At 42.4% G+C, this 57,671-nt stretch carries 50 protein-coding genes and 3 tRNA genes (1 of these 53 only partly in view); 35 read left to right on the forward strand and 18 right to left on the reverse strand.

Annotated features, from left to right (window positions below; genetic code table 11):
• Nucleotides 1-84 precede the first annotated feature (84 nt).
• From B2W36_RS12470 to B2W36_RS12490, 5 genes are all read left to right on the forward strand, one after another.
• Nucleotides 85-1,194 carry an efflux RND transporter periplasmic adaptor subunit gene (locus B2W36_RS12470; protein ID WP_293887974.1) on the forward strand — a complete coding sequence of 370 codons (1,110 nt, stop codon included), beginning with the start codon at nucleotides 85-87 and terminating at the stop codon, nucleotides 1,192-1,194.
• A gap of 167 nt (nucleotides 1,195-1,361) precedes the next feature.
• A complete protein-coding gene (locus B2W36_RS12475; protein WP_293887976.1) occupies nucleotides 1,362-2,930 on the forward strand; it encodes a PAS domain-containing sensor histidine kinase in 1,569 nt (522 codons plus the stop codon).
• A gap of 268 nt (nucleotides 2,931-3,198) precedes the next feature.
• Nucleotides 3,199-3,459: a hypothetical protein gene (locus B2W36_RS12480; RefSeq protein ID WP_293887977.1), complete on the forward strand. Its 261-nt coding sequence runs from the start codon at nucleotides 3,199-3,201 to the stop codon at nucleotides 3,457-3,459.
• Between the two features lie 169 nt (nucleotides 3,460-3,628).
• The gene (locus tag B2W36_RS12485) at nucleotides 3,629-4,477 is read left to right on the forward strand and encodes an SDR family NAD(P)-dependent oxidoreductase (RefSeq protein WP_293887979.1); all 849 of its coding nucleotides are present in this window, start codon (nucleotides 3,629-3,631) and stop codon (nucleotides 4,475-4,477) included.
• A 65-nt stretch (nucleotides 4,478-4,542) separates the two neighbouring features.
• Nucleotides 4,543-5,445: a helix-turn-helix domain-containing protein gene (locus B2W36_RS12490; RefSeq protein ID WP_293887981.1), complete on the forward strand. Its 903-nt coding sequence runs from the start codon at nucleotides 4,543-4,545 to the stop codon at nucleotides 5,443-5,445.
• On the opposite strand, the gene B2W36_RS12495 is transcribed toward B2W36_RS12490, so the two are convergent.
• Nucleotides 5,446-6,456 (reverse strand): S41 family peptidase, encoded by a 1,011-nt coding sequence (locus B2W36_RS12495; RefSeq protein ID WP_293887982.1) that lies wholly within the window; start codon nucleotides 6,454-6,456, stop codon nucleotides 5,446-5,448.
• Nucleotides 6,457-6,694: 238 nt separating this feature from the next.
• Between B2W36_RS12495 and B2W36_RS12500 the strand changes: the two genes are divergently transcribed.
• Nucleotides 6,695-7,138 carry a hypothetical protein gene (locus B2W36_RS12500; RefSeq protein WP_209581170.1) on the forward strand — a complete coding sequence of 148 codons (444 nt, stop codon included), beginning with the start codon at nucleotides 6,695-6,697 and terminating at the stop codon, nucleotides 7,136-7,138.
• 101 nt (nucleotides 7,139-7,239) lie between these two features.
• Here the strand turns inward: B2W36_RS12500 and B2W36_RS12505 are convergent, their stop codons facing one another.
• The gene (locus tag B2W36_RS12505; protein WP_293887985.1) at nucleotides 7,240-8,412 is read right to left on the reverse strand and encodes an FAD-dependent oxidoreductase; all 1,173 of its coding nucleotides are present in this window, start codon (nucleotides 8,410-8,412) and stop codon (nucleotides 7,240-7,242) included.
• 86 nt (nucleotides 8,413-8,498) lie between these two features.
• Between B2W36_RS12505 and B2W36_RS12510 the strand changes: the two genes are divergently transcribed.
• Nucleotides 8,499-9,467, forward strand: coding sequence for a helix-turn-helix transcriptional regulator (locus tag B2W36_RS12510; protein WP_293887987.1), 969 nt, complete (start codon nucleotides 8,499-8,501; stop codon nucleotides 9,465-9,467).
• A gap of 5 nt (nucleotides 9,468-9,472) precedes the next feature.
• Here B2W36_RS12510 and B2W36_RS12515 read toward each other — a convergent pair whose 3' ends face one another.
• The 3 genes from B2W36_RS12515 to B2W36_RS12525 form a co-directional block, all read right to left on the reverse strand.
• Complete coding sequence (locus B2W36_RS12515; protein WP_293887989.1) at nucleotides 9,473-10,534, reverse strand: fatty acid desaturase family protein; 1,062 nt, start codon at nucleotides 10,532-10,534, stop codon at nucleotides 9,473-9,475.
• A gap of 107 nt (nucleotides 10,535-10,641) precedes the next feature.
• Nucleotides 10,642-11,571 carry a helix-turn-helix domain-containing protein gene (locus B2W36_RS12520; RefSeq protein WP_293884477.1) on the reverse strand — a complete coding sequence of 310 codons (930 nt, stop codon included), beginning with the start codon at nucleotides 11,569-11,571 and terminating at the stop codon, nucleotides 10,642-10,644.
• A gap of 109 nt (nucleotides 11,572-11,680) precedes the next feature.
• A complete protein-coding gene (locus B2W36_RS12525) occupies nucleotides 11,681-12,676 on the reverse strand; it encodes an aldo/keto reductase (RefSeq protein ID WP_293887990.1) in 996 nt (331 codons plus the stop codon).
• A 330-nt stretch (nucleotides 12,677-13,006) separates the two neighbouring features.
• Between B2W36_RS12525 and B2W36_RS12530 the strand changes: the two genes are divergently transcribed.
• The 3 genes from B2W36_RS12530 to B2W36_RS12540 all read left to right on the forward strand — a co-directional run bounded on the left by B2W36_RS12530 (nucleotide 13,007) and on the right by B2W36_RS12540 (nucleotide 15,577).
• On the forward strand, nucleotides 13,007-13,657 hold the full coding sequence (locus B2W36_RS12530; RefSeq protein WP_293887992.1) for a transcriptional regulator: 651 nt from the start codon (nucleotides 13,007-13,009) through the stop codon (nucleotides 13,655-13,657).
• Between the two features lie 253 nt (nucleotides 13,658-13,910).
• Nucleotides 13,911-14,993 (forward strand): PAS domain-containing sensor histidine kinase, encoded by a 1,083-nt coding sequence (locus B2W36_RS12535; protein WP_293887994.1) that lies wholly within the window; start codon nucleotides 13,911-13,913, stop codon nucleotides 14,991-14,993.
• Between the two features lie 206 nt (nucleotides 14,994-15,199).
• Entirely contained in the window at nucleotides 15,200-15,577 is a 378-nt protein-coding gene (locus B2W36_RS12540) for a response regulator (RefSeq protein WP_293887995.1), read from the forward strand.
• A gap of 67 nt (nucleotides 15,578-15,644) precedes the next feature.
• On the opposite strand, the gene B2W36_RS12545 is transcribed toward B2W36_RS12540, so the two are convergent.
• Both B2W36_RS12545 and B2W36_RS12550 read right to left on the reverse strand, forming a co-directional pair.
• A complete protein-coding gene (locus B2W36_RS12545) occupies nucleotides 15,645-17,723 on the reverse strand; it encodes an ATP-binding protein (protein WP_293887996.1) in 2,079 nt (692 codons plus the stop codon).
• A gap of 121 nt (nucleotides 17,724-17,844) precedes the next feature.
• Nucleotides 17,845-20,193 carry a GAF domain-containing protein gene (locus tag B2W36_RS12550; RefSeq protein WP_293887998.1) on the reverse strand — a complete coding sequence of 783 codons (2,349 nt, stop codon included), beginning with the start codon at nucleotides 20,191-20,193 and terminating at the stop codon, nucleotides 17,845-17,847.
• 364 nt (nucleotides 20,194-20,557) lie between these two features.
• On the opposite strand from B2W36_RS12550, the gene B2W36_RS12555 reads away from it, so the two are divergent.
• A complete protein-coding gene (locus B2W36_RS12555; RefSeq protein WP_293884484.1) occupies nucleotides 20,558-20,818 on the forward strand; it encodes a hypothetical protein in 261 nt (86 codons plus the stop codon).
• A 149-nt stretch (nucleotides 20,819-20,967) separates the two neighbouring features.
• Here the strand turns inward: B2W36_RS12555 and B2W36_RS12560 are convergent.
• The 6 genes from B2W36_RS12560 to pfkA form a co-directional block, all read right to left on the reverse strand.
• A tRNA-Leu gene (locus B2W36_RS12560) sits at nucleotides 20,968-21,052 on the reverse strand.
• Between the two features lie 5 nt (nucleotides 21,053-21,057).
• Nucleotides 21,058-21,130 (reverse strand) — tRNA-Gly (locus B2W36_RS12565).
• A gap of 53 nt (nucleotides 21,131-21,183) precedes the next feature.
• Nucleotides 21,184-21,256, reverse strand: a tRNA-Phe gene (locus tag B2W36_RS12570).
• A 178-nt stretch (nucleotides 21,257-21,434) separates the two neighbouring features.
• Complete coding sequence (gene gap / locus B2W36_RS12575) at nucleotides 21,435-22,433, reverse strand: type I glyceraldehyde-3-phosphate dehydrogenase (protein ID WP_209581127.1); 999 nt, start codon at nucleotides 22,431-22,433, stop codon at nucleotides 21,435-21,437.
• A 4-nt stretch (nucleotides 22,434-22,437) separates the two neighbouring features.
• The gene (locus tag B2W36_RS12580; RefSeq protein WP_209581123.1) at nucleotides 22,438-23,289 is read right to left on the reverse strand and encodes a hypothetical protein; all 852 of its coding nucleotides are present in this window, start codon (nucleotides 23,287-23,289) and stop codon (nucleotides 22,438-22,440) included.
• Nucleotides 23,290-23,306: 17 nt separating this feature from the next.
• Nucleotides 23,307-24,284, reverse strand: coding sequence for a 6-phosphofructokinase (gene pfkA / locus B2W36_RS12585; protein WP_409050308.1), 978 nt, complete (start codon nucleotides 24,282-24,284; stop codon nucleotides 23,307-23,309).
• 185 nt (nucleotides 24,285-24,469) lie between these two features.
• Between pfkA and B2W36_RS12590 the strand changes: the two genes are divergently transcribed.
• The 7 genes from B2W36_RS12590 (at nucleotide 24,470) to B2W36_RS12620 (ending at nucleotide 35,783) form a co-directional block, all read left to right on the forward strand.
• On the forward strand, nucleotides 24,470-25,141 hold the full coding sequence (locus B2W36_RS12590) for an NUDIX hydrolase (RefSeq protein ID WP_209581110.1): 672 nt from the start codon (nucleotides 24,470-24,472) through the stop codon (nucleotides 25,139-25,141).
• 170 nt (nucleotides 25,142-25,311) lie between these two features.
• Nucleotides 25,312-25,911 (forward strand): TetR/AcrR family transcriptional regulator, encoded by a 600-nt coding sequence (locus B2W36_RS12595; RefSeq protein WP_293887999.1) that lies wholly within the window; start codon nucleotides 25,312-25,314, stop codon nucleotides 25,909-25,911.
• 28 nt (nucleotides 25,912-25,939) lie between these two features.
• Complete coding sequence (locus B2W36_RS12600; RefSeq protein WP_293884486.1) at nucleotides 25,940-27,283, forward strand: TolC family protein; 1,344 nt, start codon at nucleotides 25,940-25,942, stop codon at nucleotides 27,281-27,283.
• 14 nt (nucleotides 27,284-27,297) lie between these two features.
• Entirely contained in the window at nucleotides 27,298-28,353 is a 1,056-nt protein-coding gene (locus B2W36_RS12605; protein ID WP_209581101.1) for an efflux RND transporter periplasmic adaptor subunit, read from the forward strand.
• 66 nt (nucleotides 28,354-28,419) lie between these two features.
• The gene (locus tag B2W36_RS12610; RefSeq protein ID WP_293888000.1) at nucleotides 28,420-31,602 is read left to right on the forward strand and encodes an efflux RND transporter permease subunit; all 3,183 of its coding nucleotides are present in this window, start codon (nucleotides 28,420-28,422) and stop codon (nucleotides 31,600-31,602) included.
• Between the two features lie 150 nt (nucleotides 31,603-31,752).
• Nucleotides 31,753-33,594, forward strand: a complete 1,842-nt coding sequence (gene glmS, locus B2W36_RS12615) for a glutamine--fructose-6-phosphate transaminase (isomerizing) (protein WP_293884488.1) — start codon at nucleotides 31,753-31,755, stop codon at nucleotides 33,592-33,594.
• 8 nt (nucleotides 33,595-33,602) lie between these two features.
• Nucleotides 33,603-35,783: a DUF4954 family protein gene (locus B2W36_RS12620; RefSeq protein WP_293884489.1), complete on the forward strand. Its 2,181-nt coding sequence runs from the start codon at nucleotides 33,603-33,605 to the stop codon at nucleotides 35,781-35,783.
• 109 nt (nucleotides 35,784-35,892) lie between these two features.
• Here B2W36_RS12620 and B2W36_RS12625 read toward each other — a convergent pair whose 3' ends face one another.
• The 3 genes from B2W36_RS12625 to lgt form a co-directional block, all read right to left on the reverse strand.
• A complete protein-coding gene (locus tag B2W36_RS12625) occupies nucleotides 35,893-36,459 on the reverse strand; it encodes a helix-turn-helix domain-containing protein (RefSeq protein ID WP_293888002.1) in 567 nt (188 codons plus the stop codon).
• 108 nt (nucleotides 36,460-36,567) lie between these two features.
• On the reverse strand, nucleotides 36,568-37,110 hold the full coding sequence (locus tag B2W36_RS12630) for a L,D-transpeptidase family protein (protein WP_293888004.1): 543 nt from the start codon (nucleotides 37,108-37,110) through the stop codon (nucleotides 36,568-36,570).
• Between the two features lie 72 nt (nucleotides 37,111-37,182).
• Nucleotides 37,183-37,998 (reverse strand): prolipoprotein diacylglyceryl transferase, encoded by an 816-nt coding sequence (gene lgt, locus B2W36_RS12635; RefSeq protein ID WP_293884492.1) that lies wholly within the window; start codon nucleotides 37,996-37,998, stop codon nucleotides 37,183-37,185.
• 215 nt (nucleotides 37,999-38,213) lie between these two features.
• On the opposite strand from lgt, the gene B2W36_RS12640 reads away from it, so the two are divergent.
• The 16 genes from B2W36_RS12640 to B2W36_RS12715 all read left to right on the forward strand — a co-directional run bounded on the left by B2W36_RS12640 (nucleotide 38,214) and on the right by B2W36_RS12715 (nucleotide 56,013).
• Nucleotides 38,214-39,332 carry a M42 family metallopeptidase gene (locus B2W36_RS12640; RefSeq protein WP_293888006.1) on the forward strand — a complete coding sequence of 373 codons (1,119 nt, stop codon included), beginning with the start codon at nucleotides 38,214-38,216 and terminating at the stop codon, nucleotides 39,330-39,332.
• Nucleotides 39,333-39,367: 35 nt separating this feature from the next.
• Complete coding sequence (locus B2W36_RS12645; RefSeq protein ID WP_293888008.1) at nucleotides 39,368-39,709, forward strand: DUF3467 domain-containing protein; 342 nt, start codon at nucleotides 39,368-39,370, stop codon at nucleotides 39,707-39,709.
• 334 nt (nucleotides 39,710-40,043) lie between these two features.
• Nucleotides 40,044-41,552, forward strand: coding sequence for a carbon-nitrogen hydrolase family protein (locus B2W36_RS12650; protein ID WP_293884495.1), 1,509 nt, complete (start codon nucleotides 40,044-40,046; stop codon nucleotides 41,550-41,552).
• Nucleotides 41,553-41,581: 29 nt separating this feature from the next.
• Nucleotides 41,582-43,624, forward strand: a complete 2,043-nt coding sequence (locus B2W36_RS12655) for a M13 family metallopeptidase (protein WP_293888010.1) — start codon at nucleotides 41,582-41,584, stop codon at nucleotides 43,622-43,624.
• A gap of 160 nt (nucleotides 43,625-43,784) precedes the next feature.
• Nucleotides 43,785-44,096, forward strand: coding sequence for a 50S ribosomal protein L21 (rplU, locus tag B2W36_RS12660; RefSeq protein WP_028068281.1), 312 nt, complete (start codon nucleotides 43,785-43,787; stop codon nucleotides 44,094-44,096).
• Between the two features lie 44 nt (nucleotides 44,097-44,140).
• Nucleotides 44,141-44,404, forward strand: a complete 264-nt coding sequence (gene rpmA / locus B2W36_RS12665; RefSeq protein ID WP_046672918.1) for a 50S ribosomal protein L27 — start codon at nucleotides 44,141-44,143, stop codon at nucleotides 44,402-44,404.
• Nucleotides 44,405-44,906: 502 nt separating this feature from the next.
• Nucleotides 44,907-45,650, forward strand: coding sequence for a hypothetical protein (locus B2W36_RS12670; RefSeq protein WP_293884497.1), 744 nt, complete (start codon nucleotides 44,907-44,909; stop codon nucleotides 45,648-45,650).
• 5 nt (nucleotides 45,651-45,655) lie between these two features.
• A complete protein-coding gene (locus tag B2W36_RS12675; RefSeq protein WP_293884498.1) occupies nucleotides 45,656-46,246 on the forward strand; it encodes a hypothetical protein in 591 nt (196 codons plus the stop codon).
• A 318-nt stretch (nucleotides 46,247-46,564) separates the two neighbouring features.
• Complete coding sequence (locus B2W36_RS12680; protein WP_293884499.1) at nucleotides 46,565-47,533, forward strand: formylglycine-generating enzyme family protein; 969 nt, start codon at nucleotides 46,565-46,567, stop codon at nucleotides 47,531-47,533.
• Nucleotides 47,534-47,560: 27 nt separating this feature from the next.
• Nucleotides 47,561-48,874 carry a Gfo/Idh/MocA family oxidoreductase gene (locus B2W36_RS12685; RefSeq protein WP_293888012.1) on the forward strand — a complete coding sequence of 438 codons (1,314 nt, stop codon included), beginning with the start codon at nucleotides 47,561-47,563 and terminating at the stop codon, nucleotides 48,872-48,874.
• A 12-nt stretch (nucleotides 48,875-48,886) separates the two neighbouring features.
• Entirely contained in the window at nucleotides 48,887-49,909 is a 1,023-nt protein-coding gene (locus B2W36_RS12690; protein WP_293888014.1) for an FAD:protein FMN transferase, read from the forward strand.
• A gap of 16 nt (nucleotides 49,910-49,925) precedes the next feature.
• A complete protein-coding gene (locus tag B2W36_RS12695; protein WP_209581031.1) occupies nucleotides 49,926-50,849 on the forward strand; it encodes a hydroxypyruvate isomerase family protein in 924 nt (307 codons plus the stop codon).
• A 95-nt stretch (nucleotides 50,850-50,944) separates the two neighbouring features.
• The gene (locus B2W36_RS12700) at nucleotides 50,945-52,183 is read left to right on the forward strand and encodes a nucleoside permease (protein ID WP_209581274.1); all 1,239 of its coding nucleotides are present in this window, start codon (nucleotides 50,945-50,947) and stop codon (nucleotides 52,181-52,183) included.
• Nucleotides 52,184-52,225: 42 nt separating this feature from the next.
• A complete protein-coding gene (locus tag B2W36_RS12705) occupies nucleotides 52,226-53,911 on the forward strand; it encodes a GMC oxidoreductase (RefSeq protein ID WP_293884502.1) in 1,686 nt (561 codons plus the stop codon).
• A 19-nt stretch (nucleotides 53,912-53,930) separates the two neighbouring features.
• Nucleotides 53,931-55,364 carry a Gfo/Idh/MocA family protein gene (locus B2W36_RS12710; RefSeq protein WP_293888017.1) on the forward strand — a complete coding sequence of 478 codons (1,434 nt, stop codon included), beginning with the start codon at nucleotides 53,931-53,933 and terminating at the stop codon, nucleotides 55,362-55,364.
• A 19-nt stretch (nucleotides 55,365-55,383) separates the two neighbouring features.
• Nucleotides 55,384-56,013 carry a gluconate 2-dehydrogenase subunit 3 family protein gene (locus B2W36_RS12715; RefSeq protein ID WP_293888019.1) on the forward strand — a complete coding sequence of 210 codons (630 nt, stop codon included), beginning with the start codon at nucleotides 55,384-55,386 and terminating at the stop codon, nucleotides 56,011-56,013.
• A gap of 46 nt (nucleotides 56,014-56,059) precedes the next feature.
• Here the strand turns inward: B2W36_RS12715 and B2W36_RS12720 are convergent, their stop codons facing one another.
• Entirely contained in the window at nucleotides 56,060-56,785 is a 726-nt protein-coding gene (locus B2W36_RS12720) for an acyl-[acyl-carrier-protein] thioesterase (RefSeq protein ID WP_293884504.1), read from the reverse strand.
• 278 nt (nucleotides 56,786-57,063) lie between these two features.
• On the opposite strand from B2W36_RS12720, the gene B2W36_RS12725 reads away from it, so the two are divergent.
• Nucleotides 57,064-57,330 (forward strand): hypothetical protein, encoded by a 267-nt coding sequence (locus B2W36_RS12725; protein WP_293884505.1) that lies wholly within the window; start codon nucleotides 57,064-57,066, stop codon nucleotides 57,328-57,330.
• Nucleotides 57,331-57,453: 123 nt separating this feature from the next.
• On the opposite strand, the gene B2W36_RS12730 is transcribed toward B2W36_RS12725, so the two are convergent.
• Nucleotides 57,454-57,671 carry the 3' end of a TolC family protein gene (locus B2W36_RS12730; protein ID WP_293884506.1) on the reverse strand. The gene runs 1,084 nt beyond the window's last position, so the window shows 218 of its 1,302 coding nt (coding positions 1,085-1,302); its start codon lies beyond the right edge, outside the window; it ends in the stop codon at nucleotides 57,454-57,456.

The following is a 57,671-nucleotide window of genomic DNA, read 5'->3' on the forward strand; positions in this document are numbered from 1 at the left end:
AGAGAATAGTATTAAAGATAAAAACGCCAAAGGTATGCGGGCTGATTGAATGCGGCGCGCATGCCTTAAAGAAAATACCAAATCATGAACAATAAAATAGAACGGATAAAAAAAACAGGCTTTATACTCGTGCTGGCAAGCTTACTTTCGGCTTGTGGTAACACCGAAAAGCCGATTGATCTGACGCCGAAAAATCCGGCTAAAGCCAGTACCTACCAGACCACCGTAATACAAGAAAAAGTAATGTCGAGCAGTGTACGCCTGCCCGGCAAACTCAAACCCTTTAACGAGGTAAATATCTATGCCAAGATGAACAGTTTTGTGAAGCATATCTATGTGGATAGAGGAACCCTTGTAAAAAAGGGACAGCTGCTGATGCAGTTGGAGGCACCCGAAATGTTGGCCGCGGTGCAAGCGGCGCATTCCCGCTTTGTACAGGCTCAGGAAACGGCTTCGGCGAGTAAGGATAAATATAAAAGGCTTAAAAATGCAGCGCAGGAGGAGGGAGCAGTGTCGCCCCTTGATCTCGACAATGCGTTATCGAAGATGAAAGCGGACGAAGCGGTTGCCATGTCGGAAAAAGCAAATGTGGAGGAGGTTGAGATGCTGCAGTCTTACTTGAATATCAAAGCGCCTTTCAATGGGGTGATTGTGCAGCGTAACGTCTCCGAAGGTGCGCTCGTAGGACCGGGAAAAGGGAATGATCAACCGCTATTGATCTTGCAGGATCTCAATAAACTCCGGTTGGAAGTACAGATCCCCGAGACTTATGTCGATAAAGTGGATCTCTCGAAGAAAGTGACCTATCGTTTTAATAATACACCGAATAAGGTATTTGAAGGGATGATTGCGCGTTCGGCAAATTCTTTGGGTGCGATGCAGTCCGAAGCCATAGAGGTGGATGTGCCCAACTCGGATAACAGACTCAAGCCGGGGTTATACTGTGAGGTGGATATTCCCTTATCTGCCGGAGCGAATTCGTTATTGGTACCCTCCAATAGTATTGTACGTTCGACAGAAAGGCAGTACGTAATTCAGCTGATAGACGGCAAAACTCATTTTGTGGATATTAAAGAGGGGGTGTCCACACATGATTCGACCGAAGTTTTTGGAAAGCTGAATAGGAGTGATCAAATCTTGCTGCATGCCAATGACGAAATAAAAGAGGGGGTCAAACTGCCTTTGGAAGAGTAAGTATACGGTGTGATTTAGTAATTTGAAAGGCCTCCGAAAGGCCTTTCAAACTTTTGATCATATAAATCCGGGTTAGCGCGTTGGAACAGGAATTTCGGATATTTTTCACCCACAGCATACGCGCCCCGATTTTTAATTTCATACCTTTAACACCGTTAAGATTTCTAATGATGATTCAATTTCTCTCGGCATTGGGCAACGATGCTCTTCTCACAATACTACAGCAATCCGGTGATCCAATGGCAATTTATACAGGTGAGGACCTCTGCCTCCAGTTTGCGAACAACGCAATGCTCAAAATATGGAACAAAGATGAATCGGTATTTGGAAAGAAATTGGAGGTGGTATTCCCTGGGCTGAAGGGTAATTCGATCCTGGCGCTTCTGCGGGAAAGCTGGCATTCGGGAAAAGAAGTTGTGGCTTGTGGTGTGCACTCGGCCCCAGCGGTGCATGGCGAAACGACCCCATTATATGATGAGTATACCTATCAGCCTATCGTAGATAAAGCCGGTAAAGTCTCTTGTATTTTGCAGCGGGTAAATAAGCTGAATTGGCGCAGCCACGATGCGCATTCGACGGCAGAAAAGATACTGCTGAAAGATGGCGAAAGCCTACACGCTGATGCGATTAAACATTTGGAGCAAACGATTAAAGCGAATGAATCCTTAGAAAGGAATCTAAGGGAGAGCGAGCGACGGCTTAGGTCTATATTGGAAACGATGGCAGAAGGTGTCGGTGTTACTGATGCCGCAGGTCAAATGGTGTATGCCAATCCGATGGCTCAGCGCATTTTGGGTTTGAAAGAGAAAGACATTAAAAAGCGTACCTACGATGATCCACAATGGCAGAATCTGCGTATCGACGGAACGCCGCTCCCCTCCGAGGAGCATCCAATGTCAATCATGATGCAGACCCAAAAGCCGGTCACCGATCATGAGATTGCCGTAAAACCGCCAGATGGAGATATCATATATCTTTCGATCAATGCTGCACCCATGTTCGATGAGAAAGGGGTGCTCACTGGGGGGATAGGAACCTTTATGGACGTGACCGAAAGACGGCTCGTCACGCAAAGTAAAGACGATTTTATCAGTATAGCCAGTCACGAACTCAAAACCCCGGTCACTGCACTCAAGGGGTCATTATATATGCTTCAAAAGAAAAGCATGGAGTTGTCTGAAGAAATTAAAGTTAAACTTGTTGATCAATCGGTGCAAAGCCTCAATAGGCTGACGGTTCTAATCGACGAGCTGCTCGATACAAGAAGACTGGAAAAGGGGCATCTGAAATTAGATAAAAAGCCTTTTGTACTTTCCGATTTGTTCGAACAGTGTCGCGCTAATTTTAATCATCAACTAACAAGAAAAATCACCTTCGGAGGCGATCTACATGAACGTGTTACTGCTGATATGCAGCAGATCGGACAGGTTATGGTTAATTTGATCAATAATGCTATTAAGTATGCACCAGAATCAGATATCGCTATCAAAGCAAATAAGCTCGATGAGAAGGAGATGATGATAAGTGTTAAGGATGATGGACCCGGTATACCCGAGCAAAAACGCGCTCAACTCTTCGAGAGATACTATCGGGCAGACTATCAGGGACAAAAATTTTCGGGTCTCGGTTTGGGGCTTTATATCTGTGCAGATATTATCAAGAATCACGGTGGTACCATCGGTGTGGATAGTGAGCTGGGCCAGGGAGCTACATTTTGGTTCACCTTGCCGTTCTAGCATTTTTGGCGCTCTATTGCTTTAAGCTTCTATTGCCTTAATCTGCCAGGACTTTAAGCTTCTACTGCTTTAAGCCTCTGTTGCTTTAAACTTCTATTACTTTAAGCTTCTGGGAATTTTGGCTACACTCCTTAGGCGGACGCCTAATCAATCATTTTTATAATAATTCTGAGCACTTTTGGCACGATTATTTATCGATATTCAAACGTTAATCGCATTCGTTTGGTCGTAATGGCTATGGTTTAAAATTTTTAGAAGATTTATATTTATGCAAGGCACAATAGACAGGATAGACAGCGAGCATCACCGTTCGCAGGTGTTCCGTTTAACCTACAAAGGACAGGATTACCAGTTGGTATTGTTAAAAAAGTCTTTATCAAAGCTCGATACGGAGCTGCCAATTTTGCTGGATGGAATTGACCAAAAATTAGTTAAAAAAGGCGACAGCTGGTTTTTTGAAAATATGCATTCCGATCAGCACTTTGCTACCGAGATCTGGCGTAACCTATCGCTTCGGTACCGCCTTTAAACCCATATTTAATCGTGCCTCATTTTCCTGTAGACAATCAAGGAATTGTGCCATTTGGCCAACCTTGAGGCAATTTGTTGTAATTGTTTGATTTTCGTCAGCTATTGTTTCTATTTAGTTACTACCGCCGTTGATCGATGTGCTAACTTTGTCCTATAATTAAATTGATATGGAGACAAATAAAGTATGGTTTATAACGGGAGGGTCCAAAGGTATCGGACTGTCGTTGGTAAAAAAACTGGTTGAAAAGGGCTATCGCGTAGCAGCAACAAGTCGAAAATTGCAGGCATTAATCGACGCAGTAGGACGTGTTGACGTGGCGCATTTTTTACCTCTGGAAGTGGATTTGACACGTGAGAAAGCGATCCCTGAAGCTGTTGCACGTACCGTTGCTCAGTTTGGTAAAATTGACGTTTTGGTGAATAATGCAGGCTACGGCATCGGGGGAGCGGTTGAAGAAATAGATCAGGATGAAATCAAAGATAGTTTTGACATTAACGTCATGGCTGTCATCAAAACGATGCAGTCCGTTATGCCTTACTTTAGGCAGCAGCGGTCGGGCAACATCATTAATGTTTCTTCTATTGCGGGTTTTGCCCCGGGAACTGGCTGGGCAATGTATGCTGCCACAAAATATGCGGTAACAGGACTATCAGAAGTCATGGCAGAAGATGTAAAGGAGTTTGGCGTGAAGGTGACGCTGGTGGCGCCGGGAGCTTTCCGCACCGAGTTTCTGCAAGATAGTTCACTTGTTTTGGCCCAAAAGAAAATTGATGGCTACAGCGCGGTGAGGACCTCGCATCAGAGATATGCAGCGATGAACGGGACACAGATCGGCAATCCCGAACTGCTGGCTCAGGTTTTTATTGATCTGGCAGCGCATCCCAATCCGCCTGTGCGCCTCTACCTTGGAAGCGATGCCTACAAAAGGGCAACGGAAAAAATCAAGTTACTTTCGGAAGAGCTGGAAAATAATAAGCTTATTTCTTATGCGACTGATTTTAACGAAATCTCTTAAGCGACAATTAGAGACGTTGTCATTATCAGTGACCACATCTTATTTGATTTTCGTATCTTCAACACATGGAAAAATTGCAGTCGCTCGAGGAATTTTACCAATCTAAATTTGAACGTATTCCGGAGGATATCCAGCATGGGGTAGGGCATTTCAATGTCTTTACAATTGATGAATATATAGGGAAGCATACGAAGCCAGTGGTGTATAGTCGAAAAGATTATTATAAGATCACCCTAATTGTTGGTAAAAACAGAATACATTATGCCGACAAGGTGATTGAAATAAAAAAGCAGGCCTTGTTTTTTACCAATCCGCAGATCCCTTACAAATTTGAATGGATTGACGATTATAAATCGGGATTCTTTTGTGTGTTTACGGCATCGTTCTTTCATCATTTTGGTTACCTCAACGACTACGAAGTGTTTAAACCCAACGCCTTACCCGTATTTGAGCTGACGGATGGACAACTGGAAGATATTAAGCAGGTGTATAGGAAGATGCAGGATGCCTTAGATTCGGAGTATGTACATAAATACGATCTGCTGAGAAATCTTGTGTTTGATCTGCTTCATTATACGCACGGCATGCAGACGGCTTCTAAAGTGGCAAAGAAGCAAGCAAATGCATCTCAACGGATAACCCATATGTTTCTGGAACTCTTAGCGCGTCAGTTTCCGATTGAGGATGCGCGCCAACGGATCGTCTTTCGCTCGCCCTCGGAATTTGCAGCACAGCTCGCCGTCCATGTTAATCACCTAAACCGCGCCGTCAAGGAAACCACCGAAAAAACAACCTCCACGATTATTGCCGACCGTCTGCTGCAGGAGGCCAAAATATTGCTGCGGCATACGGAATGGAATGTTTCCGAAATCGCTTATTCGTTAGGTTTTAAAGAGGCTACTCATTTCAGTAATTTCTTCAAAAAAAAGATGCAGATGACACCGCTCCGCTTTCGGGAAATGGATTGATTATTTGTTGAGTAGTTCCAGTGCTTTTAGGATTTTCTTGTCTCTCTTGAGATTTTCAAAATTATCGCCTTGCAAAACTTCAACATCAGGCAGGATATTTCCGGTGTAAATCTTTGAATTTCTGTCAACGACATAGTCGGTGGAAAGATTTATTCCAGCTTCCTTGCTGATCGTGAAGCCCTGCACAGCGGTCGTATAGTCAGCCGTTGGTTCACCAACGATATACGTGTTTTTTCTTCCGATTAACGATATAGCCGTCATTTCACCAGCGCTGGCGGTGTAGCAACTCGTAAGTATAATCAGGGGAATATCTTTTTTTAATGGTTTTTTTAATTGTACCTGCCTAAGCAGTTCAATGCCGTCAATACGCATGTGGCCATCCCTGATTTCCCATTGTCCGGACGATAGGCCTTGTGCATTTCTAAAACCTCCGAAAATAATGTTTTGATCACAGATAAACTCCTGCAAACCCAAGAAAATAGGATACATATTGCCGCCGGTATTTATTCTTAAGTCGATGATCCATGCTTTTATTTTTGCAGTGGATAGTTTATTGATATGGGCTGTGAGATCATTGGCAATGCTGTCGACTTTCTTAAATGCAAAGTCATTGTTGCCAGGTATCCTGAGGTAGGCTATTGTATGATCAATGATCTGGCTGACCACCGCTTTTTCTGTTTTTAACTTTGCTTTCAGATAAGCACTCTCAGGCCGCTCAGGCCTGTCCCAGCTGTAGGTTCTAGCCTTGTATTTGAGAGACCCGTGATGATCCTTGAGCAGTTCAAAGACCCCTGTGTACAAAGGAGCAAGGTCAGAAACTGCATCGAGATCTTTTGCTTTGTTATACAAGAGGCTTTCGATCAGGTTGATGTTGGAGGTATCGATAGCATTCGATCGGATCAGGCTAATGGAAGTGTCCACAAATGATTTGATGCTGTCAATTTTAAACGTTTGGGCAAAGGAGGAAATATAGAAAAATACTAAAATATGGACTAGAGAAAACCGGATCATATGCAACAATGAAATTATATCATAAAGCGCTAAATATAAGAAATTACGCGCAATCATTTTACAGCCTTAGTGCGCATTTCGCGTGCTACTGGTTTTCCCCGACGGGAGAAAGCAAGGGGGTTAACTTGTAGAATGGAATGCTGAAGTGATTCGATTGAACTATTTATGGCCGTCTGGTGTTCTCAAAAGAACTGTAGATAAATCGTAACGATAAGATTGAAAACATAAATAGCAAAATATGAATGGATTGAATAAAAATATGTTAGGCGGATTGCTCGGTGCGCTCGTACTCAATGTAGTCCATAGTGCTGCCAAAAGGTTTGACTCCAAAGCTCCTGAAGTGGATAAAGTGGGTGAGGAGGCGATGAAAAAAACGGTGCGATTTGCGGGTTTTAAACCGCCAAAAGGTAATGCATTGGTCGCAGCCACCTTTGGGGCCGATGTCGCATCGAATGCGATGCTGTATACGCTTATCGGATATGGCAGTCAGAACAACCTGCTGCTCAAAGGGGCACTGCTGGGTACTTTGGTGGGCGTAGCGACATTGACTATCCCAGAACAGGCCGGACTGAACGCCGAGCCAATAAAAAAGACCGATCGTACCAAGTTAATGACCGTTGCATGGTATGTAATCGGCGGAATAGCGGCTGGAATGGCGATGAAGGCCATGGGAAAGAAATAATAATAAACAATTTCATCGCGTTATGCACAGGGGGTAGTACGCTGCGCATAACGTGATGAATTGATGAACAGTTTTATGGCCGAAGAGGCAAAGCATAATCGTTAGTCTAACACAAAATTTTCCTGATCCTTCGTCAGTACAATCGGATCTGTCATTATTTTCTGGACATCGCTGAAACTGGCATTTCGAAAGTTCGCAACAAATTTCTCGAGATGAAAGGCATTTTCGGGTAAGAAAGCTAAGGCATTATTCTTCGCATTGCCCTGAAACTTTGTGATAACAGGCTGCATCAGGTGGTTGTATTTTTGACAGGCGGACGGCAGGTCATCGGGCTCCAGAGCGATATAATGAGCCAAAGCTTTAGCCCCGTAAATAGACAGTGAAGCGCCCATGCCCGATAGCGCTGTAGGACAATAGCCTGCATCTCCCAGCAACACCATCCTGCCATTGACCAGGTTTGACGTATGTACCATGCCCATTTTGTCGATGAAAAATAAACCTTCATCCAATAAGCTGTCCAGCAAATGGTTTACTTCAGCATTGTAACTTCCAAATGCATTTTTAAGAATGGACGGTGCGCTGTTTCTCAACGTTTTGAGGTCTTCAAAACTGCGTAAATAGCACTGGATGGCTATCTCATCTTCTGCGATGGGATAGATCGACAGCATCTTGTCTACATCAATATAGATTTTAAAAGCACCAACTTTCTTGTGGTGATGTTGCCTTAATTTGCCGCCTACGTACAGCATATTGAAATCCTCAAATTGTACATTGTCAAAATACTGCTGCCGAGTAGCGGAACGCAGTCCTTCCGACACGATAATTAAATCGACACACAGCGTACTCCCGTTTGAGAGCTCGACTTCTGCATAGTCTTCCTTTTCATTGACTTGTACCACCGTGGTGTCAAATAGGATATGGACATCGTTTTTGATGGCCTCGTACAATACCTGGTGCAATCCGCCCCGCGATATCAATACGGAGCGTTCGATGTTTTCATTCATTTTGTCATAAGCGATGTGCTGGATAACGCTGTCATTGGTTTCAACAAAATCGACTGTCTCGGAAGGGGATGATGCTGCCTGTAGCGCCCCGCTAAGCCCGAGCTCGTCCATGATTTTAACACCGAAGCTCTTTAGGGAAATAAGAAATCCGGCCTTGCTTAATGAAGGTGAGCGATCAACTAGCGTGACACAATGACCTTGTTGCGCCAAGAAATTTGCTGCGGTCAAGCCGGCAATTCCGGCACCGGTAACTAAGATATGTTTTTTCATTGCTTTTATTTGTAAGGATTAATGCAAATTTATGCATACTTTTAAGGCTAAAATAGTTCAATAAAAAGCAAAATTAGTCCAATAAAATGAGTAGTGTCGCTAAAAATGAAGAAATGAGCTACTGGGTGGATCGCTTGGGCGTTTCGCTATCGCCCGACAGATCCGAATTGGAAATGCTCGAACTAAATGAGCTTAAGATGGTCGATCTGTTGCCCGAAATGCTGCTTATGATTCGTTCGGTAGTGGCCAAGCAAACCTTTTGCTTTCGAAGGGAGCCGATCAAAATCATCGAAAATGGGGTATCCATTTCGTTTCAGAATATCATTCATTCGCCCTCAACTCCGCAGGTACAACCACATGTCCGCATCGTACCCTTACATGTGGCAACCGAGTTGACATTTCCAAAAGCCGTCAATATCCAGCAGGTAACCATTCTGGTGAGTCTCGATTATTTAAAAAGTTTCATTGGAAAAGCACACCGCACATTCGATTATCTGTTTGATAACGATAAAACGCTCTGGATTGAAGAATTTATGTCGCCAGAAATAGCGGCAATTGCCAATGAGATAGCGAAGTCTAGCTGTGGTGAACCGCTTTCTGATGCCTTTTATAGGTTAAAATCACTCGAGTTACTCTTTCATCTGTTTAAAAACCTGTCTGCCAGAACGCAGGTCACTCATCAGCAATTGACAAAATATGAACTCGAATCGATCTATCGGGTGAGGGATCAGCTAGCGAACTACATGGACCGGCCTTTTCTTCAGGAAGAATTAGTGAAAATAAGTGGTATGAATGTCATTAAACTTCGTAAGCTTTTTACACAGGTTTTCGGTATGGGAATGTATCCTTATTATCAGCGTCTGCGTATGCAGGAGGCTGGACGGCTTTTAAGGGACGAGTTATTATCTGTTTCTGAAACTGGGTACCGCTTAGGATTTAGCAACTTAAGTTATTTTGGCAGATTATTCGAAAGCCATTTCGGATCTAAACCGAAAAAATGGATGCAGCTGCACAAGCGTACTTCCTCCGGATCTAAAAAACAGTACAATACGTAATGAGCCTATTTTGACATGGCTTCCAGGACTTTTAAATGCGACCTAAAGGCAGTGCCAAAGCTACGGAATTCGTTGTATTTTATTTTATACTCGCTACAGGTCTGCTTGACGATGCGGTTGAGTGCGGGATAATGCACGTGGCTGATTTTTGGAAAAAGATGATGCTCAACCTGAAAATTGAGTCCGCCAAGCAACCAGGTAAGTACCTTGTTGCGGGTAGCAAAATTTGCGGTGGACTGGATCTGGTGGATCATCCATTCTTCTTCGACCTTAGACTGGTCAATGGTTTTGAATTCGGTCTCCTCAACTACATGGGCCAGTTGAAATACGGTGGCCAGACTCATGCCACAAACCGTACCTGAGATCAGCAGTCCGATAAGCGTGGGCAGCCATCCTACGAAGATCACCGGAATAATGACAAATAAGCTGAAGTGAACAAGCTTACTAACCCAGAAAATAATACGTTCGCTGAGTGGAAAATGAAATCGCTCAATTTTATCGCCCATACGGCCACGAAAATACTTCTCATAATCCTGGTAAAAGATCCATGCCAAATAGGAAATTCCATAGAGCAACGGAAAGTAAAACCGTTGATAGCGATGGTGCTTACACAGTTTCTGGTCGTGATGTATACGCATAAATTTAACCTCAATATCGTGGTCTTCGCCATCGATATTGGTGTAGGTATGGTGGGCGATATTATGTTTGAGTTTCCAAAAGTAGATATTACCGCCCAATAGATTGAGCGAGTAGGATAGTAATGTATTGAGGCGTTTGTTGTCTGAAAAAGAATTGTGCCCCGCATCATGCATGATATTAAAGCCAATAGCAGCGAGGTTGATACCAAAAATAAGGCATAATACGATTGCAACGCTCCAGTGCAGGGGCGCGAATACGAGCAGCCCATATAACACTATAAAGCTGACGAGCAGGATAGCGGCCTTCAGGTAAATTTTACGATTCCCCGTTTTGGGTTGCAGCGAAGTTTGAAAATAAGTATTGATTTTTTGTTTTAGGGTTTTAGAGAACAATGTATTTACATTGCTGAATTTTACTGACTGGGACATTTGACTTTTTACGGGAGAGATATTCTTTCTTTTTTTATAATCCGATCTTGAGTGATTGAATTGGCATAAAGGTACGCTAATTTATTCGATTGATTATAATAATAAAGTTAAAGATTGTTAAAGCTTATCGTTCTCCTAAATTCAAGTGGGGAGACCGATGTTTTCTTTTTAAATAATCGATTGAGGGACTGTGGCTGTTCAAATCCGAGCTGATAGGCGATTTCGGCGACAGAAAGCTGAGAGCGTGAAAGCAGATTTTTTGCTTTTTCGATGATCTTATGCTGGATGTGGTTCTGTGCGCTCTCACCGGTTTGCGCCCGCAGGAGATCGCTTAAATAGTTTTTTGACATATTCAAACGTTCCGCAAAATACCCTACCTGCGGAAGGCCGGTGTGTTGTGTGCCGGCGTCAAAGTATTCATCGAGCAACTGCTCAAACCGGCTAACCAATGGTATATTGTGTGCTTTACGGGTGATAAACTGACGGTCATAAAAGCGCTGTGAATACACCAGTAACAACGCTATATGACTGACAATAGCATCTTGGCTGTAGCTGTCAATGGTGCCTTCATATTCGCTCAAAATACCCTTTCCGATCGTTCTGATCTGCTGCTTTTCCTTTTCGGATAGGAAAAGTGCTTCATTGACCTCATAGTCGAAAAAACTATAGCTACCGATGTTGTTTACCAGCTCATAGGTACGGATAAAATCTGGGTGGAAAACAACCGAATAGCCGACTTTGACATCGGAGCTCGTCGGATCTACAGTAATGGCCTGACCGGGCTTAAAGAAGGTCATTAGGCCCTCCCGAAAGTCGTAGTGATGGGGGCCATAGCGCAACATGCACTGCGCATCTTCTTTGACTGAAATACAGTAGAGATTGAGTAGAAACGTGGTTTCTACCGAGGGATGTGTATGCTTGTTCTGCGAGAAATCGGTGATACTGAAAAGCGGGTGCTGCGGTTTGGGCAACTGCAATGCCTCATGATATTCCGCGATGCTATTTATCTTAACGAATGCTGGTTCTTTTTTTGACATGTTCGTATGGCCTATTAAATATCGTTGACATGGTCGTATTGCCTAGTGTATGATACGCTAATTTAAGTAAAATGTCATGCGCTTTGGGCAAACATGACATTTATATTTTCTAGGATTGCAGCGGTATGCTGACATCGCGCGATCCGGTATCGAGCCCTACGGGTAGAATAGCCTCAATGCGCTGTAGCTCTTCGGGAGTCAACAGGATTTCGGTCGCTGCGATATTCTGTTCCAGATAGCGTACCTTTTTTGTGCCAGGTATGGGCACAATGTCTTTTTGGATGAGCCAGGAAAGGGCCAGCTGGGACGGAGTAACTTGTTTTTCCATGCCGATTTGTTCAAGCTCGCGCACGAGCGCCACGTTTTTGTAAAACTGTTCGCCCTGGAAGCGTGGAATAAGTCTGCGAAAATCATCTGCTGGAATATCGTCCGGCGACTTGATCTGTCCGGTAATAAATCCGCGGCCCAAGGGGGAGTAGGCGACGAGGCCGATGCCCTGCGCTTGTGTGAGTTCGTATACGCCGTTGGTTTCTACCTCACGTCCGAATAGGGAAATTTCATTCTGCACCGCCGTAATCGGAAAGGTCGCATGTGCTTTTTTTATTTGCTCGGCACTGACTTCTGAGATGCCCAGGTACCGGACTTTGCCGGCTTTGACCAGTTCGGCCATGGCACCGACAGTTTCCTCAATAGGCACATTTGGATCAGGCCGGTGCATATAGTATAGATCAATTACGTCGGTATCGAGGTTTTTAAGGGAGCGTTCGATTGACTTTTGGATATAATCTGGCCGGCCATTGATACGCCAGGTCACTTGGCCGCTGGCATCAATCTCAAAGCCGAATTTGCTGGCGATGATAAACTCATTCCGCTTACCCTTGATGGCTTTGGCGATAAGCTTTTCGTTTTCAAAAGGACCGTAGAGATCGGCAGTATCCAAAAAGTTGCCGCCCAGTGCTAAGGATCGATGGATGGTCGCAATAGATTCTTTTTCGTCGGCCTTGCCGTAAATATCGCCGGTGGACGCAAAACTGCTCATCCCCATACAGCCGAGCCCTATCATTGGAATTTCGAGCCCTTGGCTGCCTAGTTTTCTTGTTTTCATTTGCTGCTTTTTTTTGTTACTCAAAATTACGGTGCAAGACCCGTTGGCCACTTACCCCAATTACAGAATAATGTAACCGAATTACGGATCGTAAGGTATACTTGCCCGTATACCTTTTCGTACGCGCTCAGGTGATCAGAGCAACTAAGGGATCTCGTTGATGGATAGGCAGAACGAGGCGACCGTACGGCAACGAATGTCGGCACAGCGATGACGAATTGTAAACGGCTGCAGGTAAATATTAAATCGCTAAACAAATCGATCATAAAAACGCTTAAATTACATCAAAATTGAGCGCATGATAGGCTTCAATGGATAATTTAAATAATCATGATGAGAAAATATTGTTGTATACTGCTTCTTCTAGCGGCGGTAGTAGGAAATGTACAGGCGCAAATAGTAAAGACTAAACTGCTCCCGCAGCGCATACCCGCAGGGTTTGACCGTGTGAAGGAAGCGGTTTCCGACATATCCGGCAGGAACGGAGATAGCAAAATACAGGTCACACCGCTTGCAGCAACCGATACGACGGCTACCTTTGAAATTGAAGAACAGGGTTTAAGTATCGAAACTGTGGTGGACGACGAAAAGAAGTTTAATAAACTAGTCGCTGAAGCGGCAAAGGACGTTTCAAAACCGAGTATTCATATCTTGCATACCTATACGTTAAAGGATAAAAAATTGAAAGTGCCACCGCCAAGAAAGATTTTCTTCTCTCCGGAGTACGGGGTAACCTGGACGTTGACCCTAAAAAAAATAGCAGACAAGGAAACGGAGCTCGTACTTAACTATAAATCGATAGCGCCCGCATTTGCCAAGAAGATTGAGCTTGAATTTGAAAGTGATACCTATTACAACAATAAGATCGTTAAAATTGCTGTCGATGATATCCGGATGCGTCATCTGATCCGTGAAATTTTAATCGATCAAATGCATGTCGACCGGGATTACCCTGCACCGACATATCCGGCGTCTAACTAAAAGGATTTGCTCAGCAATTTGCTAGCTAAAATAATGGCCGAACCCCGGGTTCGGCTTTTTTAGTATAGGCTATTTTACATTGGAACACGACCCACTTCGCTCGTGGCAGTGGCTAATTAAGAGGGTCGTCAAAGCCCGATAAAGGTGCCAACTTTTGTAGGAATTCATCTGTTATAAAAATTGTAATACTAATAATATTATAAATTTGTACCTTTACCGCGGTTCATAAGGGCCGCTAACTTTATTCAACTGTATGATTAACTTGTATGGTGCGGATTCTACTTTTACAGTATCCCAAAAACATCTCGCTCAGGCGCTTGAACAAGCTCGTATGGGCTTTTGGGAAGTAAGCTTGGTAGAAAAAAATTATATGTCTTGCACGGATCAGTGCAAAAGAAATTTTGGGTGGGACACGACGAAGGAGTTTAGTTACAGTGATATGCTGGGCTGTATCGTAGAAGAAGACCTAGAAGCGATGCAAGATTGCGTGGCCCGGTCTATTGAACTCCAAATTCCCTATAACGCGCAGTACCGCGTACGTCATAGCGATAATAGCATACATTGGATTGAGGCGCGTGGATGGGTCACTTATGACGAGGCCGGTTATCCGCAGGTCATATCGGGAACAACGCTTGATATTACCGAAAAGAAAGAACTGGAAATTTTGCGCGACGAAATGTTGAGTATTGCCATGCATGAAATCAAGACTCCGCTGTCATCTGTGAAAGGAACACTGCAGATGCTGGAAAGGAAATTGGAAGCACAAGAAGATACGCTATCGAATAAACTGATTCACAATGCGCTTAAAGCCACCGAGCGTATCAACCGATTGCTCAATGAAATGGTTGCACCTGTGATGGTTATGGCCAGGGGCATTACATTGGATAAGACCGAAATAAACCTATCACAACTCATCCTTGAAATAAGCCAAAACGCTGGACTGGTGTTCCCTGAAAGTGATATACAAGTGCATATACCTGAACAGGATGTCTTTCTGCAGGCTGACGGATATCGTATTGGACAGGTCATCACCAACCTGATCAATAATGCGATTAAGTATAGCGACGGAAAATCGCCCGTGCATATCAAGGCGGTAGCCCTTCGGGATGAAGTATCCATCGTGGTGAGTGATCTGGGTATGGGCATAAAATCAGAAGATCGGAAAAAAGTATTTGAGAAGTTTTATCGGGCCAATCGTGAGGGGCATATCGAAGGACTTGGTATTGGATTGTTTTTATGCGCCGATATCATATTGCGGCACGGTGGCCAGATCAAGATTCTTGAAAAGGAGGGACCGGGTACCGATATCTCTTTTACACTCCCTTATAACAAGTAGGTCATCGGCTCTTCAATAGAGACATCCGCTATACATGCATCTAACTTTTGATGGGCATTGAAGCTTTATAAAACGACTTTAACGTGGCGTTTAAAGGCTGCATATCTATTTTCATTTATTTAAAACTATTGTTGTTGAATGCAAGTTCTGATTTAAATGAACGGAAAAAGGACTTCCTTTTTCTGTTCATTTAAAGATGGAAAAAGATGAAAAGAAAAATAATAGTTTGCGATGAGAGCTCAATGGTATTGGAGGCTCTTTCATTGGTTTTAACGGATAAGTATGAGGTGTATACCGTTTCCCAATCAAAAAAACTGATAGGTGCAGTTGAAAGCATTCATCCCGACATCGTGCTCATGAGCGCAGAAATGCATTGGCAGTTTGACGGTAATCTAATCTTGCAAAGTCTTTTTTCTAAAACCGTCAAAACTATTCCGGTGATCATGATGTCTGCCAATCCGGCGGATAGTGAGTCGGCAAAGGCATGGGGTGCGGATAGCTTTTTACCAAAACCTTTGGACTTAAATGAGCTATACTATCAGCTTGAGAAATGTACAAAAATGACATGTCGCTCGACAGCTTGATCAGCATGTAATGAAAGTGCTGTGGTCGATTTGCCGACATGAAAAACGATGCAGTATAGTGGCAGAATTAAAAAGCATGGGGTATGGTAAACCAAAAATTACTACCTTCGCCCGGTGTGCTATCCACTCCGATTTCACCGCCATGCCGACGCACGATTTCAGCAGAAATATACAGCCCCAATCCGAGGCCAGAGTATTTTTTTCCGTCAGGATAGACCCGGTAATAGCGTTCGAAAATTTGATGCTGTAGTTCGGGGGCAATACCTTCGCCATAATCTCGAACGTGGATTTTCACATCGTCGGCTTTCTTTTCGATCCGCACATCAATTTTATAGGATTCGGGCGCATATTTGATCGCATTATTGATGAGGTTGGAAACGACTTGTTCGATACGCTGCTCATCGGCATTGATCACAGCGTCAAGATCGCCGATCAAATTGAGCTGATGCTTGCCGATAATATTGATGTCCTGGAAGCAGGAGCGGATCACTTTAGCCGCTGAAATAGGTGTTTTATTCAGTTTTAATTGCCCCAAACTGATGCGGTGCATATTGAGCAGATCATCGACCAGTGCTGTTATTTTTTTGACACTGACGCCCGACATGTCAATCAGTTTGCTGATGGTAACATCTGCCGATTTATCCTTGAGCATCTCCAGCATCTGTATTGTGCCCCGTAAACTGGTAATGGGAGTTTTGAGCTCATGGCTGGCGATACTGAGAAAATCCTCTTTCTGGGCTTCGTAATTTTTGCGTTTGGTGACATCTACGGTGACGCCGATGAGGTCCAAGGGTTTCCCTTCGGCATCATAACGGGTTAGTCCCGAAGAGTTGATCCAATGTAGTGAGCCGTCGGGCCAACACGTAAGATATTCGGCCTGATAGGTTATATTCTTAGCAATAGCTTCCTGAACTTTTTGCTCTACCGCCTCACGATGCTCGGGCACAATGGCTTGTATAAAGTCTTTAAATTGAAAGTCTCCTGTTGGGGGAAGACCGAAATGGCTTTTGCAGGTGGCTGATGCATTGTTTTTCCAGTTTTGAATATCGAGGTGGTAGGTTCCCAATTCTCCCGCTTTCAATGCGATTTCCAATTGCTGGTTGAGTGCTTCAAGATTTTCTTTCTGAAGGATACGATCGGTCACCCTATTGGCAATTACAATGATTGATTCCGTTTTTCCATCCTCGCCACTTAAGGGTTCATAGATAAAGTCAAAATACTGTTGAGATAGTACGCCGTCATATTCAAGCATGACAGGCGCGGTATCACCAATATAGGTTTCCCCACTGGTAAACACGTTATCAAGAATATCGAGATAAGGCTGATCTTGCAGCTCTGGCAATGCAGTGGCCAGCGGATGCCCGATGACAGCGGTGGTTTTGCCCCAGATTTTGAGCACCATATCATTGGCCACTTCAATCGTCAATTCGCGGCCTGTTAAAATGGCGAAAGCAATCGGAGCCTTGGTAATAAATGATTTTAAACGCTGCTCGCTCTTTTTCAGATTCTTATTGAGCAATAGCGTGATGTCATAGGATTTATACAGCTTGCTGTTGGTGAGCGTGAGCTGCTCGTTTGTAGCCTCCAGCTCGCTGTTGAGGTCGAGCAGCCGCTGCTGCATATTGGCTAGGTTGATATTGGTGGAAGCCACTTCTTGGACGTTTTCAATGGCTGCATAACGTAAAGCGACCTGATCCATTGCAGTACGGGCAAAGGACGCCAGCATGCGCTCTTCGGCGGCACTAAATTCGCGACATTGATAATCAGCAATACTGAATGTACCGATATGAAATCCATCGGAAGTGATCAATGGGGCAGCAGCATAGAAGCGCAGTCCATGTACCTCGCCAAAATTAGCCTCCGTGCTGACCCACACCTTGCCTTGTTGGATGATGTGCGATAGCAGGCTATCCGTACGGCTAATCCGTATCGGATCGATGCCGATAGCTGACTTAACAAAGATCCGTTCTGCGTCAACAAAGGAGAGTATTAGTACCGGTGTCCGAAAAACCTGTGCCGCTATTTCCAACAGGCCATCAAAAATTTTTTCGGAAGGGCTATCCATAATTTCGTAACGCTGCAGTGCGGCAATCCTTTCAATTTCCCTACGTGGTGTGGCCGCTTCGCTGAATACATCTTCTGTCATATGACCGGATTATCTTTACGTAAAGATAACCCAATCTTGGCAGATATACTACGCCGATGCAATAAAATTAATTTTTGTATAATAAAGCTGTTCGGAGTCGTCAGTTAGCTGTGCTGGCTCATTAATGAACATGGTTTAATACCTCAACCTCCTGAAATGTGAAACCTACGCGTATGGCTTTCAAACCGATCAGCCCCTGTAGGTCTTCCACCTCAAACTGTTCGATATCAGCCTCGAGCAGGCCTTTGTGCTGAAGCAGTTTTATATAGCCCAGGTATTCGGTTTCTTCGTGAATGGTGGAATAGACTATGACCAGTTTTCCTTTTTGGGTAATGCGCTCCGATTTTCCTTTAATCTTTGCTTTGTCGATGCGTTTCTTGGCAATTTCATACCGTACATTGTAGGAACCGTCGATATCAAACTGTTTTTCGTCCATCCGGAAACGGATGGAAATAGGTGTTGCAAAGACAAGCACTAGCGAGGTCACCTCCAATTGATGCGGCAGTGAGGGCTGCAGCAACTTAAATTCGTGTTCCATTGCGCACATGACCTGCAGCTGCCATAAGCGTAAGTTGCGCAGGTAATACAGCTCAAAGTTGCGGTCGGGCGCAATGGATGCACCAATATACATATTGTGTTCGATACCATCCGTTTTGTAGCGTTCGTAATAATGGGGGAAATATTCTTGGGCTTCGACCTGTTTTTCGTCCAACACGGCCACGAGCTTTTTATTGATGAGGGTGATGGAACTGTCATAATCGCGACGCGCCTCATAAAAACCACCGATTGCTAGGTTGATACGTTCAAAATAACGGTCGATTGCGTCGACAATGTTGGTATCTCGAGCGTTTTTTCGGAAGTTTTCCAGGATAGGATGGATGTCAGCATTAAAATACTCGAGCATCTGCTGTTCGGTATCGGTCAGCAGCGCATGCTGAAGTGCCGCCAGGTTTCTTTCCAGATCGAAAATCTTCTGCTCAAACAGGGGTAATTTTTGTGTCTGATTGATGGCCCTGAATAGGGCGATCAAATCACTGTTTTGGTTGGACAGGTCCTGCCGTATCGCCTGGTTGCGCGATTCGGATGACCCCTGTACGTCGATCTGTCCGTAAAGCGGATACACATGATCGAAGACAATCTCCTGCAGGGCATAGTCTTTCCCGAAAGCGCGGTCGTTCAGAAAGTGGACAGCTTCTTCCTGAAACCGCCATTTGACACTCGGGTGGATGGAGGTGTATTCCTTTTGGATCACTGCCTCGATCTGATTTTCTGTCTCGGAAAATGCTTTGGACACTTTATCTTTAATAAAAGGCAGAATAAAGTTGAGCTTGTTGGCATTGACAGAATTGAGTTCGCGTACCCGCGACGATGACATCTCCAGCAGACCCAAAACTTTGCCGCCTTCGATAAGGGGCACAAAAATAAAGCTCTTGACCTGCTGCTGCTTCAGCTTATTGATAAAATAGGCCTGTTTCGGATCAGTGATGGGCATCTTGTCGATATCGGGCACGACAAGATATTCATCTTTTGTCAGCAGGCTCTCGAGGGTGTCGCTGCAGAGCATCTCTTCACACTCGGTGATCGTGGAATCGTAGAGCAGATGGCTGTAAAGCTGTTTTTCGACAATCCGTAAGTTGTATTCGTTTCGGACCTTTTCAAATGAGGTGAGACCGATGCGCAGATCGCTAATTTTGTAGATAGACCTAAAAATATTTTCAATTTCTGCCAGCTGGATTGCGCTTTTCTCGCGGAGTAGATTACTCTTGAAGCTCGATACCGCATTTTCAATGGTGGCATCAAAAAGGGTCATTATGGCAAAGCCTTTTAAGATCCAGCTCCGTTCGGGGAATTTGGATTTCCATAAGGCAATATCCGAAAAATTGTCGATCAATTCAACAATATCTTCTTCTGAAAGATGCACAGTGCGTTCAGTGGGGATAATATCCATAAAATCGGCATTGAACAATACGCGGTAATGATGGATAATATTATTTTTATCTGGAATATCCAAAAATTGGGGCGCATCCATAGCATCTACCTTAAAGCCATAATACTGGCTGATGATGACGCAGCAATTGAGAATATAATAGGTGTCGGCAGAGATGTCGCGAAGACTGAATTCATAGTGATCACCAGCATCGCTTAAGATTTTTTCGAGTCTTGCGGTGTGATTGAACGTGTAGAGATGAAAGGGAATCGTAACGGCCTTGATCTCATTGTGTGTTAGTGAGCTCGGGAACAGGTCTGCCAGCAGCACCCTGATGATGGGCTCGTAGCGCAACAGATCGTCAGCTTTCTCCACACCTTCGATTAGTTGGGGATATTTCTTGATTTCGTCCAGTAACGAGCGCGCGTAAGCGGCCTGAAAATCGATCGGCGATAAGGCGGCTTTTTCAAAGGCGGGTATAATCTTGTGAAAAGCGATCAGGGTTTTGAACGGACTGGAATCAAAGGCGAAATTAAACTGCATAATGGTTGTTCCCGACTAAATTAGATTATTGCTGGAAGATGTACAAAAATAAAAAATAATCGGCGATTGCAGGACGGATTTTTAATACATTTTTCCGTTTTTACGGAAGGATGTCATATCGGCTCCGTCCACTGCTGTCCAGCTATAGGTTAATAATCGTAAAAGCACCAAACTGTATGGTCATGCGCTTGTTCTATACACAAAAGACATAAGCAAGCGGAATCAGATCGCACAGAAGGAATAGGGGGTTGCTTAAAGCAGCGATTAACTTGAGCTCAGCGATTGGGAAACGCAGGCAGAGGTCAGAAGGCTGGCAACAGCAATAAGGATATGACAACGCATATAAAAATTAAAAACTAATACCATGGAAGAGAGAACTACATTTACCGGGATTCCCGTGACCAACGACGAAGGAATAGAAAAGTATTTTGATTTTGAAGTAGGTCGGGAGGAAGGCCAAAACGAATATGCACGCATTACAATGGATGGATGCCAGCTCATCTTAGATGAACAACTGGCTTATCTCAGCGGTGATCTGCCGGAAGAATGGCACAGGCCAGCGATCGATAAACTACTCTTTTTATTGTCGGTAGACCGTAATAGTGATGATAGCGCACAGGCGTAATAGGTGGAAATAAGGTCGTATACAGCGAATCGTCTCAATAGGCTACTGGATCGAAGGGACAATGGGTAGGCTTGACGTGTTGGATGGTGCGGAGAAACAGTCTATGGAGTATAAACAAAAAAAGCTCATCGTATGATGAGCTTTTTTTGTACCTAGGGCGGGAATCGAACCCGCACTCCCTTAACGGGAACAGGATTTTAAGTCCTGCGTGTCTACCAGTTCCACCACCTAGGCAGGTGAGCGAAAAACGAGATTCGAACTCGCGACCCCAACCTTGGCAAGGTTGTGCTCTACCAGCTGAGCTATTTTCGCATTGGAATTATTATTCTTTCAATCGGTCAGAACCTTGCGTTCTTCCTTTTCGGTGGTGCCAGCTGGATTCGAACCAGCGACACAAGGATTTTCAGTCCTTTGCTCTACCAACTGAGCTATGGCACCTTTTCAACGTGAGCTGTTTGCCTTATTGATGATGCAAATATAGACGGATTATTTGAATTACGAAAGCGAAAAGCGCTTTTTTTTACGTTTAAACGCCAACCTGCTGATTTTTAAGTAAAAAAAAAATAAGGGGCTATCCGTATGGAATAGCCCCTGTATAGTTTGTTGATGCTGTTGATTACGACAATTTGCCAACTTCTAAGACCAAATCAACAATTTTGTTTGAATAACCCCACTCGTTATCGTACCAAGATACCACTTTAACGAAGTTGTCATTCAATGAAATTCCAGCTTTCGCATCGAAGATTGATGTACGTGCATCACCTAAGAAATCTGAAGAAACAACTTCGTCTTCAGTATAACCCAAGATACCTTTCAATTCACCTTCAGAAGCTTCTTTCATCGCTGCCTTGATGTCTTCGTAGGAAGCACCTTTGTTTAAACGTACTGTCAAGTCAACAACTGAAACGTCTGCTGTAGGAACGCGCAATGACATACCTGTCAATTTACCTTTCAATTCAGGAAGAACCAAACCTACTGCTTTAGCAGCACCTGTAGATGAAGGGATGATGTTTTGGTATGCACCACGGCCACCTCTCCAGTCTTTTACTGAAGGACCATCCACTGTTTTTTGTGTTGCAGTTACGGCGTGAACTGTAGTCATCAAACCTTCAACGATACCAAATTTATCATTCAATACTTTAGCGATAGGCGCTAAACAGTTTGTTGTACATGAAGCGTTCGAAACGATATTTTGATCAGCTTTCAATTCTTTGTGGTTTACACCCATTACGAAAGTAGGGGTATCGTCTTTTGCTGGAGCAGACATTACCACTTTCTTAGCACCTGCATCGATATGTTTTTGAGCCAACTCTTGTGTCAAGAAGAAGCCTGTAGATTCGATGATCACTTCAGCACCTACTTCATCCCATTTCAAGTTTGCTGGATCTTTCTCAGCTGTAACGCGAATAGTTTTTCCGTTAACAACCAAATTACCGTCTTTTACTTCTACAGAACCGTCAAATTTGCCATGTGTTGAATCATATTTCAACATATAAGCCATATAGTCTGGTTCAACTAAGTCATTGATACCAACAATTTCAATTTCTGGACGATTGATTGCTGCTCTGAATGCTAAACGACCAATACGGCCAAATCCGTTAATTCCAATTTTCATATTCTTAATTTTTATTGATATAATATTTAATTAAATTGTGTATTGGTTCCTTGACTACAGTTCCAATACTGATATTAAATTCTTCTGTGGCAACTTCCCGGAGGAGGTTCTCATAATTGAACGCAACCGAACCGGTAAAGTTTACGTCACTGTCGGGATATTCTTTCATTAGCGGCTTGATGTAAGTTTTAATAAACGTACGAAGCCCGTTTTTAACCAGCTGATTGATGAATAAATGATCTTTGTTGTCAAGTACAAAATCGGTAAAGGAATTCAGAAAATTTGTCGGTTGAGGTGCAAAATAAACCCGTTCCAAAATCATTTTCTTATCAATATTAAATTGTCTTTCCAATTTGTCCCGAAGATCAATAGGGAGAGATTCTGTCATATAATGTTTGAGCAGCTGCTGGCTATTCCAATTTGTCGCTCCCTCATCGGCTAGGATGTAGCCTAGACCATAGTTATTATCAATGATTTTTTTCCCTGTATAATAAGCTGCATTCGATCCACTTCCTATAATCCCAATGATGCCTCTTTCGTCGCCAAACGTAGAAATCGCCGAAGCGATTACATCATGGTCTACCCGCACACGAGCGTTGACAAAAAAACGTTCCAAGACATTCTTTATTTTATCTTTGCGCTCCTTGGACGATGACCCCGCACCAAAAAAATAAATCCGCTTTATTTTCTCGGCGTTGTTGATCAGATTGGTGTTCTTGTGCAGGTGCTGTAGTATGGAACGCTCATCTTGAAGATAGGGATTGATCCCGTTCATGCGAAAACCAGTGGTTATACGGCCTTTATCGGCCAATCTCCAGTCCGAAAATCGCGATCCACTATATACTACTGCTATCATGTCTGTTCAATTTATGATTATAAAATCTCAGCCATTTCCAATAAATCAGGGCTAAGTTTGATTTCCTTATTGCTGATTGCTTCTTCAATTGGAGTTGTTTGGATTTCATTGCCACGCAGACCTACAGTTATTCGTGTATTTCCTGCCAATAATTCATTGACAGCAGCAAAGCCCAATCGACTAGCAAGCACGCGGTCGAAACTCGTTGGAGAACCACCTCGTTGCAAATGCCCTAATATACTAACTTTCGTGTCGTAATGATCAAACTTTTCTTTTACTTTTTTCGCTACATAATATGCTCCACCGTTTTGGTCGCCCTCAGCAACAATAACGATAGAGGATGATTTCTTCTTAATAGCCCCATCTTCCAGGTGGCGGATCAGATCGTCAATAGCCGTTTCTTTTTCAGGAAGTAAAATGGCCTCGGCTCCGCCTGCAATACCGGCATTTAAAGCGATACAACCCGAGTCTCTACCCATTACCTCCACAAAGAAAAGACGCTCATGCGAAGCTGCCGTATCTCTGATTTTATCAATTGCTTCGATAACGGTATTATTGGCCGTATCATACCCAATGGTATAATCCGAACCATACAAATCGTTGTCTATCGTTCCCGGTATCCCTACTACGGGAATGTCGAATTCTTTGGAAAAAAAGTTTGCACCGGTAAAGGATCCATCACCGCCGATTACCACCAAAGCGTCAACACCAGCAGCTTTTAGATTATCGTAGCCTTTTTGACGGCCCTCTGGCGTTTTGAACTCCATGCAACGCGCCGTTTTCAATATTGTACCGCCACGTTGGATGATATTACTGACCGAACGCGTATCCATTTCTATAAAATTGGCATCGATGAGGCCTTGATAACCTTGGTAAATACCAGTAACTTCTAATCCCTTATGTAATGCTGTACGAACTACAGCACGTATACAGGCATTCATGCCAGGAGCATCACCTCCAGATGTTAAAACGCCTATTTTTTTAATTTCTTTTATCACACGCAATATTTTAGGTGATACGAATATAAGATTTTTATAGTGTATATTCTACACTTTGAATAAATTTTTCAATATTTTTTTGCGCATCACGTTTAGGAAGCGTATAATTGTTACAGATAACCCGATGATTAGTAACCGCTAAATTTAGCTCAGTATATTGCACATAAATAGATTTAGAAGTTTTGTATAGTAATTTTACCGTAGACTGTGTCATATTAGGCTTTCACGAAGGAGAATTAAAAGTTCTTCTGGCCGAAAGAAATGAATATCCTTTTAAGGATTGGTGGGCATTGCCAGGCTTTTTCGTGGATAACGATGAAGAGATGGAAGATGCCGTAAAGCGGATTTTGTATGAAAATACAGGTTTGAAAGATGTCTTTATGGATCAGCTCCATTCCTTTGCTGGTTTAAAAAGGCATCCAAAGGGACGAATTTTAACCGTGGCTTATTATGCTCTCATTCAATTGGACAGTACCAAACTGAAAACGAAGCCTGTTACAAATTACATGAAACAGGCCAAATGGTTTCCTGTTCGTAATGTACCCGAACTGGCCTTTGACCACAAGCAGATTTTGGATCTCTGTCTGGAAAGATTGCAGCGTCGCCTCGCTTATAAGCCTATCGCTTTTGAATTGCTTCCCGAAAAATTTACCCTTACCCAATTACAGCTGGTCTATGAGGGAATATTGAATAAACAACTCGATAAACGCAATTTTAGAAAGAAAATGCAAAACTATGGGTTTCTAAAAGAACTCGATGAGGTACAGACCGGTGTGGCGTATCGCGCAGCAAGACTCTATAAATTGGACAAAAGGAAGTTTCTAAAACATTTTCAGAACACGGTCGCATTCTGATTGTGTGATTTATCCTAATAAAGGCAAACTTATAAAGTTTGCCTTTTTTGTTGTCAGCTCAATATCAAAATTATTACAATTTCAAAATTTATTTTGTACGGCATGTTACTTTTTATATTTTTGAACAATTTCTGATAAAAGTCAGAAAGTTGAAAGGAGTTTTTTGAAGAATGGAAGATAGAAAAGATCAAATCATCGAGGCGGCGATACGGCGCTTTATGCATTACGGTTTTAGTAAGACTACGATGAATGAAATTGCGGAGGATATAAAAATTACTAAAGCGAATTTGTATTACTATTATTCAGAGAAGAATGCACTGATACGCGATGTGATTGTGCGTTTAACAGATGAATATAGGGAAGAGGAAGAAAAGGTGGCCGATGCACATGAAGGTACTACGTACGAACTGATCATCAAGATTTTGGAGCTGCGTGATGCATTTGTACGGAAATACTATATGTTGCACATGAACGAAAATCTGGAATGGATAAAGGGGCTTTCTATGCAGGATTTTTTTCAGTGCCTGCATGACCGCGATGTAAAAGCGTTATTTGAGATTTTGCAGGTAGGTGCCGAAAAGGGGGAAATCGACGGTGAGGAACTCTATAAGACCGCTGAAATCTATGTGGAATTGATGAAGAGTCTCTCGCTGATGTGCAATATTTCGGATATCATTTCGGGCATACCAAACCAGGACCGTTTTGATGAAGTATTACAAAAGCAAAAGTTGGCTACCAAGCTTTTTTTTAATGGTATAGGTAAAAAGTAGATATAAAATTAGGATAAACAAATTAGGAATGAAAACAATCAGAATACTAGCCAGCCTTTTATTAGGTACGATGGTTTTCCAAAGTCATGCACAACAACAGTTAACCTTAAGTGACGCCATTAAATTTGCGTTGCAAAATAAGGCTGATGCAAAAAAGGCAGGTCTTGATATTGCAAATGCTGAGCACAAAATTGCGGAAGTTAAATCGGGAGCATTGCCGCAGGTGAATTTTAACGGTGGAATTACCTACAATCCAATGATCCAAAAAGTTGCTTTACCGGGGGAAATTGTCGGTCAGCCGGGAACAACTGTGATGGCCGCTTTTGGACAAAAATGGCAATCTACCAATACCATCAGTTTAAACCAACAGCTGTTTAACCAGACGGTATTTACGGGACTGAAAGCTGCAAAAACGACTCGCGAATTTTATGTGATCAATAAGACCTTGACGGATGAGCAACTGATCGAGAAAGTGGCTAATAGTTATTATGATGTTTACCAGTCCAAACTGCAGTTAAAAACCGTGGACAATAACCTGGAAAGTACCACCAAAACACGGGATGTTATTGAAGGGTTGGTTAAAAACGGATTGGCGAAAAAAATTGACCTGGATCGTACCAATGTTGCCGTGACAAACCTGAAAGCTTCTAGGCAACAACTTATTAATGCGGTGGAACTGAAAGAAAATGCATTGAAATTTGTTATCGGCATGTCCATGTCCGAGCAGATTACCATGCCGACTTCAACATTTGAAACCGTAGCACTGGATGCGATATATGATCCGCTTGATGTGTCGAATAGGACAGAAATCCAGGTGCTTTCAAAACAGAATGAATTGCTTGAACTAAATAAAAAGGCAGAGATCTCCAAATATTATCCGACGCTTTCTCTTACAGCGAATTATGGAAGACAGGGATTGGGACCTGTATTCCCGATATTTTCTAAGGCACAGGGCGTAAATTGGTCTGGCTTTTCTGGTATCGGACTGAACCTTACCGTTCCTATTTTTAACGGTTTCCTTACACGCTCCAAAGTGCGTCAGGCGCAGATTGATATCGATAAATTGCAGATCGATATTGCCGACACCAAGCTGGCATTGAATATGGCAGCTGAGAATTCACGGGTACAGATCAAAAACTCATTATTGACAATCGAATCGAACCGTAAAAATGTGGATCTGGCAAAATCAGTATTGGATGATACCAACAACAATTATAAAAATGGCCTAGCGACATTGACTGATCTGCTGGATGCTGAAAATGCGTATGCAGATGCGCAAAATAATTTAAATACTTCTTTGCTGGATTATAAAATCGCTGAGGTTCAGCTGATCAAAGCGAATGGAAAACTTAAATCATTGATTAACGAATAATTGACTAATACAATATGAAACGCGGAATTATTACCCTACTTATTATTGCTGCTGGTTTAGCAGGAATATTTTTTGTGTTAAATAAGAATAAAAAGAAAAATGAGGCCGAAACAGCGGAGGTTGCCAAGAAAAATGCAGCAATCGCCGTGCGTATCGATACAGCGAAAGTGTCTTCCATGGATTTACGCTATACCGCAAATGGCACCTTCTCTCCAAAACAGGAAGTGACCGTTTCGGCTCAAACTGCCGGCAGAGTAGTCAGAGTATTGGTGGATGAAGGTTCCCGCGTGAGCGCCGGACAGACTTTAGCGATCATTGAAGGCGATAAACTGAATGTAAACGTAGCCAATGCGCAAGCCGCATTTACCAATGCGCAGGCTGATCTGCAACGCTTTGAAAGTGCTTACTCGACCGGAGGTGTAACCAAACAGCAGTTGGATCAGGTGAAATTGCAGTTCGAAAATGCCAAGAATAATTTAAAAGCATCTAAATTGAATGCCGGCGATGTGACCATCAAAACGTCAGTATCGGGAATCGTCAATGCACGTAAGATTGAACCGGGTACCTACCTGAATATTGGCGCTCCAGCCTTTGATATTGTCAATGTAGCCACCTTGAAATTGCGCGTTAACGTCGACGAAAAGAACGTTGCGACGTTAAAGATCGGTCAGTCTGTTGACGTGAGTGCAAGTGTTTATGCCGATCAGCGCTTTACAGGAAAGATAACGTTTATTGCCCCCAAATCGGACGGTAGCTTAAATTTTCCAGTAGAGATAGAGGTCAATAATGCATCAAACAAATTGCGTGCAGGTATGTACGGTACAGCAATCTTTGGTGAGGGTGTTGCCACCAATACCTTAATCGTGCCGCGCAATGCTTTTGTAGGTAGTGTGAGTGACAATAAGATTTTTGTGCTCAAAAATGGTAAAGCAATTGAAACAACGGTCAAATCGGGTAGAAACTTTGGTGATTACATCGAGATTTTAGGTGGTTTGCAAGATGGTGATCAGGTAATTGTATCGGGTCAGATCAATTTATTTGACCAAAGCCCTGTAGAAATTATTAAATAGAGGATACTGTAATCAATAGCTGATGAAACGCTGTCTTTGCACGGCTATTTAAAATAAAATATTCTAATGAAAATTACCGAAATATCGATAAAACGCCCCAGTATCATTATCGTATTATTTATAATACTGACATTGGGTGGGTTGTTTTCTTATACGCAATTGGGCTACGAACTGGTCCCTAAGTTTGAAATCAACGTAATCACGGTACAAACAATCTATCCGGGGGCATCGCCTGCGGAAGTGGAAAGTTCGGTCACCAAGAAAATAGAAGATGCAATTTCTTCGTTGGAAAGTATTAAAAAGGTGGAGTCGACCTCGCTCGAAGGGGTTTCGATTGTGATGGTTACCCTGAATAACGGTGCAGATGTCAACTTCCTCCTTACAGACGCCCAACGAAAAATCAACGCTGTCGTCAACGATTTGCCGGACGATGTGAAGACGCCTTCGCTCTCCAAATTCTCGTTTGATGATGTGGCAATCATGAGTCTGGCCGTCACATCCAACTTGTCAGAGAAAGAGCTTTACGACTTATTGGACAATAAAATTCAACCGGTTTTTGCACGGATCAATGGGGTAGCCAAGGTGGACATGATCGGTGGGGAGGAACGCGAAATACAGATTTCCGTAGATCCGAAAAAAATTGAAGGTTATGGACTGACAATTTCTCAGGTGCAACAGACTATTGCATCGTCCAACCTGGATTTTCCTACAGGTAACGTCAGTACCCGCGACAACCGTACAACGATTCGTCTTGCAGGTAAAGTAACCTCTATCGAAGAGTTGCGCAATCTGCCTATCACTACACCTGCAGGCGTGCAGATTTATCTGCGCGATATCGCCGATGTGCAGGATGGTATCAAAGAGATTGAAAAGGTGGCACGTTTGGACCGCCAAAACACGATATTGCTACAGGTATTTAAACAGTCTGATGCGAATGCCGTGGCTGTGTCTGAGGCCGTAAAGAAAGTTATCGCTGTACATGATAAAGATGGAAAAGTTATTAGTGGGGTAGAGAAGGATTATGCGGCGCAGAATATTAAAATTCTGGTGGCTAATGACTCTTCTGATTTTACCTTAAATGCGGCTGATAACGTTATCCACGATTTGATGATCGCCATTGCTTTGGTGGGTTTTATCATGCTGTTCTTCCTGCAAAGTTTGCGTAATGCTGCCATTACCATGGTTGCGATCCCGCTCTCCTTGATTGCGACTTTTATCGGTTTGCTACTGATGGGGTATACCTTAAACCTCATGTCCTTACTGGGACTGTCATTGGTGGTAGGTATCTTGGTGGATGATGCGATCGTGGTGATCGAAAATATTCACCGCCATATGGAGATGGGAAAAAATAAAGTACGCGCGGCGTATGACGGGGCTTCTGAAATTGGATTTACGGTAACGGCAATCACCTTGGTCATTGTCGTCGTGTTCCTTCCAATCGCCATGTCAACGGGATTGGTGGCCAATATCCTTGCCCAATTCTGTGTGACTGTCATCATCTCGACGTTATTGTCCTTATTGGTATCCTTTACGGTCGTACCTTGGTTGTATTCACGCTTCGGTAAATTGGAGCATCTGAGCAAGAAGTCGCTGTTTGGCCGTATCATCCATGGTTTTGAAAGTGGATTGAACAGCTTTACACATTGGGTTGCAGGTTTGTTAACCTGGTCATTAAAGAATGTCAAAACCAAATTGGCCACCTTAGGTTTGGCGATCGGTTTACTTATTGCATCATTCGCGCTCGTGGTTAAAGGTTATATTGGTTCGGATTTCTTTCCGAGTGTAGACCGGAAAGAATTTTTTATCCAGCTGGAACTCGATAAAGATGCTTCTTTGGAAAAGACAAACTTGTTAACGCAGAAAGCCGAGGCTTATATCACGGCGAAGCCAGATGTCAAGGAAATCATTACCACAGTAGGTCAGTCTTCAGACGGAATGGCGTCGACAACAGGCTCACGTTATAAATCGGAGATCCATGTGATTCTCGACAAGGAAAATTTTGAAGGCAACTCGCAGGTGTATTCAGCAACATTAAAACGCGAACTGGAAAATAAGCTGATCGGTGCCAAGATCAAAACTGTGAACGTGGGTATCATGGGAGCGGAACAAGCGCCATTGAAATTGACCATCATTGGTGCCTCGGTCGAAGATGCGCAGGAATTTGCTGAGAAAGCAGCAGATCTATTGCGGAAAATTCCTGGATCTGCAGGGGTTAAGTTGACTTCCGAAGCCGGTAATCCGGAGATCAATGTGAAGATAGACCGCGATAAAATGACTTCGTTGGGATTGAACGTATCTACCGTAGGTATGACCATGCAGACAGCATTCTCCGGTAATACGGATAATAAATATAGAGCGGGGGATAACGAGTATGACATCAATATACGCTATAACGAAAGTGGTCGTGCAACGATCGACAACGTGCGTGCCCTTAAATTTATCAACAATCAAGGCGCTTCCATTTCATTGGATCAATTTGCTGAAGTGACTTATGGCTCGGGACCTACTTTGCTAGAACGACGCGACAAATCGCCAGCCGTATCTATTCAGGGGCAGGCCATCGGTAGACCGATGGGTACTGTCGCTCAGGAGTGGCAGGCGCAGTTTGAGAAATTGCCGCGTAAACCCGGAATTGTATTTGTATGGGGTGGTAATATGGAAAACCAAAGTGAAGGTTTCGGTACATTGGGAATCGCTTTGTTAGCATCTATCATCTTAGTATACCTCGTTATGGTCGCATTGTACGACAGTTTTATCACACCTTTTGTTGTGTTATTCTCGATTCCATTGTCGTTTATTGGTGCATTGTTGTTCCTGGCATTAGGAAATCAGACTTTGAACATCTTTACCATTTTGGGTATTATCATGTTGATTGGTCTAGTTGCTAAAAATGCGATCATGCTGGTCGATTTTGCAAACCACCGTAAGGAAGCCGGCGATAATACGCACGACGCTTTAGTGGCTGCCAACCACGCGCGTCTTCGTCCGATCCTGATGACGACAATTGCGATGGTCTTCGGTATGATCCCTATTGCAATCGCTACAGGCGATGGCGCAGATATGAACAGAGGGCTCGCTATTGTCATCATCGGAGGTCTATTGTCCTCCCTATTCTTGACGTTAGTTGTAGTACCCGTGGTGTACTCCATTTTTGATAGTCTTCAACGTCGTTTTGGAAAGAAAGAGAAGACTGACTATGAGGCCTTGATGAAGGAAGATTATGACCATGTGGACGTGGCAGAACATTAAAAAATAAGTAAATGTAATATCCAAAAAAGGCGGTTAATATGTGTTAACCGCCTTTTTTGTATTAATTTTAGGTTAATCAATCGATTGCATAAATATTTTTTATTACATTGCGTCGCATTAACAAAATATACACTTAAAATTGAGACAAGCATGTGTGGAATTGTAGGATACACAGGTTATCGTCAGGCGTACGGTATCGTCATTGACGGATTGAAAAAGTTAGAATACCGTGGATATGACAGTGCTGGAGTGGCATTGCATAAAGGTGATCAGATCGATGTTTACAAAAAGACAGGTAAAGTCGCAAACTTAGAAGAGTTTGTGTTCGGTCAGGATCTCCAATCAACTACAGCGATAGGCCATACACGTTGGGCAACACACGGTGAGCCTTCGGACAGAAATGCACACCCCCATTATTCTAATAGTGGACGTATAGCCATGATCCATAACGGGATTATCGAAAACTACGCTTCTTTGAAGTCGGAATTGATCAACAAAGGGTATACGTTTAAGAGCGATACGGATACAGAGGTGCTCGTCAATTTTATTGAAGAGATTCAATCTCAGAACGAATGCTCGCTAGAGGAAGCTATTCGTATTGCCTTGAAACGGGTAGTAGGAGCTTATGTGATCCTCGTATTGGAGGCAGGTCATCCGGATCGTATTATTGCAGCGCGTAAAGGAAGTCCTTTAGTTATTGGTATCGGTAAAAATGAGCATTTTTTGGGTTCAGATGCTTCGCCGATGCTAGCCTACACCAAAGAGGTGGTATACATCAACGATTACGAATTGGCGATCATTACGCCGGACGAACTGATCTTGAAAAATCTAGGTAATGAACGCATCACACCTTACGTTCAAAAATTAGATCTTGAGTTGTCAGCAATCGAAAAAGGCGGTTACGACCACTTTATGCTAAAGGAAATATTCGAACAACCCGATACTATTTTCGACTCCATGCGTGGTCGGCTAGACCTGCAGTCGCATCAGATTACGCTGAGCGGTATCGAGAAGTTTGCAAACGAAATCAGTAATACCAACCGCATTGTGATTGTCGCTTGTGGAACAAGCTGGCACGCCGGACTTATCGCAGAGTATATTATTGAGGAACTGTGCCGAATTAATGTGGAGGTCGAATATGCCTCGGAATTCCGCTATCGTAATCCCGTTATCCATCCTGGAGATGTAATTTTGGCCATCTCTCAAAGTGGTGAGACTGCGGATACGTTAGTCGCTTTGGAAAATGCTAAAAAACAAGGTGCTATTATTTTAGGCGTTGTCAATGTGGTGGGATCTTCTATTGCCCGTCTTTCGGATGCTGGTGCCTATACACATGCAGGTCCTGAAATCGGCGTAGCAAGTACCAAAGCGTTTACAGCACAACTGACAGTACTGAACCTAATTGCTTTAAAAGTCGCTTCATTAAAGGGTTCAATCAGCGACGAACGTTACCAGGCACTTGCTCGGGAATTGAATGAAGTTCCGAAGAAAGTGGAATGGATCTTAGATACGCAGGTGGAGAAAATCAAACAGATTGCCAAAAAGTATAAAGATGCCCGCGACTTCCTATTCTTAGGCAGGGGATATAACTTTCCGGTTGCCCTCGAAGGTGCCCTGAAGTTGAAGGAAATTTCATACATCCATGCCGAAGGTTACCCGGCAGCGGAAATGAAACATGGTCCTATCGCATTGGTAGATGAAAACTTACCTGTTGTATTTATCGCCACTAAAGATGCTTATCACGAAAAGATTGTATCGAATATCCAAGAGATCAAAGCGCGTAAAGGCAAAATCATCTCGGTTGTCACCCAAGGCGATACTGTTTCTGAAAGCTTATCGGATGATTTTATGGAAATACCAGAAGCCGATGAAATCATTGCACCATTGATTTCTGTTGTGCCACTGCAACTCCTATCGTATTATATTGGCGTAGAGCTAGGATTGGATGTGGATAAACCACGTAACTTGGCTAAGTCCGTAACTGTAGAGTAAGGAGGCTGATGAGTATATTGAAGAAAAAACCTTTGGAGCAGCTGGGATATGGATTTATCCCAGCTGAATTTATTCCAGCAGGACAAGACGAATATACCCTGCGTTTTCAACAAAATCCGCGGAATGACTTTCGGGATCTGACGGATGAAGAGATTCAGCAGTTAATCAAAAACGGCAACTGGTCCAGCGACTGGTCCAAAGTTAAAGTATCGGCGGTCTTTGATCCAAATCAGATCCAACATTGTAAATTCTATGGTCTGGTCCGTATCGGAAATCTGAGCCCAAGTTACCTGGACTATCGCAATTTGAAATTGCCTATAGGCCTGTATCATTCCACGATTGTAAGTTCGGATTTTGGCGACGATGTTGCTGTCCATCACGTGGGTTTTCTGTCTTACTTTATCGTTGGTAATGAGGTGCTGTTAAGCCAGATTAAGGAAATGGAAACAGGCAGTACAGCGAAATTTGGCAATGGTATCCTCCGCGATGGCGAAGCGCCCGAAAAACGGATACAGCTGGAGCTCTGCAATGAAAATGGTGCACGCTCGGTCTATCCTTTTGATGGCATGCAGTCTGCAGACGTATACCTCTGGACCCGTAATCGACAGGATCATGTGCTGCAACGCCGATTTGGGGAATTGACTGATCAGAAATTTGGCAGTCAACGTGGCTTTTACAGTCAGATCGGCGACCGTTGTGTCATCAAAAATACCTTCACGATCAAAAATGTAAAGATCGGAACTGATGTATATATCAAAGGGGTCAGCAAACTGAAAAATGTGACGGTCAATTCCTCGCAGGAATCTTATACCCAGATTGGCGAAGGCTGTGAGCTTGTCAATGGTATCATAGGCTACGGCTGCCGCATATTTTACGGTGTTAAAGCCGTACGTTTTATCTTGGCTTCTTATTCGCAGTTGAAGTACGGTGCCCGTCTGATCAACTCGTATCTGGGCGACAACTCCACTATTTCCTGTTGCGAAGTATTAAATTCTTTGATCTTCCCGGCACATGAGCAGCACCATAACAATTCTTTTCTATGTGCGGCGCTCGTGATGGGCCAAAGTAATATGGCTGCGGGAGCTACGGTAGGATCCAATCACAACTCTAGAGCAGCGGACGGTGAAATTATCGCGGGACGTGGTTTTTGGCCGGGACTCTGTGTCAGTTTAAAACACAACTCCAGATTTGCATCGTATTGTCTTATTGTCAAAGGAGATTTTCTGCACGAATTGGACATTAGATTGCCTTTTACGTTGGTAAGCAATGATGTGCAGCATGATCAGCTGGTATTGATTCCGGGCTATTGGTTTATGTACAATATGTACGCGCTGGTGCGTAATGCCAATAAATATGAAGCCAGGGATAACCGACATTTCAAAAACCAATATTTTGAATACGATATGTTGGCACCGGATACGGTGAATGAAATGTTTGAAGGAATGGATCTATTGGCTTTGGCCGTTGCAGATAGTCTTCATACCGCAGCAGGTAAGGAAGTGCAGGAGCGTATTATTGCCGGCCGGGCACTGCTCGCCAACAATATGGATCTTAAGAACCAGACCATTGTGCTCCAAGGAGCAGAGAATTCCCGAAGACCTACCGTGATTCAGAAAGTAGGTGAGGCGTATCATTTGTATCGCTCGTTTATCAAATACTACGGTGTGTTGCATTTGATGGATGCACTCGAGGACGGTCTTTCGCTGCAGGATATCATAGAATCCTTAGCGGATAAGACGCGTACAAGCTGGCAAAATATAGGTGGGCAGCTGATCGAAAGCAACGCGTTGCAAACTTTTCTGAATGATATTAAATCTAAAAAAATAGATTCTTGGGATGAAGTCCACGAGTTCTATCATGATAAGAGTAAAGCTTATGCCTTGGATAAACGTGAACATGCGCTCTTGTCTTTAATGGAGATTCTAAATTTAGAAGGGATGGCTTTATCAGCAGATAAAATTGTATCTTTGTTGGATCAGGCACTCGGACACCGAATCTGGATTGGTGAACAGATTTACAAATCGCGCGCTAAAGACTACAAAAATCCATTCAAAAACATGGTGTATGCCAATGATGAAGAACGAGATATTGTGGTAGGAAAGCTGGAGGAGAACTCCTTTATCAATCAACAACAAAAAGAATTAGAGACATTTAAGATAAGGGTTGCTAATTTGAAAGGGCAATTTTAAAAGAAAGGCTTCCGCTCGGAGGCCTTTTCTTTTTTGAACTTCACACTGCCTGAAGAAGCTCCACACTGCCCAAAAATCCGCGCTGCTCTCGAGCGTGAGTTGCAGTTCTTTAATCATTAATCTTATCAAGAGGTTTGCGTTTATTCTCTTTGATCTGTTTAAAGTGACTCGGTGTAAGTCCAGTAACCTTTTTAAATTGATTACTTAAATAAGCAACACTGGAGTAATTGAGTTTATAAGCAATTTCACTCAGGGTGAGTTCGTCATAAACCAATAACTCTTTGACATATTCAATTTTCTGGCCAATGAAATACTTTTCGATGGTCATGCCTTCCACTTCTGAAAAAAGATTGGAGATGTAGTTGTAGTCGTGATGTACTTCCTTGCTGATAATTTCGGAAAGATTGAGGTTAGTATCATTATGCTGGTTGCGGATAAGGTCCAAAACAAGATGTTTGACCTGCTCAATGATGACCGTTCTTTTATCGTCAATGAGTTCAAAGCCAAGGCTGGAAAAGGTGGCAGCAAGTTGCTTGGTCTCCGCTTTGGTTAGTTCTTCATCGATTTCAACCTGACCCAAGGAAATATGTTTGATATGGAGATTGAGCTTGGCCAATTCATTTTCAACGACCATAATGCACCGATTGCACACCATATTCTTTATCGCAAGTTTCATATGTAAATTATTTTAAATACAAGTTACCAATGTAAACCCAAAAATCGATAATTTATTGGACATGGGGTTGTAAGATTTGGAGATTATCTTGTATTATTTTTTAAAGCGTTACGGTTTGATTTCAATGGGAGTGCCAATTGGAACTGCTTTAAAAAGTTCATCAATCTCCGAGTTAGTTAGCGCCATACAACCTAAAGTCCAGTCCATGTGCCGCTGCAACTTGCCGATAAAGCCCATACCATTTCTAAGCCCGTGGATCTTAATGTCGCCGCCAGCTGCCTTTCCTAAGGCTTTGGCCTGGGCGATATCTGCTTGATTGGGATAGGAGACCCCAAGGTTTTTGTGGTAGTCGCTATACTGATTTTTATCGTTGATCGTATATAGACCCTCAGGTGTTTTTAAATCGCCTTCAAACTGTTTGGCACCGATAGGTTGCCTACCCAGTGAAATCCGGTAAGTTTTTAACAGCCTTCCGTCACTATACGCTAATAGCGACCTTTTCGATTTGTAGACGACAAGCTTGTCGACTTTAGCGTTGTTACTTAGTGCAGGTTCCGGATAGCTGTTGTAGCCCCACAGCCCCAGGGCAATAAGGATAAAGAGAGCGATAACCGTTTTTAATACTATTTTACGTTTTTTTTGTCGCTTCATCTTTGAGAAGTTTTAAAAGTGTATAAATGGGTAAACGAAGTGCCAGACACTGCGCTGGCACTCGGTTTATTTTTATGCTTTCGTTTTCCGGAAGATAAAGTATAATCCGACTAATATAAAAGGTATACTTAATAACTGACCCATGTTTAGAGCCATGCTTTGCTCGAACGCTTCCTGGTCGATTTTAAAATGTTCCAGCACCATACGCGCGCCGAACAATAAGACCATAAAAATGCCGAATAGCTGACCTCTCTGACGGTTGGGATTTGACTTGAATAGGGAACCGATGATGATAAAGATCAAAATATAAGCGATAGCTTCATAAAGCTGTCCGGGATGACGGGGTATATTGTCTACACGTTCGAAGACAATAGCCCAAGGAAGGTCGCTGGGGGTTCCAATAATTTCGGAATTAAAGAAATTCCCAATACGGATAAGTGCTCCGGCAATAGGGACAACGACAACGAGTCGGTCTGCCAGCCACAGAAAATCGGTTTTCGTTTTTCTGCAAAATAAATAAAGCGCGACAAGAATCCCCATGGCCCCACCATGGGAAGCTAGGCCTGCAAACCCTGTGATATGAAATCCTGTATTATCCCACTTGAATGGTAGGAAAATCTCCAGGATATGATCTTTATAATACTCAAAATCGTAAAACAGGCAGTGCCCCAATCGTGCTCCGATTAAAGTGCCCAGAAAAATATAAATTGATAGTTGATCTAGTTGCTCCTGTGTACGGCCTTCTTTTTTGAAAATACGCAACATAATGACGTATGAGACAAAAAATGCCAATAGCCAGCACAATGCATAATAACGCAGGGCAAAGGCGCCGAAGTTGAACATTTCAGGGTCAATATTCCAATGTATTGCACTTAATATTGAATTCATAAATTTTATAGCTGTTTAAATTACTTTGGAGTAAAGATAAGCTTTAATCTCATTTTTTTGGTTATAATTTGCTTAAACAAGAGCAACACGATCATGGCGTTTGTTATTTCAGGTAGGCAGGCCTTCTTTCTGCTATTATTTTCCAAAAAACATTTTTACTTTTGCAATTCATTGAAATTTTCATATTTTGACGAAAGTAAATAGAAAAGGAAAAGATGGCAGAAAAAAACAAGAAAAAAGAGCCGAAACACAATACGATTGTGACTAAAGATTCGCTTTCATTTTTTGAAAAATATATCAACAACGCTTCTCCAACAGGATTTGAGTGGGATGGACAGCGTTTATGGCTGGATTATTTAAAGCCTTATGTCGACGAGACGTTTGTAGACAACTACGGTACTGCCGTGGGTGTAATTAACCCGAGGGCGGAGTACAAAGTGGTTATAGAGGCTCATGCTGATGAGATTTCTTGGTTTGTCAATTATATAACAAAAGACGGGCTGATCTATGTGATACGCAACGGTGGTTCGGATCACCAGATAGCACCCTCTAAGCGCGTGAATATTCATACGGAAAACGGTATCGTCAAAGCCGTATTCGGCTGGCCGGCTATTCATACACGTTCGGGCGAGAAAGAAGAGAACCCTACATTAAAAAATATCTTTTTGGATTGCGGTTGCAGCACCAAAGAGGAGGTCGAAGCTTTGGGTATCCATGTCGGTTGTGTGATCACTTACGAAGATACATTCTCTATCCTGAATGATCGTTATTATGTCGGACGTGCGATGGACAATAGGGCAGGTGGCTTTATGATCGCTGAGGTGGCACGCTTGCTAAAAGAGAATAAAAAGAAATTGCCATTTGGATTATATATCGTAAATTCGGTGCAGGAAGAAATTGGTTTACGTGGAGCAGAAATGATTGCAGACCGGATCAAACCGAATGTCGCTATCGTTACCGATGTAACGCATGATACGCAGACTCCGATGATTAATAAGATCACGCAGGGGGACCTGTTCTCAGGAAAAGGCCCGGTATTGTCGTATGCACCAGCAGTGCAGATCAATTTGAATAGGCTGTTGGTGAAGGTTGCTGAAAAGAATAATATTCCATTCCAGCGTCAGGCTTCTTCCCGTTTTACTGGAACTGACACGGATGCATTCGCCTATAGTAATGGTGGTGTACCGTCGGCGCTGATTTCTTTGCCACTGCGATATATGCACACGACAGTAGAGATGGTTCATAAAGAGGATGTCGACAACGTGATCAGACTGATCTATGAAACATTATTGAATATAGAGAATGGTCAAGACTTTAGAACATTTACAAAGTAGAATTTAGAATATATTAACTTATCATTAGAATTATTATGGAAAATAACCAAAATCAAAACGAATTGAGCATCGAGTTGACAGAAGAAGTAGCAGAAGGAATCTACTCAAATCTTGCGATTATCACTCACTCTAATACTGAATTTGTGGTTGACTTTATCCGTGTGATGCCAGGAGTGCCAAAAGCAAAAGTGAAATCAAGAATCGTTTTGACTCCGGAGCATGCTAAACGCTTGTTAGGTGCATTGGTTGATAACGTAAATCGTTTCGAGGCGTTGAACGGTCCGATTAAAATGGATGTAGGCGCTGCTGAACAACCTCAACAAGGTGGTGACCCTACTGTAGCATTTCCTTTCGGAACTCCACAAGGTCAAGCATAGTTGATAAAAACTATCCCTGAGATATAAAAAGCGTCAATGATCCCATTGACGCTTTTTTTTGTCCTTAATTTAACAATTACTGCTGTTTCGCCTTTAAGAAAGGGCTTAAGAATGTAATACAGCAACGTTTTATCGCATTTTCTGAAACCCTATCGTACCTAATCTTTTCGGATTTTCTCCATATAAACGAACTTATGTACTCAAAAGTTGTTATCTATGGATGCTGGCCCTTTTAGTGCATGCTACATACCCGGTATATTACCTATGGATAGCCCTTGTACCAGGCCTTTACTTTTACTAAATTTAGATAACTAATTTCAAAAAGGAGAATTATATGGATATTCAAGTGCGGAACTTGACAAAGAAGGATTATGTTGATTTGAAAAAATCGATGGAACAGGCATATGATGGTGTAGGTGAAACCTGGTCGAAAGAAAATATTCAAGACCTGATCGATTTATTTCCAGAAGGACAATTATGTGTGGAGATTGATGGGCATGTTGTCGCTTGTGCCCTGTCCATTATTCTGAATTCAAAAAAGAATAATATCTACGATAGCTATTATGAGATTATTGATAATGGCAAGTTTACCAAGCATAGTGATGATGGGGATACCCTCTATGGAATAGAAGTGTTTGTGCATCCCAGTCATCGGGCTCTTCGACTTGGACGCCGGCTTTATGATGCACGTAAGGAGCTGTGCGAACAGATGAACCTCAAAGGTATCATTGCTGGCGGTCGGATACCCAATTACCATAATTATGCAGAAAAAATGAGTCCGCGGGTGTATATTGAAAAGGTCAAGCGCAAAGAAATTTTTGACCCCACTTTAACGTTTCAGCTTTCAAATGATTTTCACGTCAAGAAAATCCTCAAACATTATCTGCCTGAAGATGCAGAATCGATGGAGTTTGCTACGCTCCTCGAGTGGAACAATATCTATTATGAGGCCGAGACGCGATCGATTTCGACGACAAAGCAAACCATCCGTCTGGGGTTGGTGCAATGGCAGATGCGTTTATTTGATAATCTTGATGCATTTTACGATCAGATTGAATTCTTTGTGGATACAGTAAGTGATTATGGAACCGATTTTATTATGTTTCCCGAGTTTTTTAATACGCCGCTCATGAGCCCGTACAACGATCTTCCGGAACGTTTGGCAATGGAAAGGCTTGCGCAGCACACTGCGGAGATTATTGATCGCATACAGCAATTTGCCGTATCCTATAACGTTAACATTATTGCAGGCTCTATGCCTTTGGTAGAAAATAAAAAGCTCTACAATGTTTCTTACCTCTGCCATCGCAATGGTAAACTAGATCAGTTTAAGAAAATTCATATTACACCGAACGAATTTAAATACTATGGTATGGTCGGGGGGAGTGAAGTGAAGGTTTTTGATACCGACTGTGGTAAGGTAGGGCTATTAATCTGCTACGATGTCGAATTCCCTGAGTTGAGCCGAATCTTGGCAGACCAGGGCATGCAGATTCTCTTTGTTCCCTTTATGACCGATACACAAAATGGTTATATTCGTGTGCGTACCTGTGCGCAGGCCAGAGCGATAGAAAATGAATGTTACGTAGCTATCGCTGGTTCTGTGGGCAATTTGCCGCGTGTGAACAATATGGATATTCAATATTCGCAGTCTGCTGTCTTTACGCCTTCAGACTTTGCCTTTCCAAATAATGCCATTAAAGCGGAGGCAACCCCAAATGCCGAAATGGTACTGATCGCCGACGTTGATCTGTATGCGCTTCGGGATCTACATGAATATGGTACCGTTAAAATCAAGAAGGATCGGCGTAAGGATCTATATGAAGTAAAACTTTTAAAGTAATTTTATATATGCTTTTAATTTAATAAAATATGATACAAAAAGTCAAGTGGGGAACGCTGTCGATCGTTTTCATGATGATGTCATGTCAGTCAAATAAGAAAAGCGATACGGCTCAAGAGGTCCGGACCAGTTTTTTTGACGTTTCGGGAATGGATACCACGGTGCATCCAGGGGATAATTTTTTTGAGTATGCGAACGGAGCCTGGATGAAAAATACCCAGATCCCGGCATCAGAAACAGGATGGGGGTCATTTTACATTCTTGAGAATGAAAATTTGGAGAAGCTCAGATCTGTTTTGGAAAACGCTGCAAAATCAGCTGACAAGAAGGGATCCGATCAGCAAAAGGCAGGCGATTTCTATGCCAGTGGCATGGATACCGTGACCATCGACAAATTGGGAGCAAAGCCGATCGAAGGAGCAATCCAGAAAATCAATGCGTTGAAAAGCATCGAGGAACTGATCGCTTATGCTGCAGATGGATTTAAGGAGGGTGATGGAGACCTTTTTACATTTTATGTCGCTGCGGATGATCGGATCAGTACGAAAAATGCATTGCAATTTTTTCAGGGCGGACTTAATCTACCTGAAGCAAGTTATTACCTCGATCAGGATGATAAAGCAAAGAAAATCAGAAAGGCTTATGTGGCCTATCTGGTTAAATTGTTTGGATTGATCGGAGAGGGAGCCAACGCACAAAGATTGGCAGAGGAAGTACTTCAACTGGAAACCGCTATCGCCAAATCTCATGCGACTCCGGTAGAATTGCGTGATCCCGTTAAAAATTATCATAAATTCGCGGTGCAGGATTTCCAAAAACAGACGCCAAATCTTAATTGGAAGGATATCCTAAGTCGTTTGGATATCAAAACCGATACCATGCTCGTGCAGCAACCTAAGTTCTATCTTGCTTTAAATAAGCTGTTGAAATCACAATCTCTAGAGATCTGGAAGACAAAGCTCAAAGCAGATTTAGCAAATGCGTCGGCTAACGCTTTGAGCAAGGAATTTCGAGAAGCTAAATTTGAGTTGTTTGGAAAAATATTGAATGGTCAGCAGCAGGAGAAAGAACGTTGGAAATTAATGATGAGCTCCGCAGATCAAAACTTGGGGGAGATTGTCGGAAAGTTATATGTGGATGAATATTTCAAACCTGAAGCAAAGAAACGAATGCTTGAATTGGTCGACAACCTACAAAAGGTGTATAAAAGCCGCATCGAGAAATTAGACTGGATGACACCGGAGACCAAGAAGAAAGCGATCGAAAAATTGGAGGCCTTCACCAAGAAAATCGGTTACCCTGAAAAATGGAAAGATTATAAGGACGTGGAAGTGTCCAAAGATGCCTACTATGCCAATTTACAGTCTGCAGCCAAGCATGCTTATAAAGAAATGGTAGAAAAAATCGGTAAACCGGTTGACAAGTCGGAATGGCTGATGACAACACCTACCGTAAATGCATATTATAATCCGCCTTACAACGAAATTGTATTTCCGGCCGGGATATTGCAATTTCCATTTTTTGATGTGAACGCAGACGACGCAGTAAACTATGGCGCTATTGGCGCCGTTATCGGCCACGAGATGACCCACGGCTTTGATGATCAGGGGCGTCAATATGATAAAGATGGTAATTTGAGCGATTGGTGGACTGCGGTCGATGCAAAACAGTTTACAGAGAGGGCCAATCAGGTAGCGAAGTTATATAGTAGTTTTACCCTGTTGGACAACCAGCATGTAAATGGTGAACTCACTTTGGGCGAAAATCTCGCTGATATCGGAGGCCTCAATATTGCCTATGATGCCTTTAAATTGACCAAGCAAGGGCAGGGGCAAGAAAAAATCGATGGTTTTACACCGGATCAACGTTTCTTCCTGAGTTTCGCGCAGGTATGGCGCGTAAAGAGTAGCGATGAAAGAATGCGTTTGCGTTTAAAAGTCGATCCGCATAGCCCCGAACAATTTCGTGTGAATGGCCCAGTGTATAATATGGAGGCTTTCTATAAGGCATTTAATATACAGCCCACGGCAAAAATGTATGTGGCACCCGAGAAGAGAGTTTTGGTTTGGTAATAACTTTTGGGCACGAATGGTATTGTCTTGATGATGTTTAGGGCAATACTATTCACAAAATAACGTTTAACTAGAAATGAAAATGTAAATTTGTCTTTGAATTATGATAAAAACTGATTACTTTTGCCCTTCATTTAATAACACATTTAATTAATTAACAATGTACGCAATAGTAAATATAGCAGGACAGCAATTTAAAGTTGCAAAAGACCAGTTCCTTTTTGTACACCGTTTACAAGGAGATGAAGGCGCTAGTATTGAATTTGACAATGTATTGTTAGCAGAAGACGGTGGTAAATTTACCATTGGTACACCTAGCGTTGCTGGTGCAAAAGTTTCGGCTAAAATTTTGTCTCATTTAAAAGGCGATAAAGTTATCGTTTTCAAGAAAAAACGTCGTAAAGGCTACAAAAAGAAAAACGGTCACCGTCAACAATTTTCTAAAATCCAGATCACTGGTATTACGTTATAATTGAATTTTTAATCAGACAAACAGTCTTAAATTAAGATAAAGAAATGGCACACAAAAAAGGTGCGGGTAGTTCGAAGAACGGCCGTGAGTCACATAGCAAGCGTTTAGGTATCAAAATCTTCGGTGGTCAACAAGCAATCGCTGGTAACATCATCGTACGCCAACGCGGTACACAACACAATCCTGACACAAATGTTGGTATTGGTAAAGACCACACATTGTTCGCTTTAGTAGACGGTAAAGTAGTTTTCCGTAAAAAAGCTAACAATAAATCTTATGTATCTGTAGTTCCTACAGAACAAGCATAAGGTTTTGCAACAATATTTAAGAGGCATCAAGAAATTGATGCCTTTTTTTTACTACTTATCTGCTTTTCCCTTATGCCAGCGGCCACACCTGGCCACCTCGGAAGCTGTTGCAATAGCGCACTAACACCATCTTAAAAAGTTTAGTTGCAGCACACTACTGTTTAAAAGTCTCATCCCACTGTACTCAATTTGTTAAGCTTGATAATGAACTGTTTAAGGTTTTAAACAGATTTAAATTGTTATTTTCTGTTAAATGTAACTGCTTTGGTACAATTTTTATAAAATATTAGTGTTTCTAAAATAAACACCAATTGATGAAATATCGACAGAGACGGAATAGGACTTTCCAGGCAGCAGCAGCGACGCCCGCTTGGTTTGTATATCTGTACACGATGTGCGCGTGTAGACGAGATGATTTAGATATTTTATGCCTATAAAAGAGCGAAATGTGATGGATTCATGTGTCCATATCATGCAAAAAAGAACGAATAAATACTTACATATGAAATACAATAAGTTGGGATATGCTATGTGCGCTGGATTATTTGCCTGTTCATTCTATTCCTGTAGTTCCATTTATATGCCCAATGTGCCATCCGCGCCAATGTTTACAGAAGCGGGGGAAGTGTATGTGTCGGGTAATATTAATACCAAAGCCAATGTATCGGCCAACCTCGGTGTAGCTGTCACTGATCACGTGGCGGTGATTGCCAATGGTTCCTATGTAGATAGTAGATCCAATATCAAAGACTATGCGCAAAAAATGGGAGAGGCAGGAATAGGCTATTATACACGGTTTGGTCGTAAAAATAATCGCGTATTTGAGGTTTATGGCGGTTATGGGGTGGGAAATACGAGTGTAATCGATAAGCGTTCATCGACAATGGGACAAGCAATTGTGGAAACGAAGGACATGGATTTTGACAAAGTGTTTGTACAGGTCAACTTTTCATCGGAAAAAAAGGATGCCCTGAAACTATTTGGTAACCGGCATGACATCGATTATGGTACCATCATCCGTCTGAGCAATATGCGCATGAAAAATTTTGCGATCGATGGCCTTCCGGCAGAAAAAGAGGAAAATATGCTGGTAGAACCTGTATTTTATACCCGGATGGGGCTTGGAAAAGGGTGGAAGCTGCAGTATACAAATGGTATGGTTTTCGGTCTCAAAAGTAATACCTATTTAAAAGCAGGATATCCATTGTTTACGTTGGGAGTTTTATATAAATTTGGAGGAAAATAGCGGCTATGAACAAGAAAATATTATTGGCGTTTTTTGTAGTGCTGGGTTTTTTTATTTCCGGCTGTGGAGTAAATCGACAAAAAGCGCAGATCGAGAACTTAGCGAAATGTAAGTTCGATGTAGAATCAGTGGATAGTATCCGGTTGGCAGGCACATCCCTGCAACGACTGATCAGAAATAATCAGATTGACTTAGGAGCCGCGCCAAGCTTAGCATTGGCGTATTTGCGGAAGGATATCCCCTTAGACGCCGTAATCCGGCTTAAAATAGATAATCCAACGCTTAAGAAAGCGTCCATTAATAAATTTCAATATATCATTCTTTACGGTGGGCAGCAGCTTGTTGAAGGTATTGTCAATCAGTCCTTACAAATAGAACCCGGAGAATCTACGGTCGCTAATGTACGTATAGCAACCAACATCTACGATTTGTTGAAAAATTCGGATCTACAGGATTTTTTAATGTCAAGCGATGAAAATAAAAAAGGAATATTCACGTTAAAAGTGAAACCTTCAATCAATATCGCCGGTCAATCTGTTTTCTATCCAGGTTATATTACCATAGATAAAGCGGTAAGCCGCAAGATCCTGCTTTAGCGTATAAGCGTAAGCGGCTAGATAATAAGGTTTTTCATGGAAGTGGAAAACCTTTTTTGTTTATTCGGCGGGCAAAGGATTGGTCAGAGGCAGTTTACCAACTGCTTTCAAAACTGTGGGCCTTGTTGACATGGGGAAGATTTTAGGAGCTGATTTTTCAATTGTTGCGATTTTTGGACGGTGGTATGTGATTTTGCTAAACCGTTATTATAAATGGACTATTATGTGAAGAATTAAACTGTAATAAAAAAGTTATAGTGTCAAAGTGTAAAGTATACACCTTATTTTATATTTTAGTCCTTAATTACAAACCTAAATATGTTTAAAAAAATCTTTATTCCTGTTTTATTATTTACTGGCGTACATGCTATGGCACAAAAGGCCTTCGAGCCATACGAGCAGTCTATTGAAGGAACTAATTTGACATTCAAAATGCTCGCCATCCCTGGCGGTAATTTTACAATGGGAAGCACGAGTGGAGGTAAGGAGGATGAAAAACCTGCGCATGAGGTTAAGTTGGATCCGTTTTGGATGGGTCAGTATGAAGTAACATGGGATCTGTTTGAGCCATTTCTCTATAAAGACTATGAGATTGCAAAGAGCAAGGACGGACAAGTAACCAAAGAAATCGATGCTGTTACCCGACCGACCAAACCGTATTTGGATATGACTTTTGGTTTTGGGAAAGAAGGACATCCAGCCTTGGCAATGACCCATTACAATGCTATCCAATTCTGTAAATGGCTATATGTGCGCACCGGGGTGTTTTATCGTTTGCCCACAGAGGCGGAGTGGGAGTATGCTGCCAGAGCAGGTTCCAAGACAGCGTATTTTTTCGGTGATCAAGCAACACAACTAGCAGATTACGCTTGGTTTAAAGAAAATGCGGAAGAGAAAACGCATGTTGTCGGACAAAAGAAGCCGAACCCCTGGGGTCTTTATGATATTTATGGCAATGTAGCCGAGTGGACTTACGACCAATATAAAGCCGATAGCTACAGCGAAGGTACGGGAAAGGTGTTGACCAACCCGGTAGTGGTACCAACTACCCTCTATCCACACGTTGTCCGTGGTGGTGCATTCGATAGCGCGGCTGATGACCTTCGTTCGGCGGCTCGGGGAGCATCAGATCCAGTATGGAAGCAACTGGACCCGCAAGTACCAAAAAGTAACTGGTGGTTTCCAGAAGCACCTTTCGTCGGACTAAGATTGGTAAGACCAGCTACTCCGCCTAGCCATGAAGAGATTATGGCGTATTACGATAAAAAACCAATTAAAGATTTTTAAAAATAAAATAATCAATATAAAACTGTTATGGAGAATCTAGAAAGAAGAGATTTTATTAAAACTTCTGCTGTAGTAGCCGGTGGCGCAATCTTGAGCTCGTTACCGCTATCGGGCGCATATGCTGCAGGTTCAGATGTCATTAAAGTTGCCTTAGTCGGCTGTGGGGGCCGGGGAACAGGAGCTACTTTCGATGCACTGAGCTCGGGAATGAACATTAAGGTTGTGGCTTTGGCCGATGCCTTTAAAGATAATTTAGATAGTACATATAATACTCTCAAAGAAAAATGGCAAGATAAGATCGATGTGAGCGACAACCATAAATTTGTCGGATTCGACGCTTATAAAGATGCGATTCAATTGGCAGATGTTGTTATCTTAGCCACGCCGCCAGGATTTAGACCGGCACATTTCGAAGAGGCAATCCGCCAGGGTAAGCATGTTTTCATGGAAAAACCCGTCGCCGTTGACATCCCGGGAGTGCAACAGGTGTTGCGGGCAGCGGCAGAAGCGAAGCGCAAAAAACTGAATGTTGTTGTGGGGTTGCAACGCCGTTATCAAACAAATTACCGGGAGGCTATCAAACGTATCCAAGAAGGTGCCATCGGTGATGTTACATCGGGACAAGTGTATTGGAACTCGGGTGGTGTATGGGTGCGTCCACGCAAACCGGAACAGACAGAAATGGAATATCAAATGCGTAACTGGTATTATTTCAACTGGTTGTGCGGTGACCATATTGTTGAACAGCATGTGCACAATATTGATATTGCCAACTGGGTAAAAGGAGCTTATCCGGTATCGATTCAAGGCACAGGAAGTAGGGCCCATCGTACCGGTAAAGAGTATGGCGAAATATACGACAATTTTGCATTAGAGTTGACCTATGCGGATAACAGTGTTGTCTACAGCCAGTGTAGACACTTTGAAGGAATTCATAACCGGGTTGACGAACAATTCCAGGCAACCAAAGGACGGGCTTATCTCTCTGCAGGTGGACAGGCTGTATTGTACGACTGGAAAGGAAAAGAAATCTATCGGCATGATGCTAAAGGGAATCCAAACCCCTACCAACAAGAACATAAAGAACTTTTTGCGGCCATTTCTAAAGGCGAATATAAATTTGATAATGCTGAATACGGTGCTTACAGTACATTGACAGGTATTATCGGACGTATTGCTTGTTATACAGGTAAAGTAATCAAGTGGGACGAAGCATTGAAATCGACCATTAAATTGGGCCCGGATGTACTCGCATGGGATGCAAAACCAAAATTGCTGCCAGATGCAGAAGGGTTTTATCCGGTAGCAGTGCCTGGCCAAAATACAAACCTCTATATTTAAGCTTTTGGGCTGATGAGATTAAAGTGGTATGTGTGTGTCCTATTTTTTAGTATCGTTTGTCGCATGCATGTACAGGCGCAAACCCCATTGCCTGAATTACACAAAATTAGGCTGGAAGGTCCCGCACAGGGGACACAATACCATATCACTTATTTTGCTTCCGACAGTCTTTTGAGACGGTCGGAAGTTGATAGTATATTGACGGCGATCGATTTGTCGATGTCAATATATCGCAAGGACTCGAAAATATCCCAGTTCAATACCGATTCGGTGAGGTCTATTGTCATGGATAACCACATGGCCAAGGTGATAAAAGCTTCCTTTAAGTATAATAAATTATCACATGGTCAATTTGATATTACGATTGCCCCTTTGGTCAACCTTTGGGGTTTTGGTGCCTATAAGAGTCCGGCAGCTCCAGATTCGGCGACGGTATTGAAAGTGAAGGAATTTGTTGGCATGCAGTATCTAAAGGTCCGTGGCAGCCATCTGATAAAAAAGAAAGAAGGAATTAAAATTGATGTCAATGGTATTGCACAGGGCTATACGGTAGATGTTTTGGCGGACTATCTTGAGCGAAAGGGAATTGTGAATTATATCGTTGAGGTCGGTGGTGAAATCAGGACTTCGGGTACGCCGCCTGGGGGGCAGGGGTTTTCCATTGGCATTGTCCAGCCAGATGATGATGGTGGTGAAGAATTGATTACTGCTGTGGCGCAGCTAAAAAAAGGAGCGCTGACCACAGCTGGTAGTTTCGAAAAGTATATCCAATATAAAGGGAAAAAATTGGGACACCATATCGATCCCGTTTCAGGTTTTCCATATCAGAGCGATATCCTAAGTGTCAGCGTCTATGCAAAAACTGCTATGGAAGCAGATGCACTGGATAATTATTTTATGGGCATGGAACCCGATAAAGTGATGACAGAAGCCAAAAAAATGAAAGGTGTGGCAGTATTTGTCATTTTTAAAAATAAAAATCAATCCATTCAAGCGATTTATTCGGAGGGATTTGGTAAATTATTTAAAAATTAATCAATTATAAAATAAAATGAAGAGATCGGATTTTATTAAAGGTAGTCTTTTGGCCGCTGGAGCCGGACTAGCTGGTCAGACTTTTGCGTCAACAAATCAACATACAGCTAATATGATGGATAAAGGTAAGACATTCAACCTAAATTACGCACCCCACCAAGGGATGTTCAAAAATTATGCAGGTGATAATTTTCTGGATGAAATTCGTTATATGTATGATTTGGGCTTTCGTGGTATAGAAGATAATGGCTTTTTAGGGAGAACTTTGGATGAGCAGAAAAAGATCGGTGATCTTTTGGCTAAGTTAGGCATGACCATGGGGGTATTTGTGGTGGACGGCGGACAAAACTGGATGCCATCATTGGCGACCGGCAAACAAGAGTATTTGGACAAGTTCGTCGAAACATGCAAGAAATCTGTGGAAGCTGCCAAGCGTTGCAATGCAAAATGGCTAACGGTAGTGCCAGGATTTTATGAACGTAGACTTCCCTGGGGCAATCAGTTTAGCAATATCCTAACAGCGATGCGAAAAGGCGCCGAGATCTTTGAGCCGCATGGTTTGGTGATGGTATTGGAAACATTAAGTGATACACCAGATTTGTTTTTGCAGCAAACACATGAGACGTACGCCTTATGTAAGGCCGTGAACAGCCCATCCTGTAAAATTTTATATGATATCTATCATATGCAGCGTACCGAAGGGGATTTAATTGCCAACATGAATCGTTGTTGGGACGAAATTGCCTACATTCAGATCGGCGATAACCCTGGAAGAAAAGAGCCAACTACAGGTGAAATTAATTACAAGAACGTATTCAAACATATTCACGGTAAGGGATATAAGGGAATTATGGGGATGGAACATGGTATCTCCAAACCGGGTAAAGAAGGCGAGGATCGCTTGGTGGCAGCGTATCGCGAGGTGGATAGCTTTTTGTAATATTTTAATAGTGTACTATTGACAATTAGATTTAATTTCTTAAATTGAGCTGGTAAAACCAATTAGTAGTATTGTAAAACACCATTTTTTTTATGATTTCATCAACAATTAAATTTAAACTATCTTTTATGATGTTCCTCGAATTTTTTATTTGGGGGGGATGGTTTGTCACATTAGGTACTTTCTTGAGCAAGAATTTGAACGCTACAGAATTTGAAAAAGCTAATGTATTTTCAACGCAATCATTGGGTGCGATTATCGCTCCTTTTATTGTCGGAATGATTGCCGACCGCTATTTTAATGCGGAGCGTATTTTGGGTGTTTTGCACTTGGTTGGTGCCGTATTGATGTATCAGATGTATGGTGCTGCAGATATGTCAACATTTTATCCGTATGTATTGGCTTATATGATTCTTTATATGCCAACATTAGCATTGACAAGTTCAGTTTCGTTTAGGCAACTGACCAATCCAGAAAAACAATTTTCAGGTATACGCATCTGGGGCACAATTGGCTGGATCGTTGCAGGTTTAGTTATCAGTTATTTTTGGGATGCAAAAGCTTCTGAAGGGGCATTGAAAAACACCTTTTTATTATCTGGTGTTGCTTCTTTAGTTCTTGGTGTATTCTCGTTTGCTCTGCCTAAGACTCCGCCAGTTAAATTGGATGAGGGCGAAAAACCTTCGTTTGCGTCAATCATTGGCCTGGATGCGATTAAATTGTTGAAAGACAAGAACTTTTTGATCTTTTTCGTTTCTTCGGTATTGATCTGTATTCCATTGGCATTTTATTACTCCAATGCTAACCCTTTTCTTTCTGAGATCGGGTTAGAAAATGCAACTGGTAAAATGACTATTGGTCAAGCATCGGAAGTATTGTTCTTATTGGCTTTACCAATCTTCTTTACAAGATTTGGCTTTAAGAAAACAATCCTGGTAGGGATGCTGGCTTGGGTAATTCGCTACCTTTTATTTGCTTATGGCAATGCGGGCGAGTTATCGTTCATGTTGTTGATCGGTATCGCACTACACGGTATCTGTTATGACTTTTTCTTTGTTTCAGGACAGATTTATACAGATAGCAAAGCTGGTGTTAAATACAAATCGGCTGCTCAGGGCTTAATTACTTTGGCAACTTACGGTGTTGGACAGTTGATCGGTTTCTGGGTTGCGGGCTATGTCGGAGACAAGTACAAAGATTTGAAGGCAACAGACCTGGCGGCATTCTGGAATCATACCTGGGTCGTACCAGCAATTATCGCAGCGGTGGTATTCTTTATCTTTCTAGCCCTTTTCAAGGACGAAAAGATCGATAGTACAAATGCTGCACACTAAACAGAAAAATAACTATTTAAAAAACAAATAATTAGAAGAGAGATGGCAACAAATACTTATGACGCAATTGTAATCGGTTCGGGGATAAGTGGTGGATGGGCTGCGAAAGAATTGACAGAGAAAGGGCTGAAAACAATTATGCTTGAGCGTGGTCGTAACATCGAACACATCAAAGATTATACTGCGCCAAATAAAAATCCATGGGAATGGCCTCATGCTGGCGGTCGTACGCAAAAAATGATCGAAGAGTATCCAGTTTTGCGTAGAGATTATCCATTGAACGAGAAAAACCTGGATTTTTGGGTAAATGAAAAGGAAAGCCCTTATACAGAAGTCAAACGTTTTGATTGGTACCGTGGGTATCATGTCGGCGGTAGATCGCTTATGTGGGGAAGACAATCTTATCGTTTAGGCGATTTGGATTTCGAAGCTAACTTAAAAGATGGTCACGGTGTGGACTGGCCGATTCGTTATAATGAAATTGCCCCTTGGTATAGTTATGCTGAAAAATTTGCCGGTATCTCGGGTAATCGTGACGGTGTGCCGTCTTTGCCAGATGGAGATTATATGCCTGCAATGGCGATGAATATTGTTGAAAAAGACTTGGCGGAGCGTTTGAAAAAACAATACGGCGGTCAACGTCATTTCATCATGGGTAGAACGGCCAATATTACCGTTCCGCATCACGACCGTGTAAATTGTCAATATCAGAACCAATGCTGGTTGGGTTGTAATTTTGGTGCTTATTTCAGTACACAATCCGCAACTTTACCCGCAGCGAAAAAAACAAATAACCTGACATTACGTCCTTTTTCCATCGTAACCAAAATTATCTACGATAAAAATACGAAAAAGGCAAAAGGTGTAGAAATTGTCGATGCTGAAACAAATCAAACCTATGAATTTTTCGCAAAGGTCATCTTTGTTTGTGCATCTGCATTGAACTCAACGTGGGTATTGATGAATTCTGCTACGGATGTTTGGGAAGGCGGTCTGGGTAGCAGCAGTGGTGAATTGGGGCACAACCTGATGGATCACCATTTCCGTTGTGGTGCCGGAGGTAAGATTGATGGTTATTTGGATAGCTACGTGTACGGCCGCAGACCAACAGGTTTGTATGTGCCTCGTTTTGTAAACGTAGAAGGTGATACCAAAAAGCGTGATTATGTTCGTGGCTTTGGATACCAGGGTGCCGCAGGTCGCGGACGTTGGTCTGGTGCTGTTGCAGAAATGGAAGTTGGCGGTGCATGGAAAGATGCAATCTGCGAACCAGGTGACTGGACCGTAGGTTTTACCGCTTTCGGAGAAACCTTGCCTTATCACGAAAATAAAGTTACACTTGATAAGACCAAAAAAGATAAATGGGGATTACCTGTATTATCATTTGACGCGGAGATCAAGGATAATGAATTAAAGATGCGTGGTGACATGCAGAATGAAATGAAAGAAATGTTGGAAAACATTGGTGTGAAAGATATCTATACCTACGATAATGTATATGGCTTCGGTCAAGGTATCCACGAAATGGGAACCGCCCGTATGGGACGTGATCCAAAGACTTCGGTCTTAAATGGTAATAACCAGGTGTGGGATGCTTTGAACGTATTTGTGACTGATGGTGCTTGTATGACATCTGCAGGTTGTGTCAATCCTTCATTAACGTACATGGCGCTTACTGCGCGTGCAGTTGACTTTGCAGTGAGCGAATTGAAAAAAGGTAACATCTAATAGCTAAAGATTGATAACAATGGAAAATAACGCAAATAAGACGAGTAGAAGAGGTTTTATAAAGAGCGCAGCAACAGCTGCTGCGGCTTTTATGATCGTCCCTCGCCATGTATTGGGCGGAAATGGCTTTACAGCTCCAAGCGACAAATTACAAGTAGCAGGTATCGGTGTTGGAGGGAAAGGTTTTAGTGACATCAATGCGTTTCATGATTCAGGAAAAGCAGATTTGGCTTTCTTGTGTGATGTGGACGACCGTCGTGCAGCCGGTGCATTAAAACGTTACCCTAAAGCAAAATATTATAAAGACTATCGCGAGATGTTGGATAAGGAACACAAACGTATTGAAGCTGTTTCTGTTTCGACTCCAGATCATCAACATGCAATTCAGGCGCTTGCCGCTATGCAATTAGGTAAGCACGTGTACGTTCAAAAACCGCTGACACACGATGTTTGGGAAGCCAGAGCATTGACGCATGCCGCTAAGAAATATAAAGTAGTGACCCAAATGGGAAATCAGGGGGCATCGAATGATGGACCACGTTTTGTGCGTGAATGGTACGAAGCTGGTCTTATTGGTGATGTACATACTGTATATTGTTGGACAGACCGTCCGGTATGGCCTTCAGGTATTGCTTGGCCTACAGGTAAAGCTGATATTCCGAAAGAATTGGATTGGGATCTTTGGTTAGGTACTGCACCTTACAAAGAATATGTCGACAAACTGGTGCCTTTCAACTGGCGGGGCTGGTGGGATTATGGTACAGGAGCGTTAGGAGATATGGGCTGTCACTTGTTGGAAGTTCCTTTCAGTACGTTAGGGCTGACATATGTACAAGATGTACAAGCAACTGTAGGTTCTGTATATGTAGACGAATTCAAACGTGGATATTTCCCTGAAAGCTGTCCGCCATCAAGCCACGCGACATTAACATTCCCGAAAACACCGCGTACTAATGGCCCTGTCACGTTACACTGGATGGATGGTGGTATTCAGCCTGCCCGTCCGGATGAATTAGGTCCAAACGAAATTTTTGGTGATGGTGGTAACGGAATCTTACTTGTGGGTACAAAGGGAAAAATCCTTGCTGATACTTATGGACAGAATGCACGTTTATTACCAATTTCAAGAAAAGAGCAAATTGCCCAAAAGTATGCTCGTGTACCGGGACAAGAAAGTGGACACTATGCACAATGGGTAGAAGCTTGTCAGGCTGGATACGGTAAGAAAGAGGTGAGTTCGCCATTTGAAATCGCCGGTCCGTTGACAGAAGCTTTATTGATGGCTAATTTGGCAATTAGAGGAGCTGATTTACGTATCGATGGCAAATATCCTGGACGTAACCTGAAATTGTTGTGGGATAACAATAATATGCGCGTTACAAACTTTGATCATGTCAATCAGTATGTAAAACGTAATTACAGACAAGGTTGGGAAATGAAATATAATTTCTAAAATTAAGATATTTAGTAGTATGAATAGAAGAGAAGCATTACAACGAGTTGCCTTAATTTTAGGAGGTACCGTTATTGGCGCTAATTTATTTTTGGAAGGTTGTACACGTTCGGCAACGAAAGATGTACAAGCATTATTTGAAGCTAAAACGACCGATTTATTAGGCGACCTAGCTGAAGCAATCTTACCAGCTACCGCTACCCCGGGAGCGAAAGAAGCAGGAGTAGGAAGTTTTATTCCTGTCATGGTACGTGATTGTTATACAGAGAAGCAGCAAAAAGCGTTTTTAGATGGTTTGGGCAGTTTGGACGATAAGTCGAAAGAAGTGAAAGAGAAACCATTCCTGGAACTTTCGGCGGAAGATAGAACGGCGGTTGCGGCGGCTTTGGATAAAGAAGCGAACGAGTTTAACAAAAAACAGGCTGAAGATCAGAAAGATATTCGGGAGAAAAATAGAGAGAAACAGAATGAATTGTACAATTATGTGGATAATGATCCACCTCATTGGTTCACCATGTTTAAACAGCTCACGTTGACTGGTTTCTTTAACTCTGAACTGGGCTGTACGAAGGCACTGCGCTATGTGAAGATTCCCGGAAAATTTGATGGTAACCTTCCCTACAAAAAAGGAGACAAAGCATTTGCTTAACAAAGCTTGCAATAGTAAAGATAAAAAGGAGGCCATGGTCTCCTTTTTATTTTGTCTCGATTGCCAGGGCAAAATGGATCCGCTGCTGTTTAGTAACGGTCATGAAATATCCCTGATCGGTAGAATCACCATTGATTTCTACAGTATCATTATAGCGCAGTTCACGAAGATAGTTCATCTCCAGCGATTTGATCTGATTAGTTAACACGAGCTCCATAGGCAACCTGTCCATACACCAGTCGAGATATTTGACATTGTTGGCGTGGTTGACAATATCCAGATCGGAAAGTTTTACGATATATTCATCCCTATTTTTGACCGTGCTGGAAATATCGAGTTTAGAAAACGGCCGCTGAGTAGCCGGACGGTCTGGGTATGTCACAAAATCTCCAGTCGAAATTGCGAGCGTTTCGGAACTTCTTTTCACCGTATTGATGACAGCCCAGTAACTGCTTGCTGTCACATAGAGCTGCCCATTCACTGTAATTTCAAAATTTCTGGTCGAGCGCGCGCCTTCTAATTCTTGTACCCAGGTCTTCACCTTGACAATATCCATCCATTTGGGTAATCTCGCAATCTCAATTCGTATACGGCTTAGTACCCACGTTTGGTTATGTTTGGCCATTTCTTTAAATCCAAACCCCGCTACATTGGCATGCTCTCCAGCGGTGAGCTGCAAAATATTAGACAAATCGGAGAAGCGGATGCGACCATTGGAGTAGCACTGCGTGAAATTAATTTCCCACTCTCTTTCGAAAACAGAACGTTCCATATAGCATATATTTTCGGCAAAAATAGATAATATGAATGATTTATGCCATCCTCACACTATGAAATGACACTATATTCAGATAACGCGCACTCGCCCCAAGGTGCAAACGTTTTTTTATTGTAAAATAAATGATAGTTTTCTATTATAGTATTGATTTTTATAAGTGGAATTGGTAGATTTAAATAAGCCAATGGCAGAAAGGAATAAAATAAGATTGGCTTTTGCGCGTTATCAATAGTGAACGCAAAGAATATTTTTACACATTAAATGCTCGTATTATGGTTGGACAACTAATAGCTAAAGAGGAAATTCCTCAGTTTAAATTTATCCCGGCGATTGAAGATAAAACAGCTACCTTTATGGATAAATTGAAAGGCGCACTTCGGTTGGGAAATGAGTTTAAATCCAAAACCGAAATTGCCTTTCAGACAGATTCCGGACCAAAGCGTATCGAAACCACTGTGTGGTCTTTAACCGATAGATATATTCAGATTAAGAGTGGCGTTTTAATACCATTAAAGTCTATTATAGCAATTGATTATTAAGCAATAAAACGAGAGGCTCCTAATTTAAGGAGCCTCTCGTTTTATACGATTACATCTTGCCTGTTGGCAAAAAAAGAGTTTATTGTCTTTTCTTCAAAAGGGAGCTTTTGTAAACCGTAATTTTTAGTACGATTCACCGGTCAATTCTTTTAGTCGTATCTCCGAGACTTTAGCATCGTATTGTGCAGTATAACTCCGCGTCATTGCATTGATGTAATTTAACTGCGCTGTTCTTACTTCCAACGTTGTTATGGTACCGATCCGGAATTTATCCATGGTGATGTTTAAATTTTCTTTTGCCAGTTCCTCATTTTTCCGTTCTACATTGGCCAGTTCGATGT

Source organism: Sphingobacterium sp. UBA3549, assembly GCF_002376635.1.
Taxonomy (GTDB): Bacteria; Bacteroidota; Bacteroidia; order Sphingobacteriales; family Sphingobacteriaceae; genus Sphingobacterium.

Excerpts from the sequence above, each read along its gene's own strand:
- B2W36_RS12470 (WP_293887974.1), top strand. The coding sequence starts at position 85 with ATGAACAATAAAATAGAACGGATAAAAAAAACAGGCTTTATACTCGTG.
- B2W36_RS12475 (WP_293887976.1), top strand. The coding sequence starts at position 1,362 with ATGATGATTCAATTTCTCTCGGCATTGGGCAACGATGCTCTTCTCACA.
- B2W36_RS12480 (WP_293887977.1), top strand. The coding sequence starts at position 3,199 with ATGCAAGGCACAATAGACAGGATAGACAGCGAGCATCACCGTTCGCAG.
- B2W36_RS12485 (WP_293887979.1), top strand. The coding sequence starts at position 3,629 with ATGGAGACAAATAAAGTATGGTTTATAACGGGAGGGTCCAAAGGTATC.
- B2W36_RS12490 (WP_293887981.1), top strand. The coding sequence starts at position 4,543 with ATGGAAAAATTGCAGTCGCTCGAGGAATTTTACCAATCTAAATTTGAA.
- B2W36_RS12495 (WP_293887982.1), bottom strand. The coding sequence starts at position 6,456 with ATGATCCGGTTTTCTCTAGTCCATATTTTAGTATTTTTCTATATTTCC.
- B2W36_RS12500 (WP_209581170.1), top strand. The coding sequence starts at position 6,695 with ATGAATGGATTGAATAAAAATATGTTAGGCGGATTGCTCGGTGCGCTC.
- B2W36_RS12505 (WP_293887985.1), bottom strand. The coding sequence starts at position 8,412 with ATGAAAAAACATATCTTAGTTACCGGTGCCGGAATTGCCGGCTTGACC.
- B2W36_RS12510 (WP_293887987.1), top strand. The coding sequence starts at position 8,499 with ATGAGTAGTGTCGCTAAAAATGAAGAAATGAGCTACTGGGTGGATCGC.
- B2W36_RS12515 (WP_293887989.1), bottom strand. The coding sequence starts at position 10,534 with ATGTCCCAGTCAGTAAAATTCAGCAATGTAAATACATTGTTCTCTAAA.
- B2W36_RS12520 (WP_293884477.1), bottom strand. The coding sequence starts at position 11,571 with ATGTCAAAAAAAGAACCAGCATTCGTTAAGATAAATAGCATCGCGGAA.
- B2W36_RS12525 (WP_293887990.1), bottom strand. The coding sequence starts at position 12,676 with ATGAAAACAAGAAAACTAGGCAGCCAAGGGCTCGAAATTCCAATGATA.
- B2W36_RS12530 (WP_293887992.1), top strand. The coding sequence starts at position 13,007 with ATGATGAGAAAATATTGTTGTATACTGCTTCTTCTAGCGGCGGTAGTA.
- B2W36_RS12535 (WP_293887994.1), top strand. The coding sequence starts at position 13,911 with ATGATTAACTTGTATGGTGCGGATTCTACTTTTACAGTATCCCAAAAA.
- B2W36_RS12540 (WP_293887995.1), top strand. The coding sequence starts at position 15,200 with ATGAAAAGAAAAATAATAGTTTGCGATGAGAGCTCAATGGTATTGGAG.
- B2W36_RS12545 (WP_293887996.1), bottom strand. The coding sequence starts at position 17,723 with ATGACAGAAGATGTATTCAGCGAAGCGGCCACACCACGTAGGGAAATT.
- B2W36_RS12550 (WP_293887998.1), bottom strand. The coding sequence starts at position 20,193 with ATGCAGTTTAATTTCGCCTTTGATTCCAGTCCGTTCAAAACCCTGATC.
- B2W36_RS12555 (WP_293884484.1), top strand. The coding sequence starts at position 20,558 with ATGGAAGAGAGAACTACATTTACCGGGATTCCCGTGACCAACGACGAA.
- gap (WP_209581127.1), bottom strand. The coding sequence starts at position 22,433 with ATGAAAATTGGAATTAACGGATTTGGCCGTATTGGTCGTTTAGCATTC.
- B2W36_RS12580 (WP_209581123.1), bottom strand. The coding sequence starts at position 23,289 with ATGATAGCAGTAGTATATAGTGGATCGCGATTTTCGGACTGGAGATTG.
- B2W36_RS12595 (WP_293887999.1), top strand. The coding sequence starts at position 25,312 with ATGGAAGATAGAAAAGATCAAATCATCGAGGCGGCGATACGGCGCTTT.
- B2W36_RS12600 (WP_293884486.1), top strand. The coding sequence starts at position 25,940 with ATGAAAACAATCAGAATACTAGCCAGCCTTTTATTAGGTACGATGGTT.
- B2W36_RS12605 (WP_209581101.1), top strand. The coding sequence starts at position 27,298 with ATGAAACGCGGAATTATTACCCTACTTATTATTGCTGCTGGTTTAGCA.
- B2W36_RS12610 (WP_293888000.1), top strand. The coding sequence starts at position 28,420 with ATGAAAATTACCGAAATATCGATAAAACGCCCCAGTATCATTATCGTA.
- glmS (WP_293884488.1), top strand. The coding sequence starts at position 31,753 with ATGTGTGGAATTGTAGGATACACAGGTTATCGTCAGGCGTACGGTATC.
- B2W36_RS12620 (WP_293884489.1), top strand. The coding sequence starts at position 33,603 with ATGAGTATATTGAAGAAAAAACCTTTGGAGCAGCTGGGATATGGATTT.
- B2W36_RS12625 (WP_293888002.1), bottom strand. The coding sequence starts at position 36,459 with ATGAAACTTGCGATAAAGAATATGGTGTGCAATCGGTGCATTATGGTC.
- B2W36_RS12630 (WP_293888004.1), bottom strand. The coding sequence starts at position 37,110 with ATGAAGCGACAAAAAAAACGTAAAATAGTATTAAAAACGGTTATCGCT.
- lgt (WP_293884492.1), bottom strand. The coding sequence starts at position 37,998 with ATGAATTCAATATTAAGTGCAATACATTGGAATATTGACCCTGAAATG.
- B2W36_RS12640 (WP_293888006.1), top strand. The coding sequence starts at position 38,214 with ATGGCAGAAAAAAACAAGAAAAAAGAGCCGAAACACAATACGATTGTG.
- B2W36_RS12645 (WP_293888008.1), top strand. The coding sequence starts at position 39,368 with ATGGAAAATAACCAAAATCAAAACGAATTGAGCATCGAGTTGACAGAA.
- B2W36_RS12650 (WP_293884495.1), top strand. The coding sequence starts at position 40,044 with ATGGATATTCAAGTGCGGAACTTGACAAAGAAGGATTATGTTGATTTG.
- B2W36_RS12655 (WP_293888010.1), top strand. The coding sequence starts at position 41,582 with ATGATACAAAAAGTCAAGTGGGGAACGCTGTCGATCGTTTTCATGATG.
- rplU (WP_028068281.1), top strand. The coding sequence starts at position 43,785 with ATGTACGCAATAGTAAATATAGCAGGACAGCAATTTAAAGTTGCAAAA.
- rpmA (WP_046672918.1), top strand. The coding sequence starts at position 44,141 with ATGGCACACAAAAAAGGTGCGGGTAGTTCGAAGAACGGCCGTGAGTCA.
- B2W36_RS12670 (WP_293884497.1), top strand. The coding sequence starts at position 44,907 with ATGAAATACAATAAGTTGGGATATGCTATGTGCGCTGGATTATTTGCC.
- B2W36_RS12675 (WP_293884498.1), top strand. The coding sequence starts at position 45,656 with ATGAACAAGAAAATATTATTGGCGTTTTTTGTAGTGCTGGGTTTTTTT.
- B2W36_RS12680 (WP_293884499.1), top strand. The coding sequence starts at position 46,565 with ATGTTTAAAAAAATCTTTATTCCTGTTTTATTATTTACTGGCGTACAT.
- B2W36_RS12685 (WP_293888012.1), top strand. The coding sequence starts at position 47,561 with ATGGAGAATCTAGAAAGAAGAGATTTTATTAAAACTTCTGCTGTAGTA.
- B2W36_RS12690 (WP_293888014.1), top strand. The coding sequence starts at position 48,887 with ATGAGATTAAAGTGGTATGTGTGTGTCCTATTTTTTAGTATCGTTTGT.
- B2W36_RS12695 (WP_209581031.1), top strand. The coding sequence starts at position 49,926 with ATGAAGAGATCGGATTTTATTAAAGGTAGTCTTTTGGCCGCTGGAGCC.
- B2W36_RS12705 (WP_293884502.1), top strand. The coding sequence starts at position 52,226 with ATGGCAACAAATACTTATGACGCAATTGTAATCGGTTCGGGGATAAGT.
- B2W36_RS12710 (WP_293888017.1), top strand. The coding sequence starts at position 53,931 with ATGGAAAATAACGCAAATAAGACGAGTAGAAGAGGTTTTATAAAGAGC.
- B2W36_RS12715 (WP_293888019.1), top strand. The coding sequence starts at position 55,384 with ATGAATAGAAGAGAAGCATTACAACGAGTTGCCTTAATTTTAGGAGGT.
- B2W36_RS12720 (WP_293884504.1), bottom strand. The coding sequence starts at position 56,785 with ATGGAACGTTCTGTTTTCGAAAGAGAGTGGGAAATTAATTTCACGCAG.
- B2W36_RS12725 (WP_293884505.1), top strand. The coding sequence starts at position 57,064 with ATGGTTGGACAACTAATAGCTAAAGAGGAAATTCCTCAGTTTAAATTT.